Origin of the sequence: Roseofilum sp. SBFL (genome assembly GCF_017746885.1) — a bacterium.
Classification (GTDB): Bacteria; Cyanobacteriota; Cyanobacteriia; order Cyanobacteriales; family Desertifilaceae; genus Roseofilum.
The window spans coordinates 1-55035 of the sequence record NZ_JAGHZH010000104.1 but is presented as its reverse complement, the minus strand read 5'-3'; the positions used below and the strand labels follow the sequence as shown (position 1 = coordinate 55035).

Here is a 55035-nt window from a genome sequence, read left to right as displayed (position 1 = left end):
TTCACTTTCTCCATACAAGCTATCTGATAGAACTCCTTTAATCTCAAAACCTAATTCCACTATTTTCATGAAGTTCCTTGAATGCCTCATAACTTCTAACATCTGAAAATAGATTTCTATAGAAATCGCAATATTTATCAAAGGTAGTGGGGATTAGGAAGATCATCAAAAGCAGCGCTCCCCACCGAGACTTATAACCCACGAGGATCGATATTGCGCCAATCAACTCAAATAGAATGGCAAAAATTAAGAAGAATTCTGGGACAGGAATTCCTTTGGACGCTATCACTGATGCAGTGCCACTAAAGCCAAGAATTTTCTGAATCCCAGATCTGAGAAAAATAGCCACCAGAAATGCTCGTCCTGCAAGTAATGAGAAATTTTCCATTTTTTCCATGGTAGACCTATATCCTTTTACTCAGATGCTTACATCAATTGCTCCTTGAGAAGCAAGGAGCTGAGAACCCCTTGTTAACTGGAAAATTACTTGCCTTTAGACTGTGTTTAACCCAAATAGGGGGCACTGCCCCCTATACCTGATTTTAAGCGATTACCCACTTTGACTCAGAAATCATAGAAAAACTACTTCGTTTCCGAGAACTCAGCATCAATTACATCATCATCAGGACCATTAGAACCGGCATCACCTCCAGGAGGGGGAGCATCAGCACCCGGTGCACCAGCTTCATCACCGCCAGCCTGTTGATAGACACTGCTACCAATAGCATAGAGGGTTTGTTGCAGTTCAGTGGTCAGGGATTGGATGCTCTCATCCTCTTCCTTGCTGATCGCCTCACGCAAGTCTTTAACCAAACCTTCGACCTTGGTTTTATCTTCTGCGGGAACCTTATCACCGAGTTCCTCCATCTGCTTCTCAGCTTGATAGCAGAGTTGATCCCCTTGGTTCTTGCGATCGATTTTCTCGCGCCGCTCCTTATCCGCATCGGCATTCGCTTCTGCTTCTTTCACCATCCGATCGACTTCCCGCTCATCGAGTGTCGAAGCTCCGGTAATACTAATCGACTGAGCCTTACCCGTTCCCTTATCCTTAGCTGTCACATTCAAGATACCATTGGCATCAATATCAAATGTCACCTCAATTTGGGGAACACCACGGGGAGCCGCCGGAATACCATCCAAGCGGAAGGTTCCCAAGCTCTTGTTGTCAGTTGACATTTCCCGCTCCCCTTGCAGAACATGAATTTCTACATTGGTTTGACCATCAACTGCGGTAGAGAAGGTTTCCGATTTCTTGGTAGGAATAGTCGTGTTACGGGGAATAATCTTGGTCATTACACCACCGAGGGTTTCCACTCCAAGGGACAGGGGAGTTACGTCCAGCAGCAGAATATCTTTAACTTCCCCAGCCAATACCCCAGCTTGAATGGCAGCGCCAACAGCCACCACTTCATCGGGGTTTACGGTTTGGTTGGGTTCCTTACCAAGGGTTTTCTTCACCACTTCTCCAACCGCAGGCATCCGAGTGGAACCTCCAACCAGTACCACTTCATCAATGGCAGATTTATCCAGTTTGGCATCCTTGAGGGCTGTTTCTACAGGGATGGCGCAGCGCTTAATCAGGTCTCCACATAAATCTTCAAATTTACCCCGTGTTAGAGTCAAGTCTAAATGTTTGGGGCCCTCTTGGGTAGCGGTAATAAAGGGTAGGTTAATTTCTGCTTGAGTAACGCTGGAGAGTTCAATTTTAGCTTTCTCAGCCGCTTCGGTTAACCGTTGCAGGGCTTGTTTATCCTTACGCAGGTCAATCCCCTCGGTTTTCTGGAATTCTGCAGCCAGATAATCAACAATTTTCTTATCGAAGTCATCCCCACCCAGGTGAGTATCTCCAGAGGTGGATAAGACTTCAAATACACCGTCGCCTACTTCTAGGATCGATACGTCGAAGGTTCCCCCCCCTAAGTCAAAGACGAGAATGGTTTCATTGCTCTTTTTGTCTAATCCATAAGCTAGGGATGCGGCTGTGGGTTCGTTGATAATCCGCAGGACTTCAACTCCAGCAATTTTACCTGCGTCTTTGGTGGCTTGCCGTTGGGAGTCGTTGAAGTAAGCGGGAACGGTAATGACGGCTTGGGTGACGGTTTCGCCGAGGTATTTGCTGGCATCATCGACGAGTTTACGCAGGACTTGGGCGGAGATTTCTTCGGGGGCAAATTTTTTGTCGGCAGCAGGACAGTTGAGTTTGACGTTGTTGCCTTCTTTGATGACTTCGTAGGAAACTTCGGTGGATTCGGTTCCGACTTCGTCGTAGCGCCGGCCGATGAATCGCTTGACGGAATAGAAGGTATTTTGGGCGTTCATTACGGCTTGCCGTTTGGCAATTTGTCCGACGAGGCGATCGCCATTTTTAGCATAAGCAACGACAGAAGGAGTGGTGCGTCCACCTTCTGCGTTAGCAATAACAGTGGGTTTTCCCCCTTCCATTACTGCCACACAAGAGTTTGTTGTTCCTAAGTCAATTCCAACTACTTTAGCCATAAGAGTTTTTGCACTCCAACTTTACTAACTACTAAGGATTCCGGCCTGGGCCTGAGAGCGCTCTATAAATCTTTTGCTTTGAGGATGGGCCGTTCTCAGTATAAAGACCTCTTGCCCTATACTGAGGGGGGTTTGCCCTTGCGATGAAGGGCGGTTTACCGAACCTGGGGAGCAGTTGCACTTAAGCTGCCCAAGGGTCTTCGTCTAAACTGACGGGTGTTTCTAAGGGGGTGGGTTCGGGTTGAGAGAGAGTCGATTTACCCAAGGTGATTTTGACCGGTTGGGGTTTTTGCTTTTTGGGCAGGTTCAGAGTCAGGATGCCGTGCTTTAATTGGCTCTCGATGCGATCGCGCTCAATGGCAAACGGTAGAGCTACAGAGCGCCGAAATTGCCCATACTTCACTTCAGAATAGAGAGCAACCGAGTCAGAACGAAGATGACGAGTCCATTGCACGGTTAGGGTTTTTTCTGTTGCTTCAATATCGAGATCTTTGGCTTGAATTCCCGGTGCTTCAACGTGCAGCATCAGACCTTCGGATGTGATTTGCCAGGCGATCGCCGGTTGATAGAGTGTTTTTTGTTCCATCGGTTGGACATGCATCATCGCGATCATAGTTACCCTCCTGTTGACCTTGGGTAAGTGATTTATACTGCTCTTATCCTAAAGGTTGGAACCCTTTGACACAGGAGGGCAAACCGTATCAAACCTGGTGAATTTTCACCCAATTTAGGTCATAGACTTGTTGTAGAAGACCGGCACAAAGTAATAGGCAATAGGCACGAATGGCAATCATCATCAGAACCTAGAATTACTGCATTACTCTTTATTCCCTACCCACTAGCGTTTTCTCTTGAATTCTTCAAAACCAGTCTCTCCAACTCGATCCAGTTTTTCCCGTCATTACCCATAAAATGGCCCTTGCCCCATCCCGAAAAACTTTTTCCATCGGTTCTGGTGCTCGTCCAGAAGGTACAGATAAAGGTTTATATTCAATCCCCCGACTGCCAAACACAATTTGGCCAATGACTTGAGCGCGGCGCATATGATCGTCTGAAGTAATTAAATAAACACTATCAATTCCCCTAGCCTTAAACTCATCGACTAAAGTCGTGAAATTCGTCACCGTATCCACCGCTTCATAATCTAAATGGAGTCGCCGCAAACTAATCCCCGCTTCCGCAAATAGCCATTGTGCATATTCTGGATTACTTCCCCCAGAAATCCAGATATCCAAATGACTATGCTGGCGAGCAAAATCAGCCGCAAACTGTTCCCGGACTACCGAACCTCCCAAGACTAAAATCGCGTCAGGTTCTTGAAAATAACTCCTAATTCCTTTGTAGGCAAATGAGAGCATTGTTAACAGGAGAGCCAATTTCAAAAACAATTTTTTCCTCTGATGACGAGGTTTAAGCATAGATTGGGAAACTGAAAGAGGGTCATTCATGGGGAAAGTTTTATCAATGCCATTGAATCATGCACTAGAGTGTATCTCTGGGCATCACTGATGCTAGAGATCGCCGACATCAATCGTACCGATTGCGCCACTCAAGTGCAAGTTGCACCTTTCTTTGTTCAAACTTACTCCCCATTGATCGGGATTAGCCTCAAGATCCATACGTCTCATATCGATCGCGCGCCTTTGTGCAGTACACCACGATACAATAAATCCAGAAACTTAAGTCTTGCTTCACTATACGCTTGTCTGATTCAACACCCTTTAATATCTTTTACTGTGAATCCAACCCTTTACCAACTCAATATCCGTCTGCGGCTCCATAATCTCTCCCAAGAATTAAACCATCCAGCCACCCTCAACGATATTCCCGATCGCGAACTCGATCGATGGGCGAAGCTAGGGTTTGATTGGATTTATGCCTTAGGAATCTGGGAAACGGGAACCCTAGGACGAGAAGTCTCGCGCACCAACCCCGACTGGGTAAGGGAATATAAAGAACTCCTGCCCGATCTAACCGAGAGCGATATTTGTGGCTCTTGTTTTGCGATCAAAGCCTATCAACTGCATCCCAGCTTTGGCGATTCATCTGCTCTGAAAGAATTTGGCGATCGCCTCCATCAACGGGGTCTCAAACTGATGCTCGATTTTGTCCCCAACCACACTGCCCCCGATCATCCCTGGGTACAAGAGCATCCGGATTTCTATATCCAAGGAAGCCCAGAAGATCGCCAACGAGAACCCCAAAACTACACGGAAATTCCTCACCAAGGCATCTTCGCCCATGGTCGAGACCCCTACTTTACCGGTTGGCCGGATACCTTACAACTCAACTATGGTCACCCTGCAGTCTTAACAGCTATGACCGATGAATTACTCTCCATTGCCCAAGTCTGTGATGGAGTACGCTGTGACATGGCCATGTTAATCCTGCCAGACATTTTTCATCGTACTTGGGGCATTATTGCCCACTCCTTTTGGCCCTCAGCCATCCAGACCGTAAAACAACAACACCCCACCTTTACCTTCATGGCGGAAGTCTATTGGGGTTTAGAATGGACGCTGCAACAACAAGGCTTTGATTATACCTACGACAAGCGCCTCTACGATCGCCTCCATAGCCAACAAGCCCATCCCGTCCGCGAACATTTTAGTGCCTCCTTAGACTATCAAGAGCGCTCTGTACGCTTCCTGGAAAACCATGATGAACCCCGCGCTGCGGGCACATTTCCCTTGGGCAGTCATCAAGCAGCGGCTCTGTTGACCTATTTGTGTCCTGGACTCCGATTTTTCCACCATGGGCAGTTGCAAGGATGGACACAAAAAGTTTCTATCCATCTGTGTCGCAGTGCTAAACAAGTCTCCAATCCTGCTTTAGAACACTTCTATGAGCAACTGCTACAATCCTTGTCTCATCCTGTACTGCGGGAAGGGAACTGGCAGCTCTTGGACTGCTCTCCTGCATGGGAATATAACGGCACTTGGGCTAATTTTATTGCCTTTGGTTGGCACAACGATCGCCATGAACGGGTGTTGGTTGTAGTGAATTATGCACCCTATCCCGGACAATGCTATGTCCATATTCCCTGGGATTGGCAACCGGTTTCCTATGCTCTTCAAGATTTAATCAGCACCGCCTATTATGAACGACAAGGGGAGGAGTTATCCAGCCAAGGACTCTATTTAGATATTGCCGCTTGGAAAGGCCATGTTTTCGGGATTTCGGCGATCGCCGGTTAATCCTATGGATCGGTATCTGTTTCTCCTTCAGCCAAGCCGAGCAAGCCATTATCTGGGATCGGCTCAGATTTAGCAGATTATCTTCTCACTTACTCCCTTAAACTCTAGTTTTTGTACTTCTCTCTGAATAAGGTAAAATACAAGCCAATCCCCCACCTCACCGAAAAAAACAATTTTCATATCGTGGGATACGGGGTTAACTTTGCTCTGTTAATTCACTTATTGATAATGGCTAAATCTAAAAAAACAACCTCACCTTTAAATCTCAAAGATGCCCAATACTACTTAAATCGAGAACTCAGTTGGCTGGAGTTTAACAAACGAGTTTTACATGAAGCACTGGATCTGCGGACTCCCTTATTAGAGCAATTAAAATTCCTCGCGATTGTCAGCAGTAATCTTGATGAGTTTTTTATGGTAAGAATTGCTGGATTGAAAAAACAAGTAGAAGCAGAGGTTCATAAATTAACTCCCGATGGGCGCACTCCAGAACAACAACTCCTAGAGATTAGTCAACAATTACATCCAACAGTTGAAAAACAACATCAACATTTTCACCAAGTTCTTAAACCCAAATTGATTGAAGAAGGGATTTATTTGGTTGATTATATTGACCTCACTCCAGACCAACGCCTCTATTACCAAAATTATTTTGAAAAGCAGATTTTTCCCGTTTTAACCCCTCTAGCCGTCGATCCTAGCCATCCTTTCCCTTATATTTCTAACCGTAGCCTCAATTTAGCGGTTTTAGTCAATGACCCAAAAACCGATGAAGATCATTTTGCTCGGGTCAAAGTTCCGAGGGCACTGGCTCGTTTTTTAGCCTTACCTCCTGAGTTATATCATTCTTCAGAAGATCCCGCTAAAATTCGTTGGATGGGTGTTCCATTAGAACAAATTATTGCCCATAATCTAGACCCTTTATTTCCGGGGATGAATATCCAAGAATATTATCCTTTCCGGATTACTCGCAATGCGGATCTATCAGTACAAGAAGATGAAGCCGATGATTTACTGCTGGCGATGGAACAGGAATTGCGTAAACGTCGCATTGGTGGATTAATCGTGCGAATGGAAATTATGGTCAATACGCCACCTAAAATTCGCGAGAGGTTAATCCAGGAAATGAGTTTAAAAGAAGAGGATGTTTATGAAGTTGAGGGTTTAGTCGGTCTAGGGGATTTAATGAGTTTCATGGGGCTTCCTTTACCTCATCTTAAAGATCCAGAATGGTCTCCTATCGTCCCCCATTATTTTCAGGGACTCAGATCCCTACAAACCGATCCTTTTTCTGAGGATCAAGAGGAAGGGATTAGTATTTTTGAGTTGATTCGCGAGCGCGATTTGTTTTTCCATCATCCCTATGATTCTTTTGCTTCTACGGTACAACGGTTTATTACAGAAGCGGCCTACGATCCGAAAGTGCTGGCGATCAAAATGACGTTGTATCGAACCTCTGGAGATTCTCCGATTGTGAAGGCTTTGATTGCAGCGGCGGAAAATGGGAAGCAAGTGGTGGCTTTAGTGGAATTAAAGGCTCGATTTGATGAAGAGAATAATATTCAATGGGCCAGAACCCTAGAGAGTGCTGGGGTGCATGTGGTGTATGGGTTGGTGGGATTGAAAACCCATACGAAGGTGGTGATGGTGGTGCGTCGGGATTCGGATCAGATGCGGCGCTATGTGCATGTTGGCACGGGTAATTACAATCCCAAAACAGCAAAACTCTATACGGATTTGGGCATTTTGTCTTGCCATGATGAGCTAGGAGCAGATTTGACGGATTTGTTTAATTTCTTGACCGGATATTCTCGACAACGATCTTATCGTAAGTTGTTGGTGGCTCCGGTGAGTTTGCGATCGCGGATGATGGAGTTGATTGAACGGGAAATTGAACATGCTCGCAATGGTCATCATGCTCGGATTGTGGCGAAAATGAACTCTTTAGTCGATCCTAAAATGATTGCTGCCCTCTATGAAGCATCTCAGGCGGGTGTACAAATCGATCTGATTGTCCGGGGAATGTGTTGTTTACGACCGGGAATTCCAGGGGTGAGCGAGACCATCCGCGTGATTAGTATTGTAGGTCGCTTTTTAGAACATGCTCGAATCTTTTACTTCCACAACCAGGGCGCTGAAGAGTCCTATATTGGTAGTGCGGATTGGATGCCTCGTAATCTCGATCGACGGGTGGAGGCGGTTACCCCCATTGATGATCCAGAGATCCAAAAAGATGTGCAAGAGATTTTAGGGGTTATGCTTGCCGATAACCGTCATGCTTGGGAACTTCAGTCTGATGGAACCTATCTCCAATGCCAACCTCCCGAAAATGCTGAACCTCAAAGTTCGCAAGATATTTTTATGAAAATGTCTGAAGTAGGCCGAAAAGGGGACTTGCATACCCTTTAGGATTTCGATCGCCGTCTGTTCTAGGCTCTTCCACTCCATTAGATCCCTGGTAAATTGAAAAATGGTTTACATGAACAGGAGGTCTAATGGGGATTCAGAGTAACCACTCGCTAGTTTAAGTCACTAATGATGCCACCCCTGCCATCAGAGCTACAATCAAGACAATGAGCGTCTTGTAGAGCTGTAGGGTTTGTAAATCCAGGGAAGAGGATAAAGGAGATGGGGGAATGATCGACTCGGGTAGATTACCTTCTTCAGGAGCCTTTACAGAAGGTAGAGTACGCTGATATTGTATGCCGCGATAACGCAAATTCATCGCTGTTGCCTCTTGAAACTCTAAAATAGGAGTGAAGTTTGAATTGCTCAGGTATTGATTGAGCTTTTCTGTGTTGATTAGAACCCTAGTTTTAGGGAAATAACCGTATTTTTTTAACCGTTCTTTAAGGGAGTTTAGGCAATGGCTAACTGAACTTAAAGAGCGATTAAAACTTATCTTTCCTATTATAGTTTACTTATGTATCTAGGGCAACTTTTTTCTGATATTTTCCGAGAATTTGCATAGTGTAAATGTGAAGTATGCAAGGATAGAGGCAATAGATAGGCAATAGGAGAAACCCGGGGTTACCCTTTTCTGGAACAACTGAACTCTAAGGATGGAATAATGTCAGACGCGGATGTGGTGGTCATTGGTAGTGGAATTGGGGGATTAGTGGCGGGGGCGTTGCTCTCTTACTATGGCAAACGGGTCATTATTTGTGAGAGCCATGGGATTCCTGGAGGAGCCGCCCATGGCCTTGTCCGTCAAGGGTTTCGGTTTGATACGGGGCCGTCTTTTTATTGTGGATTGGGAGATCGCCATTCCCTCAATCCCCTGGGCCAAGTCTTGAAGATTTTGGGGGAACGGGTGGAGGCGATCGCCTATGACCCCTTGGGACATTACCATTTTCCGGATGCTACCTTACCGATTTATTGCCAGAGAGATCGCTACCAAGAAGCCTTAGCCCAAATTACCTCCCAAGGAGCCAAGGAACTGATCGCCTTTCAACGACCGCTGTTGGAACTCTACGAAGCTCTTCGCCAGATTCCCACCATTGCTCTGCGCTCGGACTGGCAACTGCTCCCCATTTTGGCCACGCGCTATTTACCCGCTTTGTGGAAACTACTGCCCCATTTAGGTATCATTAACGGTTCAGTTGGCCAGATCTTAAATTCCACAGTTCAAGACCCTTGGGTGAGACGGTTGATCGATCTCGAATGCTTTTTACTCTCTGGTCTCAAAGCTGACGGAACGGTAGCCCCAGAAGTCGCCTTTATGTTAGGGGAGCGCGATCGCTCCGTTGTAGACTATCCCCTAGGCGGTAGTGAAGCTATTATCGACGCTCTAGTGAGGGGATTAACCCGGTGGGGTGGCCAATTGAAACTCGGGGCCCATGTCGAGAAAATTGCGATCGAGCAAGGACGAGTGGCAGGGGTACAGCTACGACGCAACGAAAGGGTAACGGCTCCCATTGTGATTTCTAATGCTACTCTTTGGGATACTTACACTCACCTCTTAGACCCTGAAGATCTACCCAAGACCTACCGCCAAGAACAGTTATCTACCCCTGCGGTAGAAAGCTTTATGCACCTGCATTTAGGGATTCGTGCCGATGGCTTAGAGGAGTTAACGGGCCATCATGTAGTCGTCCATTCTGACGATGTGGATATTACCAGCCCTGGTAATACTTGTATGATTTCTATTCCCTCCGTATGGGATAAAAGTCTGGCTCCTGAAGGTTATCATTGTCTTCATGCCTATACCTTAGAATCCTTTGCCGGATGGAGTCGAGATGGCGAGTATCAGGATCGCAAATCCCTCAAATCTCAACCTCTTTATCGGGCTGTAGAGCGAGTGATTCCGGATATTCGAGAGCGCATTGTCTTAGAGCTAGTGGGCACTCCTCTCACCCACTCCCATTATCTACGTCGCGATCGGGGAACCTACGGGCCGGCGATCGCCCCGGGTCAAGGAACCTGGCCCAGTTGCCATACCCCAATTCCGGGATTATATCGGGTTGGTGATAGCACTTTACCGGGTATTGGGGTTCCGGCTGTTGCCGCTTCCGGGATTTTATGCGCGAATACCCTGGTTCCTGCCCCAATCGTTCTTGAATTTCTCAAGAAGTACCAATAAATTTACGTTTTTTCTCATAAATAATATTTCTATACTTATCCTATCCGTTTGGGGGGTGATACCCTTATCCCCATTTTTCTTCTCTCGTAAGATAGTGATAGGCACGAGCGTATATAGTCTATGAAATTGTCGCGCTCAATAGTGGATCTTAATATATATGTGAAAATCGGTATAAAAAACGAGGTAATACAGTAATGACCAGAATGTTAATGAGCCAAAACTATACCCAAAAAGCCGAGCGCTGTGTGGAAGAAGGGAACTATGTAGAGGCGATCGCCCATTTTGACCGTGCCCTCATTTTCGATCCACAAAACATCGACCTTTGGATTCAGCGAGGGTGCGCTTGCACCCATCTCCACCACTATCAAAAAGCCCTGTGGAGTTTTGAAGAAGCTCTCAACCTCAATCCTCAGGATTCAACCCTACACCTGTTTCGGGGCGTGTGTCTACACCATTTGCAACAATACAATCAAGCTTATCAAAGTTATAACAAAGCTCTAGGCCAACAAGCCAATAACCCCTTAACTTGGATGCGCCAAAAAATGCATCAATTCTTAGACATTTGGGGCGATCAAATCTCTATTTTTTCATAAATTCTCTCTGAATTGATATCACCCTTGTAAAGAAACGCTTTTAACCAGAATTATTTAATTCTTCATTAATTCAGTCAAACAGGCTAATTTATAGAGGATTCTGGCTCCCACATTACCATCCCACTGGTCCGCTGGTTCACCTGGAGCAACTTCGCAGATATCAAACCCAATGATTGTTTTACCGGCTTGAACGAGCGATCGCATCAAATATAGGCTCTCATTAAACTCTAATCCTCCAGGTACAGGCGTACCGGTATGGGGACAATAGGAGGGTTTCAAGCCGTCAATATCAAAGCTAATATAAACCCGATCGGGTAAATGAGAGATAATTTCCTGACATTGGGTCGCCCAATTTATCCCTTCATAGGTGTTGTGTTTAAGTTGCCAATCATCAAACATAACGATGCGTCGATCGCCCTTTACCCTGTCTATTTCTGCCTCACAAACATCCCGAATTCCCACCTGAACCAAGCGACTTATCTGGGGAATTTTGAGGGCATTATCCATAATTGACGCATGGGAATAAGTAAATCCCTCATAGGCTGTACGCAGATCGGCATGAGCATCAATCTGCAAAATGCCATAATTTTCGTATTGCTGACCCAGGGCTTGCATCAATCCCAGGGGTACACTATGATCGCCTCCGACAATGGCGACGAACTTCCCTTGCTCCAGATAATTCTTACTTTGAGTATAAACCCATGCATTAACATCCGCACAAGCTTGATTGACCTTTGCTAAAGATGAAGCGATCGCCGGATCGTCCACTGCTCCACCTTTTTCCAGATGGGCAATAATTTGCTTGGCGATCGCCCTCATCCGACTATTTTCGGCTAAAATTTCTCCATCAATCCCTAGAGTCGCCAACGGAACTTTCCAAGCATTAGGCACATCAAAATCATACCAATCCAACTGTACTGAAGCCTCTAAAATCGCTTGTGGTCCCTGAGCAGCTCCTTCTCCATAGGAAGTCGTCACATCCCAAGGAACCGGCAAAAACACCAGTTTCGCCTCCTCAACCGAATAGGGTAAACCAAAAAAACAACCATTCGGGACACTAATTCCATTCGGATCGCAATGTTCTTGAGTCACTACTGTAGACAACCTCCTTATACTAAATTCCTATATGATGTTGCGCTAAACAAGGGACTTAGAGCCAATTATCTCTCTATGCTCTATCGTACTAACTTCTGAGAAATCAATCGAAAAACAGACATAATCAACCCTAAACCCGCCCCCACACAAACCGGAATAATTAAAATCACATCTAAGGCATGAGTTCCTCGCACTGGGGGAACAAATAATAAAATCCCCCAAGAAATCACCGCCAGAATCACTAAATCCATCCGTTCAATCCACCGGCGAAATTGAGCATAAACCAAGCCCCCCATCGCCGCCCCCCAAATCCCCATACTGATCCCATTGACTCCCAGTAGATTGGTTAAACCTAATGCTAAAACCACCGATTCAAACCCTGTAAATACCGAAATACTCAACAATTCTGGAGTAGAAAAAACGAGAGTCTTCACCAATGGTTGAGCTGGAGTCGCAGCAGAAGCCAGTTTACCAGAAGCGGCCGGAGACTGGAGGGTAGTCGAGGGACTCATTGATTGAATAGACTGGGAACGCAAGAAAGCTAAGACCTCATTGGCACTACCAAACCGTTGATAAGGAGATAGGGCCAGCATTTTATCTAAAGCGGAGGCTAAAGGTTCTGATAACTCAATTTCCGATCGCCAGTTCCAACGATTATTATAAGAATCATATAAATCCTGAGACTCCTTTTGGGTTAATAAAATTAAGCAAGTCACCGCCAGAGCATACAAATCCGTAGACGGATAAACCTGACCTCCCGCCATTTGTTCCGGAGGCGCAAACCCTTGGGAATAGATTTCTGTAGATCGACCTCCTGACCCTTGACTAATTTGCTTCACTGCACCAAAATCGAGCAATACCAATCGCCCCTTTTTATCCCGCATAATATTAGACGGTTTAATATCTCGGTGAATAGTATGGCGGTCGTGAATAAATTGTAATACGGGCAAAATTTGGCGCAACAGAGTCAGAATATCCTGTTCTGAAAACGGCCCAGTATACTCCAACTCTTCCTCTAAATTTTGACCATCAATCCATTCTTGAACGAGATAAAAAAATTGGCTCTCTTCCCCTTGAGTTGATGACGGAACCAAGAGCGGGAAAAATGCATAAAGCCGAGGAATTTGAGGATGTTCATTACCCAATTCCTCCAGCACTAAAGCCTCCTGCTCAAAATGTTGTTGGGCGATCGCCAATTGTTGCTCGGACAACTGACCTGCTGGTTGAAACTGTTTAACCACGCAAGAGCGCAGAGTCGGCGTATAGCGATCCACCGCCAAATAAGCCGCACCAAACCCCCCTTGACCCAATAACCGTTGGGGTAAATACCGGCCAGCCAAAATTAAAGGCATTCCACAGCAAGTACAAAATTTCTGGGAAGTCGTTTTCAAGTGTTCCGGACTGTCAAGTTCAGGAACCGGGTTGATAGGACGCTGACATTTTGGGCGCGTGCAATGAATATCCATAGGCCAGACGGCAAACCTCGATCACTCCAATCATAGACCCCAGTTAATCCAAGGATACAGACGATTCTCGATCCGACCCTTGAGCAGCAGCATTGAGATCGATCCCGATATCCGTGGGGGGAGTTAACCCTACTTTACCTTGGGTTGTGAAAGCCGGTAGGATTTGAGTCCGAAACGCTTCTGCCGCCTTAGAGCGATAACGATTGGGATTGACAATCACGGACAGAGTACGCTGGATAGAAACCCCTTCAACATAAGCACGATGAAGCAAATTAATTTGCAATTCTTTTTCAATCGCTGAGATGGAAACAAAAGCTGCACCTAAATTAGCTTGTACCGCATTTTTAATCGCTTCAATTGAATTGAGTTCCATTTCCACCTTTAGGCGGTTCGTTTCAATCCCACAGCGCGTTAAAACCTGGTCAATTACCTTACGAATTGTCGATTGGGAATCTAGAGCAATAAACTGGAGTTCATACAGGTCTTCTTTGTGAATCGTCCTTTGGGCTGCCAGGGGATGGGAAGGGGCTAAAATCAGGGCCAATTCGTCTTCAGCATAGGAAGAGATTTCTAAGGTTTCTTGGAGTTCGCTGGGCACTTCACCGCCAATAATAGCCAAATCAATTTGGCCATTAGAAACACTCCAACAGGTTCGGCGGGTCGAATGAACATGCAGTTGCACGGCCACATCTGGGTATTTTTGCCGAAATGCGCCAATCATCCGAGGTAACAGATAGGTTCCTGTGGTTTGAGAGGCTCCAACAATCAGAGTCCCCCCTTGCAGATTTTGCAAATCTTCGATCGCCCGACAGGTTTCTTGACAGAGCGAAAGAATCTTTTCACCATACTGAAGGAGGAGATGACCCGCTTCTGTGAGTTGGGCCCGTCTTCCACCTCGATCGAATAGGGGAACATCTAATTGTTTCTCTAAGTTCTGGACTTGGAGACTCACAGCCGGTTGAGAGACATAGAGACTGTCAGCGGCTCGTTTAAAGCTTCCTTCAATGGCGATCGCCTTGAGAATGCGTAATTGATCCAACGTGAATGGAAGGTCAGACATGAGTGATCAACCTAAAATGGGATATTGGAGAGTTCAGTAGACGGAAAACAAGACAGACCCTTGGGAACATGAGAAAATAAAATTGGGTAAAATTGAGACCGAACTGATAATTGACCCATAGCAAACCTATACCCTTGGTGTCTACAACTTGAACCATCTTGACTCAAAACCTCTCCCCCCTACTGTTGTGACATGAAAGTGCCCCAAAATAAATAGATTGAAGACTAATGACCCCATCATCAGGAGACAACAGATAAGCATCTACTTATGGAACGGGAGGTAGTTGAGGATTTTCTGAATTTACCAGGAATTGCGGGAGTCGCCCTAATCGATCGGCGATCGCGCCCCTATTTTTGTGGCGTGGATAGTACCCTCAACTTCCAGCAAAAAGAAGCCCTAGCCCAAGGTTTGCGACAGGTGGTCGAAACCACCCCAGAAGGGTTTGAGTCCTTTGAATTTCAATTTGCCCAAAATCAGGTGTTTATTTATAAGCTCCCTGAAGGCGTGATTTTGTTAGTGCTGACGACCCTGGATTTGGTCTATAGCAATTATGCTGAAGCGCTCCATGAACTGAAAACTGAATTGATTGCAGATACGGCAACGGCGATCGCCACCTTCCGACTCCTTGCTGGCAGTTTAACCCTCTCCAACCAAGCCTACTGGCAAGATGCTCCGACTCCCAGTCCCTCCCCTATTCGTGTCCCTTTCAAGTCTCAACCTACGGTTCCTAAGACCACTCCTGTTCCAGAAGCCACGTCCCAGGTTACCCTAAAAGAATTGCTTGAAGCCCTCAACCAACTGAGTCTTTATACCACCCAGTATTTAGGTAAAGCAGTGATTACCAATTATTGGAAATCCACCCGTCCAGATGTGGAATGGTTACAGAGCTTTGAAATCAGCCGCACTGCTGAATTGACGTTTACCCGTTCTACAGCCCTTACCCAAACAGTAACCCCAGAACAGTTAGCCTCGATTCAGTCTTGGGTGGCCGCCTTTATTAGTCGGTGCATCAAAGTGATCCGGGATTTTCCTGCCTTAGTGGAAAAATCCCTCAAACCTGAATATAAACAGTTACTCTTACCCTAAGAACCCTGAGAGAAGCAAAAATTATGGTAAAAATTGTCAGACTTGAACCGATCGCCCAAGAGACTGAAGTAGAAACTAACGGCAATCTGTTATCGGTTTTGATCGATAAAGATTTAGATGTCCTCAAAGAATGTGGTGGCCGAGGCATGTGTGCCACCTGTCATGTGTACATTAAAGATGGGATGGACTTCCTCACTCCCATGAATCGCAGGGAACAGCGCACCTTAGAGGTGATCACCTCCTGTAAACCCAATTCTCGCCTGGCCTGTCAGTCACGGGTACTGATGGATGGAGTGGTGGTAGAATTACCTCCAGGGATGTACGTGAGATCGCTACAAGATATTGAAGCTCTCATTGGCAGACGAGCCGATCAAGCTATGCTCCATCCGGTAACTGGGGAAGTGTTAGTCGAAGCGGGGAAACTCGTCACCCGCTCCACCCTCAAACAACTCGAAGATACAAAATTTGAAATAGGAGCCTATTTAACACAAACAAAAGATGCTTAGAAGAGTATCCAAAAGCTTATGCTGACCCAAACTCAACACCTATATCGAGAAAGTGATGGCCGCTATGCCACAGATGAAGAATTGCAATTTTTCCAGGATTATATCCAATCATTTCCCTTGCGCTTAACCACCTATAACAAGATTCGTACATCAGAAGCTCTGATTGTCCAGCAAGTTCAATCGCAAATTCGCGCTCGGGCCCCCCACTTGCTCCAGCGCGGTAATAAAGACTTGAGCGCTAAATGGAAACAAGATACCCTTCGTATCCTACGTCACTCAGCCCTAGCCCTATTGATCGACGATCGAGACAGATTACGCGATCGCCTCCTCTTATGGTTTCAAACCATTATGAGAGCCTTTGATGCTCAAAATAGCTGTAAGGTAACCTACTCGATCATGCAAAAAGTTGTCGAATCTCTCTTAACTCCCGAGGAAGCAGCTCTCCTGCGTCCCATCCTCGAATATAACCGCCAAATCCTCTCTCAAGCCTCTCCCACTGAAGAATTTCCCTTGTAAGGGCAAAATTTGCTTGACTTTCATTACAACTTTGCCGTGGATTCGTCACCAGCCGATACAATGAAAATCGGAGAGATGAACCCATCCAGGTCAACGCTTCTCTAGTCAGAGGGCCAACCCCACTCACCGATCTGAACGCTTATGGCAAACGCAACTAAAACTCAACATTTACTCAATAGCAAACATCCCAAAAAGCACAACCACTACGGCTTCCAGGATTTTTTTCAATTCGATCCAGAGCGCGGAACCGTCGTAGACTGGAATGGTGCCCAAAATGTCCTCACCAGTGAAGATTTTATTATTGGGTTAGTTGAAGGTCTCGAAGAAGAAGTTGGAGATGCTTCTGCTGCCATCATGTATACCATCGGTGTAGAGTGGGGGCAAAAGGATGCTTTTTTCTTTGAAAAATGGTTTGAAAAAGAGTTCGATCGCAGCATCCGACAAGCCAATTTAATGTTTCTGTTAGAAACCTGGTGGTGGCCCTTTACTTCCCAAGGATGGGGGCGCTGGGAAGTGGATATGGGCGATCGCAGACAAGGCTTTATGTTTATTAACTTGTTTGATTCTGCCGTAGCACGAACCCTTGGCGATGTCGGTAAACCCGTCTGTCATATCTATGCCGGTCTATTTGCTGGCTTTTTTACCGAATTAGTCAAAAAACAACTCAGTTGCATTGAAATTCAATGCTATTCCATGGGTGAAACCTATTGTAAATTTCTCCTGGGTGGCAAAGATCGCATTGATGCAGCCTCATTCTGGCTCAATGAAGGAGCAACCGCTCGTGATATTGAAAAACGGTTGCGTTCAGGGGAGCGGTTAACATGAGTCCCCGTACCCGTTCTCAAACCCCATCGAAACCCAAGGCCACAAAGGGCCAAGAGATTCCCAAAACCTGGAGTCGAGTCTCAGTCCGTGACTTTTTTGGCCAGATTAACTGGGAACACGATCCTGAACCGATCCAGCAATTTAAACAAGCGAGTAAGCAAGCCAGTTTAGAAGGAAAAGAGTCGAGCAAACATTTATCCTTAACCTTGACGGTTAGCCAGTTCTTTACTTGTATTGATTGGGAGGGTCAAGGAGCGATCGCTCCGAGTGAGCCTCTTCCTCTAGATGTAGATTCCACATCCACTCAAGACGAAGATGATGTGACGTTAGAAGACTTTTCAAGTTTATTTTAAACCTTTACCCATTCGTATCTAGTGACTATGAACACCGATCTAGAAACCCTTTTTGCAGAAGCAGAAAATCGCTATCTGAAACCTGAAGAACTCAAAGGTTTAACCGAGTATGTTGAGTCCTTACCCCAACGGCTAGAAACCTATAGTCAAATTAGAGAAAAAGAAGTAGAAATTATGCAAGCCGTTGCCGATCAGCTCCCTCAGTATTTTCCCAATACATCCGTTGAAGATATGGAGCGATCGATTAAAAATGCCATGCTCATGTTACGATATTGCGCCATGTCCATGTTGATTAATAATGATAAATTGGTTCAAGATAGATTTGTGGATTGGCTCTCGCAAAGTATGGCCATGTATGAAACTCAAGACTTCGATAAAGCCTTATACAAATTGCTCAATCAACAATTAATGAAAAGCTTAAAACCAGAGCAAATTAAATTAATAAAATCTCCGTTGATTTTAGCCCAAACCCAATTACTCAAGAGTGAGAGCTAAAAGATTAATTAACAAATTAGTTTATCGTTCAGGAGCCTATTGCGAGAATTAACCATGATTTCTGTTTCTGATTTAGTCACTAATAACCGTATCCCTAGTAATTACTTTGCGACAGATGTTTATGTGCGAAGTGATTTAGAATTAGGATTGTTAGAAAATCGCCGGGGCGATCGCCTCTTAGCGATGCCCGAACCCTTAATCAAAGCTATCTATTCTGGTTTAGATAAAGAAACGGGACAAGCTTCAAAATTAGTCTTGTATAACTGCGGTCGCTGGTGGGGAAAAAATTTTTATGCTCGGTTTGCTGAAGAAGTATCGGAATACTACGAAAAACCGTTAGCAGATATGAGTATGTTAGACTTTTTGCAATCGTTTAAAGAATGTTGGAAAACTCACGGATGGGGAAAAATTGATCTCGATCAAAGTTATATTGCTCAAGGTTTTTTAGTTGTCAAAACTTGGAATGCTCCCTTCGCAACCCAGGGGCCCAATCTTGGTGTTCCCGTTTGTTTCCTGGACGCGGGAGTGTTTAGTGCATTCTTTAGTCAATTGAGTGGGAAAGACTTACATTGTGTCCAAACTTCTTGTGAATCTTTGGGTGCAGAATGTAACCACTTTATTGTCGGCTTAGAGGAACGCTTAAGAAAAATTGAAGAACCGATCGAACAGGGAACAGCTCATGTAGATATTATGAATGACTTAATCCAAATGTAAACGAACGATCTGCCTATGACTGTGCCCAAACGTCCCAAAAGTAAATATCTGATTTTAGGATTGATTGGCCAAGGACAGTTTGGGCGTGTGTTTTGTGGGTGTCATCGCAAAACGGGAAAATTAGTTGCCCTAAAAGATTTAGATCAACATCGTTTTCCAACGCATCAGTTTTTGCGAGAATTGAGGTTTTTATTGCAACTTTCCCATCCGAATATTGTCACGTGTCGCGCCCTAGAACATTCTCGAGAAGGGCGCTATTTGATCATGGATTATTGTGAGGGAGGAACGTTACGAAATTGGATGGATCGCCAGGGAAAACTGCCTTTGGGGATGTCGATCCAATTTATGAAAGATGTATTGCAAGGGATGGAACATGCGAATAGTAAAGGGATTATCCACCGGGATTTGAAGCCAGAAAATATTTTATTAACACTCAAATCAAGGGGTTGGATCGCTCGCATATCGGATTTCGGTATTGCTCGGTTAATGCAGGAAAGTAAAGCCGGTTCAGATAATACAGGATCGCCGGCTTATATGGCTCCAGAGCGCTTCTATGGGCAATATTCTCTTCAGTCAGATATTTATGCTCTAGGGGTGATTCTTTATGAGTTAGTGGTGGGGAATCGCCCCTTTTCTGGACAACCCCAACAGTTGATGAACTATCATCTCAATCAACGGGTCGTCGTTCCAGACCAGGTGCCTCTACCTTTGCAAAAAATCATTCTCAAAGCCTTAGAAAAATTACCTGCTCGGCGTTATAAAAGCGCGAGGCAAATGCTCAGTGACCTCGATCGCCTTTCCGAGTTAATTGATTTATCCTTATCCGCTACTCCAATCAGTGTCCTCCCTTATCCACCAAGTCGTTCCCTCACCGATGAACCCATTATTACCCATGCCCTGCCAGGAGCGATCGCTGCTTTAGCCGTTTCTATACATTCACAGACCAACGATAACCATTCCCCTTGTGGTTCTCACACCTGTATTTATTGGGCAATCTCAGACTCGATTCACTATCAACGCTATCAGGAAGAGGCTAATCAGTTTGAGACCTTAGCTAAAGTCGCTCAAGCCTGTTTACCGGAAGATATTCGTGAATTAAAAGTAACCTCTCAAGGTTGTGTTGCATTGACTGACCAATGTATTTATCACTTAAACCCTGATTTATCGAAAGTTCCCGTCCTTTCCGCTGAGTTAATCGCCCATCTTCGCATTCCCTTTAAGGCAGATGTCCATCCTCACAGCCAATGGATCGCGGCAGTAACTGAGGACAATCACTTATGGGTTTGGCATCGCTCGGAACAAAACCTCGATTCAACTGCTCATCATCACTCTTGGTTCTCTCGTCCTCAAGTCCCCGTTAGAGAGGCAGTCCATCAAGTCCAAATTCTTGACGATCATCATGGAATATTTTGGCGAGTGGAACAGGGAAAAACGGCAATCGAAGTCTTTACTCGTCGGGGAAATTTTCTCGGACACTGGAAACTTTCCTTAGAAGTCGATCGGATTATTCCCAGTGCTATTTCTTATCGAGTTTTGGTGATTCCTAAGTGGGATACCCATGGGCCGCTGTTGATGGATTTGAAGCCTTTTCGGATGCGACCGATTCCGATTAAAGTACAGTTACCGGTATGTGTCGCGATCGCCTCTTGGGGCTATGTTATGGCTGACGGTCGCGGTCATTTAATCTTATTAGATGAGTATGGCCAAGTGGTTGGCCGGATTTTAGGACCCCCTTCCCCAGTGGCGATCGCCATGATTTCTAAAACGGTTCTCTTGGTAGCCACTAATGTGCAGGATGAAGGAGAACTTCATTGGGTAGATTTAAGCCAATTTGATATTGACTTCATTTTTTAGGGAATGGGGAATGGGGAATGGGGAATAGGGAATAGGGAATAGGGAATAGAACCTGGACCGAACTAAAATAGACATTATAGGTTCATAGTATTAGCGAAAGCGGAGATCGTCCTCGAGCTGTTTGAGCAAAAATTTTTGATAAACTGAATCAGACCGTTGGGTAACCAGTCAGGAGTATTGAAGATGACTCGACTCGGCCGTAAAGCCTATCTAAGGACAAGAGGCAGAAGCATTTTCGCACAACTGCTGTTGATACTTTTCTTGGGGTGGGTTGGCTTGGGATTATCCTTACCTGGATGGGCCCAAACTCAACCCACAGCACTAATAGCCACTCAAGCTCCAATTGTATTGGATGGTTATGAATTATTTGAGGTAGAAGCTTCTGGGCGCTTTAGCGCTGAGGAGAGAGCCACCCGAGTGAATCAGTTATTACAGGAAAAGCTGGATCGGGCGATCGCCACGGATACCCCACCTGAAGTCAAAATCGCCCAAAATAACGGCCAAGTTAGTCTCCAAGTTAATAAGCGCCACCTCGTCACCCTGACTGCATCGGATATGATGCCAGGGCAACCGTCCCTAGAACAAGCCGAGCGTTGGCAAAATGAGATTGAACAAGCTCTGCAACGCGCTCGCCGAGAACGAACGCCCATTTATAGAGCCTGGGCAATTAAAATGGCACTGATGGCTAGTGCTGTGGCGATCGCCCTACAAAGTCTCTGGTTTTGGCTTCAGCGACGCTTACAGCGGCAAAAGAAACAGGATTCAGAGCTGATTAAAACTTCCTGGAAAATTTTAGTCCTGATCCTGTTGCAAGTATCAACCTGGCTCATCGTTATCTGCTATGTAACCCATCTATTTCCCCTCAGTCGTCGCTGGTTATATCGCACCTATGTTTTCTTACGGGATCTGTTCTCAGCACAAATTTTTACCGTTGGTGAACGAGCATTATCCCTGAATAATTTACTGTTAATTGGGGTAATGGCGATCGCCTTAATCTTAATCACCAACTCTTTTACTGAAGTTCTCAAAACAAAAATTGTCCCCCTCGTCGGAGTAGATCGCCATTCTCAACAGGCGATCGCGTTCTTTATTCGCTATGCTCTCCTTTTCATCGGCTTTCTGCTCATTCTCACCCTGAGCGGTGTAGACTTTAGTTCCCTCGCGATCCTGATCAGTGTCCTGGGTGTGGGGATTGGATTTGGTTTGCAAAATATTGCCAAAGACTTTATTAGCGGTCTAATTATGATCTTTGAACGACCGATCCAAGTCGGGGAACTGGTGCAAGTGGGAGACTTTCAAGGTTTAGTGCAACGAATCGGTCCTAGAGTGACCGAAATGACCACCATTGACCGGATTACCATTATGGTTCCCAACTCCCGCTTCATTGAAGGAGAAGTACAAAATTGGAATCGTACTGGTTTAACTCGTCTCAAAGTTTATGTGGGTGTCGCTTATGGTTCAGACATGCAACTCGTCCATGATGTCCTGCTCGCTGTTGCTCAGATTCCCCATCCTGAAATTCTCCGCCATCCCCCACCAAAAGCGCAATTTCGAGGATTTGGAGATAGTGCCCTCAACTTTCGGATTGTGGTCTTTATTCGAGACCCTCTGAAACAACCGAAAGTGAAAACCCATTTACTCCATTATATGTCCCTATATTTAGAACACTATGGGATTGGAATTCCTTTTCCTCAACGGGATTTACATATTAAACTACCTGGACTCGAACAAGTCACGGATACCTGGTTAACTCAACAAGGTCGAGAAGATTGGCAACCGTCACCTGTGCCTGCACCAGAACGCCCGAAAATTAAGCCAGAATACAATTGGGAAGATATCCTTCAACGAATGCGCGGTCCCGAAGGCATATCGATTCGCGATCGCCGCTATGGTTTAAAAGCTTTTTCTAACTGTTTTGTGGGTTCTGAAGCAGTGGATTGGTTAATGGAGCATGAACAATCGACCCGTCCCGAAGCGATTATGATGGGAGAAATGATGGTTAACCTCGGCATTATTCATCATGTTTTAGATGAACATGGCTTTGAAGATAGCCTCCTCTTCTATCGCTTTTATGCCGATGAAAACCTAGAAAATGAAGACCAATATTTAACTCCTCCACCCACCCTAGAGGGCGATCGCCCTGATGAACGGGGTGTTGAAAAAAGTCCCGATGGTGATACAGCGATGATTGATGATTAGATATCTCTCTTCTGTCATTTTTGGAGATTGCGATCGCTCTATCCCCTATAGAGAGACATTTGCCGATCTGACTAGATTGTTGAATTTCTGTCAGGAAAAACCGTTCTCCTAGTATGTCGTACTATACTTGAACCACGCGCCACAGGATTTCGCTGAGCCGCTGTGTGCCATAGATCTAAGATGACTTCTTCTATGTTTTGGGCATCAGCCTCTAGCATCCGGGAAATCACACTAATTTTGCCAAACGACCAAAATAAACCCGCCTCTAACAAGTAGGGTTCATGGGTTTGAGCATGTACCCGAAAATCATACAGGGAGTAGTCACGACACCCCAAAGCAATATGGGCTTTCTTCGCAGCATCAGCCACCTTCTCAAATAATTCTGGTGTCACATCCGCAGGACAAACCAGTTTAACTGGCGAATTTTTCGATTGTCTATAGGGAGTACCATCAGACCGACGCTCTAACTTATCCTGTACCATTCTAACTGGGTTCTTCTCAGTGACCAAATACTCGATCGTCGGCGCTACCCATAACTCTCCCTTGTGTTCAATAACTCCTACCCGCAACTCCCTACCAGGAATATACTCTTCCACTAACAAGACTTCATCATGCTCAAAGCCCACTTCCAAAGCTTCAGAGATTCGATCTTCTCTGGAAACCAACGTTAATCCTAAAGAGTTATCTTCCGAGTTCGGTTTGACAATTAAGGGCGTTTCTAGGGTTATCCTATCCCCTCGACGTACCTCTTGTCCCTTCGCCACACGAACCCCAGCAGCAGACACCACACTTTTGGTATGAGCTTTGTTCGTTGCTAGGGCGGTACAGTAGCATGGAGAACCCACCATTGGTAAACCTAAAATATCCTCAAAAAACGCCCGGAAGCTCGTCATGCCAGGAAAACAAAACATATGGGGAACTACCAGATCGATCTGGGGGAGTCGAGCCATCATCTCCTGAAGTGATATCTTTTCTGACCTGGAATCCAATGACATTCCCAACTGCCAAAAACCATCTGGATTGACAATTGCATAGTAACTGCTAACTCCTGGAGGCTGTACGACCTCTTTAGCGTAAATCATCGATAAGTCGTAGTAAAAATTTGAGACGCGAGAACCTGCTAGGTGCAAGACTTTTAAGAGACTTTGAGACGATTGAGTTAGAGACATATTACATATTATTTTTCTAAAGTAAAATTCAGATCTTTCAGTGGGATACTCTTGTTTTCAATCACCATCTAATTCAACTAATTTGCCGATATTAAAATCGATTCGTACCCAACCCTTCATTGTTTTCAAATTCTGCAATATCAGCAGAGGAATTTGCCAATGATGTACCATCAAAAAAGGTAGGGGGTCATGAGGCTGAAAAATGCCATCTGTACCTTCAATCATCCTTTTAATCCAAGCCTTGAATTGCCCAAACGATCTAATTTGAGTCAGTCGCCACAATTCATGGTATGTCCAGTACGTGGGTTTACTATCAGGTAGGGGAAAAATTGGGCTTTTGGTTTCATCTTCAACATCTTTCAGATAGGCATCCGCGACTCCGGGATGATCGTGAAAGGTGGTAATAGCGGAATGGGTTCTAGGATTGCATTCTATGGGATACACTTGTCCATCTTCGGTTTTAATAAAATCAAAGGAGATTTGACCCGTGAGATTTAAGGCTCTGACAAAAGTTTTCACCCATTGATAAATTTCCGGTTCTTCTACATGATTGTAGTTGACTTGGAATTCAGAGGATTCACAACAGCAATACAGTCTTATTTTCCCCTTTCTAACTGTGCTATGAGTACAATATTCTTTCCCTTGAACAAATTCTTGCATAATCCAAGGTTTATCTTCAGTTATGGGTAACTCTTTGACAAACTCTTCCATTTCTTGCTCAGACTTCATGGGTAGTTTGGTCATGTCCAAACGGCGTACGGAGTCATAGGGAATGCTTTTGAGGATATATCGACTGCCATCTTGCACAAAATCAAAATCCAGGATTTGCTTCGAGTCAGTCATTAAAAATGACTTGGGAACAGATAAACCAAGACTTTTGGCTTTTTCAATAAATGTAAATTTGTTGTCTAGCAGCTCAGTGATATCTAGATCAAAATGAAAGACCTCACAATAGGGGGATAGAATTGCTTTGAGTCGCGATTCATCGTAACTGCCTGCGGCACTTGATACGGGGATAAATAAATTGATGTTTTCTTTTTGGACAATTTCTAATACTGCTTGCTGATAACCGTCCCAGTTTTTCTCAGAATTAGGAACTGTATAAAAATCTTTAATAGCATTGGAAAAACGATTTCCTGAGAGCCAATATTTATGGGTTTCTAAAAGGAAAACGCGATGTCCAGCCCCATTAAAGCTACGAGCTAGTTGTAGGGATTTGGACATTTTTGCCCCAGTAATCAGGATATTCTTAGGCTTTTCATCTCCTGGCAGTTTGGCTCGGATAGAAGTGAGAATATTCCAGAGTAAGGCTGGTAAGATTTTTAAGAGATTGAAGGGTAAGAGGAGGGTAAGTAACAGGAAAGTGCTTAAGTTCTGAAAGAGAGCATAAGCACGGTTTTGGATAAATAATATGATGAGCATGTTGATTTTATGGTTTCGACTTTCTGCGAATCATCGTCACACCATCGCGCAAGGGAAGCAACACCTGCTCTACTCTGGGGTCTTCAGTGACAAAGCGATTAAACTGGGCGATCGCCTCCCCATTGGCACTACGCTGTTCCGGTTTCAGATAAGGCTGCCCTTGCAACAAGGTGTTATCGACGAAGATCCAGCCATTTTCAGCTAACAGAGATGTCTCTAATAGCATCTGCAAATACTGAATATACTTACCCTTATCGGCATCGATAAACACAAAATCAAAGGATTCTCCTACTTCGGCTAATTCTTTCATAATGTCCAACGCTGGTCCAACCTTAACCGAAATCTTGTCTCCATCAGCAGACTGCTTAAAACACGCTTGGGCAAATTCCGCTACATAGGGGTCAATTTCACAGGCAATGACTTGTCCATCATCAGGTAAGGCTTCAGCCATGGCTAGGGCAGAATAACCGGTAAACATGCCAATCTCTAGGATATGCTTGGCATTCGTCATGGACACAAACATTTTTAGGGTTTGGCCTTCCAGATGTCCAGAAAGCATTTCTTGCTCTAACTGACGTACCGTTTCGCCATCGGAAAATCGCAGTTCCCAGGGTTCTTGACTGGTTTTGTGAGCAAGGGTGGCTAAAGCGGGGGATTCTTGAGTCGTATTGGCTTCAATGTAAGGATTAAGTCCAGCCGCAAGTTGATACGTTCGTTCGATTTGATCGATTAGCTCTGTCGGGATATTGGTGGATTTTGCCTGTTTGGAAATGGCTTCCAACTGTTCTACTAAAATCCCTAGGGGAGTTACAGGTCTAGGGTTCTGAACCTCTGGATGGTTTTCACTCATAACAATTGTTCCCTTACTCTAATCCTAGATCGCTAAGATACATTTCCTGCCCTGCACCACCATCGGGAAACTGACTACAGATGTCTTGATGCTCTGTTATTGCACTTTGTAATAGTTCTGGAGACACTTCTTGAGCATAATCACACGAGCCAATACTGCCTTGGGGTAAGGGGGCCCAAAGCCCGCCTTGGCCTCGCTTACGGCGCATATTTTTCTGGCCTGCGAACATGAGTTCTGTGTCTTCAACAATGGGATGATAGACGGATAAACCAAGGGTGCGACAGAGGTTGATAATGCGATCGCGATCGCCAGCACCGATCCAGTCCATTTTGGCTGATAAAGTTGCGCCAAAAGCCATGCCAATGGTAACTGCATGACCGTGCATTAATTTGGCTGCTGGTTCAAACCGGGGACTCCAAGTATGGCCGTAGGCGTGGGGACGATCTTGATAGGTTTCAAACATATTCGTCCCTTCATGCTTCATATATGCATACAGGGCACGATAAATGACTTCATCAGCAATTTTCTCTAACTCTGGACTCCCATTGACCATGGCAAAATGGGTTTCAATCAGGTCTACCCCGTACTGTTCCAAGAGTTCAAATAATTCTCGATCGTCGGTTACTGCCATCTTGATAATTTCCGCCATACCATTGCGAATATGACCGGTGGGTAAGGTACGGAAAAAGCTACGGTCTACGAAGGTTAAAACTGGAGGATGATATACGCCGATACTATTTTTAAATAACTCCCCATTCACACAAGTGCGAGGAGAAGGGCCAGCATCAATGGCCGCCACAATTGAAGTCCCGATCATCACATAGGGCGTACGCCGATGCTGCAAAGCGCAGGCTAATCCTGCAACATCGCTGAGAACTCCACCGCCAACGACTAAAACGGGTTCGTTGCGCGAAACATCACAGCCTTCTTTACCTAAAAAATGCAGGAGTTTATGAACCATTTCGGGAGTTTTATCCGATTCCCAAGCACGACAAACTTTGAGTTCTAAGGGGATTTCATGAACTTGGAAATAGTGGCGTAGGGCTTCTCCATAAAGTTCATCAATGGTTCGATCAATAATGCTGATGCAGCGACCCCGTTCTCGATAAAGATTGGCCAAAATAGGGGTGGTGGGGTCTAAAATCCCTTGGACTATTTTGACTTCTGCTTGCAGGGTATAGGTGGCTGTCACTTTAAATGAGCGCCGATCTCCTTCTTGCTCGATTTCACCGTAACCGGTATACCATTCTGAGGTTTGATATTTGGAATCGTGCGGTCGCCAAATAAGGAGGTCGGAGTCTTGATGGTCAGATGAGGAAGGGTTTAGGCGATCCCTTATTGTGCGATCAGAATTTGAGAGAGATGGTGAAACCATGTATTTCTGCTGGTATAGATGCTACACAAAAACAATCATTTGTTATCAGCATACTGGATAAGGGGTATTGGGTCAACTTATTGGTTAAGGAACTGACTGATGAAGGTTTGTAAGCGTTTGAGCTGGAAAGTGTTGGCTAATTGCAACATTTTTTGGGTAAAAACACTTAAGGGCGGATCGCTGGCCACCAGATCTTCTGCCACTTCGGTAATGGCTTGAATATCTCCATCTTGTACGAGAACGAGCAATTGCTCTAAGACTTCGCGATCCGGCACAATTACCCGCTCCGATTGGCCTCCATCGGCTCCTTGAGGTGAAGATGAATCTGGAGGAGGGTCTTGATAAACCCACTCTAAATTTAAATGAGCCGAGAGTAACTGAAAGAGTAATTTGGCATCTACGGGTTTAGGCAAAAAGTCATGCCCGCCGGTATCTAGGGCACGTTGGCGATCGAGTTCAGATACAGAAGCGGATGAAACAATGATGAGAGTTTGTTGGAGATCTTTAGATGAAGAAACCTGCTTTAAAAATTCAAATCCATCCATTACAGGCATGACTAGATCGGTAATCACTAGATCGGGTTGGATTGAACGGAGTTGTTCTAATCCTTGTTGACCATTTTCTGCCTCAATGACTTTGAAATCAAGAGATTCTAACAGGTTTCGCACAACAGCAAGGTTTTCCCAACGATCGTCGATCGCCAGAATGGTACGACGATCGCCTTCATATCCAATGATATTATGACTGCGATCGTCTTTGACTTGCTGCACCCAATCTTCAGCAATGGGGAGTTCTGTGGTGAAGAAGAATTCACTGCCGACTCCCAGTTGACTTTTAACTTGAATCTTGCCCCCCATCAGTTGTACAATCCGTTGGCTAATGGCTAGTCCTAGACCGGTTCCTTCCGATTGTTTTTGGCGATCGCCCACCTGTTCAAACGCTTCAAACAACTTAATGCGATCGGCTTCGGCAATACCGAATCCGGTATCCATTGCCTTGAATAGAATGGAGGCAGTGGTTGCAGAGCGATCGAGAACCTCGATTCCCAGGGTTACCGAACCAGAATCAGTAAATTTAATCGCATTACCCAACAAATTAATCAAGACCTGTCGTAGGCGTTTTTCATCCGTTTCTACGCCATCCGGTAAGCTAGAGCTAGGTTGATAGATAAACTCAATCCCCTTTTGTTGAGCTTTAATTTTGCACATTTCCACCACACTTTGCAGCAATGACGGTAAATGTACGGCTTTGGGATTCAGTTCGAGTTTGCGTGCCTCAATTTTAGAGAGGTCTAAAATATCATTGATTAGGGTGAGTAGATGGGAACCACATTGGTAAATGATATGTATTCCATGACGCTCTTTATCTGCAAGGACTTTAGAGCGGACTAAAATTTGAGCATAACCGAGAATACCATTCAAAGGCGTTCGTAGTTCGTGACTCATATTGGCCAAAAAATCACTTTTGGCTTGGTTGGCAACTTCGGCTTGTTCTTTTGAGCGTTTGAGTTCTTCCGCCCGTTCTTCTAGGGCTTCATTATAACATTGCATTTCTGCACGAGATGCTTGCAAGGAGGCCGTCATGTTATTGAACGTTTGAGCTAGAGTTCCAACTTCATCGCCCGATTCTACAACTGCTTGAGGGTCTAAATTGCCTGACATCACCCGGTTGGTTATGTCAGTTAACCGAATAATGGGTTGGGCAATTTGTCGTCGTAGGGCAATCGCTAAAATAATAGCCATCGATAAAGCGATCAAACCGGCTAGTAGTCCTTGCCACTGGGCTTGACTTAAACTTTGACTTCCTGCCTGTAAATCTTGGGATAATTGTTCCTGTTGGTGGGTAACAATCGCTTCTAATAGGGCCACCATTTCGCGGGTTACTGGTGCAGCTTCTGTTTTAAACAGGAAAATATCTTCGCGATAACGTTCTCCTTCCACGAGGGCAAAGAGGGCAGCCGTTTCTGCTAAAAACTGCGATCGCAACCCTTCTACCTTCTCTAGGGCTTGACGCTGTTCTACGGGCAATAGGGACTTCTGCTCTTGGAGCGCTTCCCAAGCCGCATCATTTTTTTTGAGAGCGCTCGCATATTCTAGTCGCAGGGACATATTTTGGGTAGCAATATATCCTTTTAGCTCCCCTAACATGCCGTCAAATGACCCCTGAAACCTCAAGATTTCCTTGAACAACGACAAATCTGCGATCGATGAAGCATTATCTTCCTGCCAATTGGAAATCTGGTCGATCTCTGCTCTGAGTCTCTCAGCAGGAGCTTCTGCCTGGGCAATAAAGTGCTTGAGAGCGGGTTGATTCTCGCGGGGGCTATCTTTGAGTAGAAAGAGTCGATCCGGTAGGGTAGACCATTGCTGGTAGGCAGCTTGCAGTTTCTCTAGGGATTGGCGATCGATGTCATCGGCGATCGGCTCCTGGCCCAATAGTATCTCCAATTGAGCAAGATTGGCCTCGAATGCCAGCCTCGATTGTTCGTACTGAGTCCGAAATCGCGATTCTCCCGTGATGTTATACCCCCGAACATTGAGCAGCATATCTAACAGGTTTTCTTGAGCATTCCCGGAGGCGATCGCCAAAGGAACTCGTATATTCTGAGTTTGTTGAATTTTTTGGGTGACCCAAAGTCCCGCTAGGTAGCTGCGTCCAGCCACTAAAAAGGTAAGGGCTGCCAGAATGCCAAAGCTGATATTGAGCTTTTGACTAATATTGAGATGGTAAATTTTATCGTTCCACGACGCTCTCAAAGACTTGCCGACCTTAGAGATACTCGAAACTGGGGAGAGTTTAGTCATTTGAGGTTACTCCCAATATATAGCAAGGCCCTGCGCACATTCTCCTCCATTATTCCCTATTCCCCATTCCCTATTCCCCATTCCCCATTCCCTAGCGCGAAGCGCTATGATTAGCGATCGCGATTAAACGCAAAGTTGGCATAGCTCAGTTCGCTGACTGCGTGCCACCCCGAAATATTATTGCGAAACGCCCTCCAATGGTCATAAACAGCCTTAAAACCGGGATCTTGAGCAGCCATTTCTTCCTGGAGTTCAATCGCTATTGCATAAGCCGCATTCAATATTTCTTCGCTGAAGGGTAACAACTCCGTACCGCGACTGATTAATCGTTTTAGAGCCGCGCCATTTTCCGTGTCATAGTGAGCCAATGTCGTCACATGAGTTTCTATAGCTGCCGCTTTAAAAATTTCTTGGTATATACTAGGCAGTTGATTCCAAGCCTCTAAATTAACGTAGAGTTGAAATGCGAAACTGGTTTCCCACCAACCGGGATAGTAGTAGTAAGGAGCAACATGATAAATTCCCAGGTTTTCATCATCAAACGGCCCGCTAAACTCTGCCGCATCAAGCTCTCCTGACTCCATAGCGGAAAAGACTTCAGTGGAAGATAAGGTAACCGGCTCGACTCCTAAACGACTCATTACCTGCGCTCCAGCGCCCGGTATTCTCATCTTTAGCCCTTTAAAATCGGCTGGTGTAGAGACTTTTTCTCTGAACCATCCTCCCATCTGAACCCCAGTTTGCCCTGCCGGAAAATTAATCACGCCATAGTCAGCATAGAGATCCTGTAAAAGGTCTAAGCCACCTCCCCGATATAGCCAGGCAGTTAGCTGTTGGGAATTCATACCAAAGGGTAATGTATCGATGCCAAAGATGCGGTTTTTCTCAATATAGTAAGCGCCTCCTGAGTGACCACACTCTACAGTGCCATTACCAACAGCATCTAAGATTTCTAAGGGAGGCACTAATTCTCCTCCACCATAGGGAATAATTACAAATCGTCCTCCTGTCATTTCTTTGACACGGCGCGATAGGGTTTCTGCGCTTCCAAATACAATATTGAGTGCTTTAGACCAACTGGTAGCCATTCGCCATTGCACAACGGGAAAAAGGACATTGGAGTCTGGTTCAATTGGTTCACTTTGCTGGTCTGGCTGGCTACAACTGCCTAGGGCGGCTGCTCCTGTTAAGGCCGTTGCTGATGTATGGATAAAGTGGCGACGTTTCATGATTTCATGGATTTAAATTTATCATTACTTTTTTCTTCTATGACTGGATTTTCGGGCGACTGAATTGGCTTAACCTTGGATCGGAATTTTAATGGTAAATGTAGTTCCTTTCCCTAGATGAGATTCTACACTCAGTTGTCCTTGGTGCTTTTCTACCACAATTTGATGAGCGATCGCCAGTCCCAATCCGGTTCCTTTTCCCACCGGTTTAGTGGTAAATAACGGTTCAAACAAACGGGTTTGGATCGATTCGGGAATACCGAGACCATTATCGGTAATTTGAATCTCAATTTTGTCTGAGGGCAATAATTTGGTTTGGATTTCAAGTTTTGGGTTGTCTAATTTACCTTGTAAGAGGCTTTCATCTAGAGCATCAATCCCATTGGCTAAGATATTCATAAATACCTGATTCAGCGGCCCGGGATAGCACAAGACTGGGGGCAGGGAATTGTAGGCTTTAATGATTTCGATGGGGTCGCGATCTCTACTCCCTTTGATACGATGTTGCAAAATAGTCAGGGTACTATCTAGACATGCGTGTAAGTCTGCTTCAATTTTTGTTTCGCTATCGGCACGAGAAAAGATCCGCAGAGATTCCGATATGTTTTTGATTCGTTTGACACCAAGAGTAAAAGATTCGATGATTTTTTCCATATCCTCCAGCACAAAATCTAAATCTAAATCATCTATAGCTTTCTCTAATTCTGTTGAGGGTTTAGGACAGTCTTGCTCGTAGAGATGAAGAATGTCTTTTACACTTACCACATAGTCTTTTAAGGGTTCAAGATTGCTAGAAAGAAAGGTAATTGGATTATTGAGTTCGTGGGCAATCCCCGCGACCATTTCTCCTAAACTGGAGAGTTTTTCTTGTTGAACTAACTGAACCTGAGCTTGTTGCAAAGCAGCCGTGCGATCGCGCACTTGGTCTTCTAAAGATTCTCTCAAGTGTTTGAGTTGCAGATGCACCCGTACTCTTGCGAGGACTTCTTCGCGATCGAAAGGTTTTGGAATGTAATCGACTGCACCTAGAGCAAAGCCTTTCGTTTTGCTTTCTGTATCAGATAATGCCGTAGCGAAAATAATGGGAATTTTTTCGGTAAGAGGTTTTTCTTTGAGTCGAGAACAGACTTCAAAACCATCTATTCCTGGCATTTGTACATCAAGCAAGATGAGTTCGGGTTGATTCCGTTCGACAAGAGTGAGGGTACTTTCTCCATCCATCGCTACCCGAAAGCGAAATCCTTCACTACTAAGGGCTTCTGAGAGTATGGATAGATTAGTGGGATTATCATCTACAATTAGAATAAACCCAGAATCTTGATTTTTTGGCATCTAATTGGCATCTCAATTTGGCAATCTTGTTTATAGGAAATTATAATCTATTTTTTATGACCGATGAGGTTAAAAGTGCCGCGACCAGTTCTTGGGCCAGCGTTCAATGACAACTTTAGTTTGAGTGAAAAATTCAACGGCATGACGGCCTTGACCGTGTAAATCCCCAAAAAAGCTCTCTTTCCAACCACTAAAGGGGAAGAAGGCCATGGGTGCAGCAACACCAATGTTAATCCCAATATTTCCGGCTTCAACTTCATAGCGGAATTTACGGGCGGCTGCGCCATTACTGGTAAATAAACAGGCCATATTTCCCCAGGGACTTTGGTTGATTAAGGCGATCGCCTCCTCTAAATCGTTCACATGCATTAAGCCCAGAACTGGGCCGAAAATTTCGGTTCCGGCGATCGCGCTCTCTGGCTCAACTCCATCTAAAATAGTCGGTCGCACAAAGTAACCTTTTTCGTAACCGGGAATGTTCGCCTTTCTGCCATCTACAAGAAGTTGAGCGCCTTCTTGGGTTCCGCGATCGATTAATCCTTCAATTCTCTGTTGACTCCCTTCAGTAATGACTGGGCCCATTTGGATACCTTCATCCAGACCAAACCCGACCTTACGCTCCGTTGCGGTGGTGGCGATCGCCTCCCGAAACGAATCTCGCACAGAACCAACCGTGAGAGCGATCGAAGCCGCTAAACAGCGCTGTCCCGCACAGCCAAACGCACTATCAATCACAATACGCGTCGTCATCTCCAGATCCGCATCCGGCAGCACAATAATCGGATTTTTTGCTCCTCCCTGACACTGCACCCGCTTCCCATGCGCCGCCGCTTGACTATATATATATCGAGCCACTGGACTAGAACCGACAAAACTAATCGCCCGAATGAAGGGATGCTCTAAAATTGCGTCTACGGTTTCCTTCGCTCCATGAACTAAACTCACTACTCCGTTGGGTAGTCCTGTTTCCTCTAACAGATGAAACACCTTTTCCATCGTCAGGGGCACTTTCTCCGAAGGCTTCACAATATAAGTATTGCCACAAGCGAGAGCATAGGGCATAAACCAAAACGGAATCATCGCCGGGAAATTAAACGGTGCAATAACTGCTGCAACTCCTACCGGTTGCCGAATCATGATTTCATCAATCCCCTGGGCAATATCTTCTAGATTAACCCCTTGCATCAGAGTCGGAATCCCACAAGCCACTTCCACATTCTCAATCGCTCGCCGTAACTCCCCTTGGGACTCCTTCAACGTTTTACCGCACTCGATCGTAATTGTCTGGGCAAGGCTCTCAAAGTCTCGCTCTAACAACCCTTTTAGCTTAAACAAATACTGAATTCTCTCTTGCGGGGGAACCCTGCGCCAATCCTGCTGGGCGATATTGGCTGCTGTTGCTGCGCGATCGACCTCAGTAGCTGGAGAAACCGGAACTCTTCCTAACTCATCACTCGTCGCTGGGTTCGTTACCGAAATCGATTCCGTTGCTCTAGAGACGCACCATTGCCCATTGATATAGTTTTGTAAACTTCGAGTTTCGGTCATAACTTGTACTTACCCCACTCACGAGTTCCCACTCAACCTACTCTAATGGTATTTTCCCACTCTCCCTACTCCCAAGCAATCTTTTCACAGGTTGTCCACGTTAATGGACTCACGGCCCAAATTTTACGCAATAAACCGAGGCAAAGATAGCTCTCTCGTGACCCAGATCCGGGAAATCCCAGATCAACTTCACAAATCCTTCATGATGAACCTATTTTTTTTAAAGTTTCCGTGAATTTTCGGAAAAATGCTTGTAAGTACTCCGTAGTTCTTGCTAACTTAGAGTCATGAGAGGAAAACACTCAGGAACAATTACTGAACATGTTTACTCAGGGTGTTCACAATGTTGTTTCTACAAGCTCGAAAAGATATTGGTCTAAGCTCAATACTAAACAAACACTCATTCAAGTTATTTGGAGTCCTAATAAGTCATGAAAAACCAACTCGTTGCTTCTATCGCTGTTCTTCCCTTAACCGTTGCTGGTGTTATGGCTACTTCCAGTGCTGCCAATGCTTTCAGCTCTACTCAATTCAGCGGTGGTTTTGGTATCGACGGTCTAACGAGTGTTACCTTAACTAAAGATGCACTAGACTTTAATAATGAACCCTTCACTCCTGTGGCTCTGACAACTCAGGAAGGTGTTTTTGCTCCATTCCAAACTGCACAAATCCAGGAAGTCGTTAGCTTTAGTGGTGATATCTATGAAAATCCTTTCCTAGATTTCGGGACGAAAAATCCTTTTGAGGTGGCCATGGGTGATGTTGGGGAAATTACTGACGGAGCTAACGTCTTCATCTTAGAGAATGCTGAATATGATATTAAGCAAAGTGGTGCTAATATTTCTATTGATGTAGCACTTTTTGGTACCTTTGACATTGGTGGGGAAACAACGAAGGGGGCAGGTAACCTGACTTTCCAACAGAACAATATGACGGTTGATGAGGCTTGGGCTATTCTCAATTCTGGTGGTTCAATTGATGATATGGCTCTAAGTGGTGCTGTATTTACTGCTGTACCTGAACCTGCAACTCTCCTGGGTCTTGGTCTAGTTGGTGCAGCCTTAGTTGGTACTCGTCGTCGCCAAAATGGATAAGGTGTAAAAGAAAAGAAGGGTTATAGTCATTAAGATCTATCTGCAAAAATGGGATCTGTAGGGGCAAATGGTTGTTTGCCCCTACAATCATATCTGAATCTTATTTGAATCAACTGCCCGCCCTACCACGATCGCCAAGAATCTCAGAATAGGACAAAACTGGATGAAGTGCTACTAAACAAGGGACCCTCAGCCCCTTGCTTAAAGTAATTGGATAGGATTAGAAGATTTGCGATCGCATATAAGCCACAGGCAAAGTCACCAATTTCTTCGGTAAAGACACATAAGCGCGTTTGCTAAATACATCATAATCATTGCGTTCGATCGCTCCTAAAATCTGTTGATAGAGCATCAACGCTGACCAAACTGGCCATCGAGCATCCCGAATCAGATAGCGTACCCCCCGTTCTGCTTGTTTGTAGAACTTCCGCGCTCGTTGAATTTGAAAGCGCATAAACTCGCGCCAACGCTTGTCAATCACCCCGTTCAGTAAATCCTCTTCCGTATAGTCAAACAGAGCCAACTCTTCCAAGGGTAAATAAATTCTGCCGCGCTGAATGTCTTCCCCTACATCCCTGAGAATATTTGTTAACTGGTTGGCAATACCTAGGGCTACCGCCTCTTCTATCGGTACATAGGGGCGATTATGCCAAGGAGCAACAGAACCGGACTCATCTACGCCCATTACACACGTAGACATTAACCCCACGGTTCCCGCAACTCGGTAACAGTACAAATACAGATCGTCAAACGTTTGATACCGACTTTGGAATAAATCCATTCGTTGCCCGGCAATCATATCGCGAAAGGGCTGAATGTCTAGGGGAAACTGGTGTAGGGCATCCACTAGGGCAACTTCTTCATCGGTGATGGCACGTCCGTCAAACACTTCTTCTAGGCGTTGTTCCCAATGGTCAAGGGTTTCTGGAGTGGTAATTTCACTTTCCTTACCATCTACCAATTCATCGGTATGCCGACACCAAGCATAAATGGCCCAGATGGCGCGGCGCTTGATTTCTGGCATCAACAGGGTTCCTAAATAGAAGGTTTTAGCGTAGGTTGCCGTAATTTGACGACAGAGTTCATAGGATTGTTCTAGGGAGACAAGCGGTCTCATGCGAGCAGGCTTCGGTAATTGCAGCATGGGTTACAGAGAGATTCGGCGGTGGGAAATTTAGAGGGCAGACTCAGATTTAGCCGGGGACTTTATTGGAGTTTCTCCTAATTCCTGACTTCTGACAATAGCTTGGGCGGTTAATTTGCCGGATAAGACTGCTCCTTCCATGCTGGCGAGGTAGCGCTGCATGGTGTAATCTCCAGTGAGATAGAAGTTGGGAATGGGAGTTTCTTGGGAAGGGCGATGATTTTGCCGTCCGGGGGTGGCTTTGTAGACTGAGCGAGGGGTTTTGACGACGTGGGATTTGAGTAATTTTGTCGGGTTGTCGCCCGTGAAATGTTGGGGAAATAGGGTTTTCAGTTCGGCTAAAGTGGCGGCGATGATTTCTTCATCGGATTTCGAGATCCAGTCTTTAGCGGGGGCTAGAACCAGTTCCAGCATGGAGCGGTCTGGGTTAGCGTACTCTTTGCAGGTGTTACTCATGTCTGCGTAGACACTGAGAAGGGGAGAGCGGGAAAAGAGCAGATGGTCAATGTCGGTGAGTTTGCGGTCAAACCACAGGTGCAGGTTGATGACGGGAACCCCTTCTAGTCCTTGGAGTTGCTGGAAGTAGGGCATGGTTCGCCAAGGTTGGGGCAGGATGGTTTTCAGGGGATCTACGGGCATGGCAGAAACGTAGACATCGGCGGTTAGCTCTTCATCGGGTTGACCGTCGAGTCCGCGCAGTAAAAAGCTGCCAACGCTGTAGTCGTCTTTGAGGAGGAATTGTTTGATGGGGGCGTTGAGTCGAACTTGGCCACCGCGATCGCTAATATAATCGACTAAAGGCTGGCACAGTCTTTCTGTGGGAGAGCCATCGAGGAAGGCCATTTTCGAGCCGTTTTTCTCCTGGAGAAATCGATTCAGAGCTGTGAGGATAATGGTGGCAGAAATTTCATCGGGGTTAATGAAGTTCAACGCTTTGGACATGGCGATGAAGACTTCGGTTTCAATGCGAGGCGGTACGTTTTGTTTTTTGAGCCATTCACTAAAGGAATATCGATCCATTTCCTCTACATAGCTCTGTCCCTTAAGGATAGCTGGAAGCAGTCCGATGCCAAATTGGATTTTTTCGCCCCAGGTGAGCATATCGTTATTGCGGAGAATGGCAATTAGACCATTAATGGGAGCGGGAAGATCGGGAAAGTCAAACCGGGAGTAGGTTCCGGGTTGTTCTGGCTGGTTGAAGATCATCGTGTGCTGTTTCCATTGCAAACGGTCTTCAATGTCGAGTTCTTTGAATAATTGCAGCATATTGGGATAAGCCCCAAAAAAGATGTGCAATCCGGTTTCGTACCAGTCCCCGTCTTCGTCTTTCCAGGCGGCTACTTTTCCTCCTAGGACATCCCGACGCTCTAGGACAATGGGGGTGTGACCCGCATCGGTGAGGTATTTGGCGCAGGAGAGTCCTGCTAATCCAGCTCCAGCGATCGCAACTCGCATTTAGTTTCTTTTTCGCTCTGTAACATTTCTTAGTATTCTACACCAGTCTGCCCAGAGTTCTCAATTTTTGATCGAAGATTGCCAGAAATCTGGATTTCTGATGCCGAAACCACTGGTGAGCAAAGTTGCCAGTTACCCAGGTGTCTCTAGTCTTACCCATCAGGAACGACACGATCTCCCTGTCCTATAGCAGAGAAAAAGTTCGCTACCGTAACCCATTCCCCATTCCCCATTCCCTATTCCCCATTCCCTATTCCCCATTCCCTATTCCCCATTCCCTATTCCCCATTCCCTAGCGCAAAGCGCTTTGTGCGGTTTAGAGACTAGCACAATCGGGATAGATCGAGTTCCAGCATTTCCTTATGGTGTAAAGCATAGGGGAAGTTAACGCGCTGCTTACTTCACGCGATTGTTTTTCCCATCCATGATTTTTCATTCATCACCTCATCTGGAGTAGCGGCTGACTATGTATTTAACTGGCGTTTTCTTAACTCAAAATCCTAAAGTGTTAACGACCCCTTGGTTCTGGAAAGCCTTGATTTCCATGGGTAAAGGTTGGGTCTTATTTTGTCAATATTCTTGGCTGATTTCCCCCCTGAAGTGTCTTTTGGCGAGTTAGTTTTCAATCCTTATAGGGATTTAAGAGCATTTCAAGGGTTAGAATGAGAAAAAGTTGTATCGAAAGAGAAAACTTTTGTGAGCGTCAGAGTTAGAATTGCACCGAGTCCCACTGGAAACCTCCATATTGGTACAGCACGGACGGCTGTATTTAACTGGTTATTCGCCCGCCATCTAGGAGGACAGTTTATTCTCAGAATTGAAGATACGGATCGGGAGCGATCGCGCCCTGAATACACCGATAATATCCTCGAAGGCCTCAATTGGCTAGGCTTAACCTGGGATGAAGGCCCATTTTATCAGTCCCAACGGCTCGATCTCTATAAACAAGCCGTACAAACCTTACTCGATCAAGGATTAGCCTATCGCTGCTATTGCACTCCCGAAGAACTCGACGACATGCGAGCCAAGCAAAAAGCCGTCGGACTTGCTCCCCGCTATGATAACCGCCATCGCAATTTGACGGCAGACGAACAAGCCGCCTTTGAAGCCGAAGGTCGCAAACCTGTAATCCGGTTTAAAATAGACGACGATCGCACCATTGTTTGGAAAGATTTAGTCCGAGGAACCGTCAGTTGGAAAGCCAGCGACTTAGGGGGGGATATGGTGGTTGCTCGTGCTGCCGAAGCCGGAGGAGTCGGCCAACCCCTCTATAATTTAGCTGTAGTCGTTGATGATATGGATATGACCATTACCCATGTCATTCGCGGTGAAGACCATATCGCCAATACCGCCAAACAGATTTTACTCTACGAAGCTTTCGGCGGACAGGTTCCCGAATTTGCCCACACGCCCTTAATCTTAAATCAAGACGGCCGCAAACTCTCCAAGCGCGATGGCGTAACCTCCATTTCCGACTTCCGTCAGATGGGCTATATTGCTCCTGCTCTAGCCAATTATATGACCCTGTTGGGTTGGACGGCTCCCGATGCGACGCAGGAAATCTTTACTCTAGACGAAGCCGCCCAAACCTTTACGTTCGATCGCGTCAATCAAGCCGGTGCTAAATTTGATTGGGATAAGCTCAACTGGATTAATAGCCAATATCTCCATCATCTTCCCATCCCTGAATTAACCGATCTGATCCTTCCGGTTTGGCAAGAAGCTGGTTTTGCCACAGACTCAGAAGAACGCTCCTGGTTAGAACAAATTGTTGCTTTAATTGGCCCCAGTTTAACCCGTTTGCCGGAAGCCGTGGAATTAGCGCAAATGTTCTTTAGTCAAGAAATCAACTTTTCTGAAGAAGCAACGGAACAATTGCAAAAAGAGGGCGTAAAAGAAATTCTAGAGTCCCTTTTAGCCACGGTTGAAGGGCAAAGCGCGACGGAAGACACCCTCAAAGATGCCATTAAAGCCGTCACCAAAGAGAAAAAGGTGAAAAAAGGTTTAGTCATGCGGAGTCTACGCGCAGCCTTAACCGGTGAAGTCCACGGTCCCGATTTGATCCAATCTTGGTTACTCTGGAATCAGAAAGGACAAGATAGCGATCGCATCAAACAATCCCTGAAAACGCTAGCTTCCTCAGTATAGAATAGATGGCTTGGTGGTAGAACCCCGGTTTCTTGAAGAAACCGGGGTTCTATGACTCAGGTATCGATCGTCAACTTTGTACCGAAAGTTGCGAACCATTCGCCGTTTTCGTCACCTCGATACGCACCGGAAACGCTTCCTTAAAGAAATTCAGGTGAGTAATAGTGAGGATGCAGGCAAATTCAGGAGAAATGGCATTGATCGCCGCGATCAGGCGATCGCATCCTTCCTCGTCTTGTGTGCCAAATCCTTCATCGATAATCAGCATTTGTAAGGCAGTTCCCGACTGTTGCGCCAAGAGTTTCGCTAAAGCTAGACGAATGGCAAAGTTTACCCGAAAGGCTTCCCCCCCCGAATAAGTTTCATAGGGACGAGTTCCCTGGGAATCGGCAATTAAAATATCTAGGGTTTCCACCCATTTATCTTTCTTCGTTTTCTGGGATTTTTGCGTGATAAACTGCACATGCAACTGGTGAGAACTCAACCGTGCTAACACCCGATTCGTTTGCGCTTCTAACTCTGGTAAAATGTTCTCAATCATTAGAGATTGAATCCCTTTTTTACCAAAAGCATACATTAACTCAGTGTACACTCGATAGTTTCTCTGAGCAACTTCCAGTTGTTGTTTAATCGTTTGATACTGCCGATTGAGGCTTTTTAAATGTTGCTGCTGCTGTTGCAATCTACCCTTACGAGCCAATAACTCTTCTCGCTGATTTTGCCCGTCCTGAATTTGGCGCTCTAAAGCTCTCACTTGAGGCGTAGCATCCGGATTTTGTAGCAGAACTTTATGCAACTGAGCTAAACTTTCGCCCAATTCCTGCGTCCGATATTGATGATCCTCTAAGCGACGATCTAACTCTAGACAAGTCTGACCAACTTGGGGATACTGTTCTTGGGCTTGTTCCAATTGTTGATGACGAAATTGGGCACTTTGAGCCTTCCTCAACTGATCGATCAATCTTTGATGGCTCTCTGGATCGTAGTCAATTTCCGCTAACTGGGTTTCTAATGTTTGAATTTGGCGCTGGAGGCTAGAGGTTGTCTGTAACTTCTCTAAACGGCGGCTCAGTTGTTGATCTTGATCTTGTAATTCTGGACGCTCTTCTTGGAGTTTTTTCTGCTGTTTGAGAGCCGATTTAATTTCTCCTTTTTTCATATCTGCCCAGCGCCATTTTTCGACTTGACCTCTAGCGAGGACATGATCTTTTTCATCATATTTGAGTTGCTGAATCCGTCGATCGATTGTTTCCAGTTCAATGTAGAGATCCTGGGCATAGCTGCGAGTTTGCAAAGCGTCCTCTAGCTCCAAAATTTCCGTTTGCAACTGTTGGAGGCGTTCGAGTTTTTGCTCCGTGACATCTAAGACAGCTTTGAGTTGTCCTCGCTTTTCCAGAGCGGGACTGAGCCTAGCCAGTTCGCGATCTAAATCCCGGTATTCTTGGCGGAAAACTTTAATTTCCAACTCAGAAGTGGCAAGCTGTTCCCGAATGACCCAGATTTGATTGAGGATTTGTTGTTGTTCGGACGTGTGTTTTTCTTGCACTAAGTGCCAGTGGTGTTCATCCAGGGGGCGATCGCATAATGGACAAGGTGGATAGATTCGATCGTCACTATTTTCTGGACTCGATCGCTGTTTCAGCAATTGTAATTTTTGACTAATGGCATCGAGTTGGCTTTCGTAGCCGCGCTGTTGTGCCTGCAACCGCTCCATCATATTACGCCGTTCTTGCCCTTTTTCTAAGACGCGCTGTTGATAAATGCGTTTTTTCTCCAATTGGGCAATTTCACCGGCTAAATCTTCAGCCGCTTGTTCTAATAAAGGGGTTTGGGCTTGTTCGGTTTGCAGTTGTTTCCAAGAACTTTGTAATTCTTCGAGTTTAGCTCGACATTGGGCAGTGGCTTGGTCAATTTTCCGTTGCAGATTTTGGCGATGGTGAAGCAGGGGAGAGACTTGCAATTGAAGTTGATCGAGGGAATTGAGGCGATCGCGAGCTTGTTGTAGTTTAACTTGAGCTGCTTCAATTTCTGGCTGGCGATCGAGGATGGCTTGTAGTTCTCTTTCTTGAGTTTGCAGATGATCCAGTTGAATTTGAATCAGACGTAGTTGATCTTCTAAGGCTTGTTGTTGCTCTTTTTGCGTCTGACGCAAGTGATTAAGCTGTTCTTGGGTGGTTTGATAGGTGCTAAATTGGGCAGCAAGTTGGGCTTCTTTCGCTTGCAGGTTCTGGAAGGTGTTGTAAGCCGTGGTAATATCACTTTCTTGGGCTAAAAGGCTTTCGAGTTGCTCTTTTTGGGTGTGAGCCGTGTCTCGCTCCTGGTGCAAACGCTGGCGATCGCGCTCCAAGCTTTCTTGTTGACTTTCATGCCACTGGAGTTGTTGCTGTAGCGTTTGTTGCTGATGTTGGAGAGTTTGCCAACTGCTCAGTTGTTGTTTTGCTCTCGTTTGCGTCTGGTGCAGTTGGTGCAGATGTTGCTCTACTTCTTGCAATTGCTGGGCGATCGCCTCTTCTGTCGTCAGTTGGCTTTCAATTGCCTGAAGTTGCGGTTGCAGGACTCCCACAGTCGCTTTATGCTGGACAGAAATTTCTTTGGCGCGATCGCTTAACCGATCGTATTGATCCAAATTCAATAACCGCGCCAAAATCTGTTTCCGCTCCATTGCCCCTTTGAGCATAAACTCATCCGCTCTTCCCTGGCGCAAATAAGCCGAATTCACAAACGTATGGTAATCTAATTTCAGACTCTCAATAATAAGCTGCTGAGTTTGGCGCATATTCCGACTCGTCAGCGAACGGAACCCACTTTCCGTCTGCACCTGAAACTCTAGACTCGTACTTTGTCCCCGTTGACGAGTGCGCATGACGCGAAACGTTTGTTGATGCTGAATAAGACTAAACGTAACCCGAACTTCCGCCGCTCCATAGTGGATCAAGTCATCTTCGCTACCCACGCGACTTTTGCCCCACAGACTCCAGGCGATCGCCTCAAGTAAAGACGACTTCCCCGATCCATTTACACCAGAGATGCAAGCGGTATGGAGTTGACTAAAATCTAGCGTCGCCTCCTGATAACTCAGAAAGTTTTTCAGCGTCAATTGTAGCGGTATCATTCCAAAAGGACACCCTTATACTGTTGTATTCTCAAGCTAGTTCATCCTCAATACTATTCTGTTCGTGCAAGTGATGCAATCTCTGTGAGAAGGTGGGGAGATAGGGGAGGTTAACCCACCTGAGCAGTATTGAATTCTTGACTATTCTTGAAAATTGGGTTAAACATCTGGTTCGACATAGTCAGTAAAAAACTTCTGAGTAAACCCTAACATCTTCTCTAAAGCTTATGATGATTGACTTAAGAAGCGATACAGTAACTCAGCCCACCCCTCAAATGCGACAGGCGATCGCCAATGCCCAGGTGGGTGATGATGTATTGGGTGACGATCCAACAGTTCAAGCTCTAGAATCTTACGTGGCAGAGCTACTCGGTAAAGAGGCGGCTGTCTTTATGCCTTCGGGTACAATGACTAACCAGGTGGCTCTGCGTGCCCATACAGAACCGGGTGATGAAGTCATTTTTGATGCCAACGCCCACCTCTATTATTACGAAGGAGGTGCCCCAGCCGCACTCTCAGGCGTGATGTGCCGTCTGATTGATGGCGATCGCGGTGTATTTACCGCCGACGCTCTCAAGGCAGTACTGCGTCCCGTTGACGATCATTTTCCCAGAACGAAACTGGTTTGCCTAGAAAATACTCACAATCGAGGGGGCGGACATATTTATCCTCTTGAAGATATTAAGGCGATCGCCCATGTATGCCAAGAGCAGGGATTGCAATTACATCTCGATGGGGCACGATTGTGGAATGCCTGCATTGCTACGGGCATTTCTGAAGTGGATTACGCTCGCTCATTTGATTCCGTCAGTGTCTGCTTTTCTAAGGGATTAGGGGCACCTGTGGGTTCAGCTCTGGTAGGTTCTAACGAATTTATTGCGCGATCTCGGCGGTTTCGCAAGATGTTTGGCGGAGCCATGCGTCAGGCTGGTATTCTTGCTGCTGGAGCATTGTATGCCCTCAAGCATCATCGAGAGCGATTACAAGACGATCACGACAATGCTCGTCTCCTTGCCGAGAGCCTACAAACCGTTCCGGGTATTGAAATCGATCCGGCAGCAATTCAAACCAACATCATACAATTCAACACCCTATCGATGCCAGCTTCAATGCTCGTCGAAAAGCTCAGAGAGAAAGGTGTTTTGGTACTGGCTAATGGAACCTATTCCATTAGAGCTGTAACCAATTTGATGGTGAGCCGAGAACAAATTCAACAGGTTCCAGATATCGTTAAAGATGTTATAGTGGCTGGCTAATGGTTGGGTTTCCCATCACCTTCACACCCCTAAAATTTTAATGGAGAACATCCAGGGTCTTAATTTGTGTCCAGCTTAATTGTCTCCACACTGGGGAGACAATCTCTAGGTTAGGGAAAGTTTCGGCAAAGTGGACAAAATGGCGCAGTTGTTTCTCGCTCCAGCCTTTGCCGTAGGTTTCAGTCAGTTTTTGAGCCAGGGTACTGATGATTTGTTTACCGTAGGTAGCTCGATCTTGGTTGAGAATCTGCGTATAAATGCGGGATCCAATCTGCCAGTATAGAAGGGTAAGTTCAGCATTAATGGTAACCGCGACACGCTGTTTTGCTATGTCGATTAAGGCTTTGACCTCGCTGAAGAGTTCCTCGGTTATACTGGGTTCGATTGCACTCACGTAGCAGCCTCCTTTTCTGTACTTTGTAATGCTATACTAATGCACTTAAGTAGATTATCTCCCCACAAAGTTAGAAATATGGAATCTAGTCAGTTATCAAGTATCCTACAACAACTCATTTCCCTACCTCAAGAAATTGAGTGGGTAGAGTTCAAGCAAGATAATGCAAAGCCGGAAACCATAGGCGAATATATATCAGCACTATCCAATTCTGCCACATTACATGGTCAAAATGCAGGCTATATTGTTTGGGGAATTGAAAATAATACCCATAGTATAGTTGGGACCAACTTTAATCCTAAACAAAGCAAAGTTAGTAACGAAGAATTAGAAAACTGGCTACTCAAACTTCTTTCACCCAGAGTGAGTTTTAGGATTTATGAATTTACCTATCAAAGCCAAGAAATCGCTTTATTTGAAATTCCTTGTGCCAGCCATCAGCCCGTTAGGTTTCAAGGAACAGAGTATATTCGAGTGGGGAGTTATAAAAAGAAGCTTAAGGATTATCCAGAAAAAGAACGAGAGCTGTGGAGTTCGTTTTCTCGTCAAGTCTTTGAAAAAAGATTAGCACTGGAAAATCTAACAGCGAATGAAGTTTTAGCCAAAATCAATTACCCAGCTTATTTTGAACTAACAGAACAACATCTTCCAGACGACAAACAAGGTATACTCGAACGCCGAGCCAAAGAGAAATTGATTAATGTAAAACCTAGTCACTACTTTGATATCACTAATCTGGGTGCAATTCTCTTTGCCAAAAATTTTACTGACTTCGATCGTCTGGGGAGAAAGTCTATCCGAGTTATTATCTACAAAGATAAGAATAGAATTGTTACTCAGAGAGAACAAGTATTTGAGAAAGGCTATGCTATAAGTTACGAAGAGATAATTCACTTCATTAATGCTCAAATTCCCCAAAATGAGCAAATTGGTCAAGCACTACGAAAAAACATCAAAATGTATCCAGATATTGCAATTAGAGAATTAGTAGCTAACGCCATTATTCACCAAGACTTTAGTCTGACAGGTGTTGGCTCTACAATTGAGATTTTTTCCGACCGTATAGAAATCAGAAATCCAGGAGAACCATTGGTTGATACAATGCGTTTTATAGATGTCCCACCTCAATCTCGAAATGAAGATTTAGCAGCATTTATGAGAAGAATTAAGGTCTGCGAAGAGCGAGGTAGTGGTATAGATAAAGTGGTTCATTCAGTAGAAGTATTTCAATTACCTGCTCCAGAATTTAATGTCAAGGACAAACATACAGAGGCGATTCTATTCAGTTACAAAGAGCTAAAGGACATGGATAAAAGCGATCGCATTAGAGCATGTTATCAACACGCCTGTTTGCGCTATGTATGTCGCGAGCAAATGACCAATGAATCTTTACGGAAAAGATTTGTGATTGATGACAAAAACTATTCTACAGCTTCACGAATTATTGCGGATACGATTAACGAAGGATTCATTAAACCTTACGACCCTGAAAACAAATCGAAGAAACACGCTAAGTACATCCCTTACTGGGCGTAGTTGTTTATCGTTTCTATTGTCTGCATAAATAATCCTTATGTGATCGTTATGTGACTGGCCAGCAAAATTTTCTAAATTAGGGACGTAATGAAATACCTGAAAGTCCTATCTGATATGAATTACAGCTCTCAAGAGCTTAAGTTGTCCTTATGTGATTTTAAGCGATCGCCGATATAAATAGCGATCGCACAGAACTTACTCATTCACTCTATCGGTATGGTGTGTTAGTGAAGCACAGGACATCAATCTCCTATATATGGAGTCGTTGTGTAAGTCCTATCGCAGTTTCACTCATGTAGCAGCCTCCTTTTCGGTTTCTGGGGTATGGCGATCGCCTCCAGTCTCAAGTCTCTCTTAAAAATTGGGATTCAGGACACTTAATGATCTATATAATCTATAGATCGAGAACTAGCACCTAAGACAATAACCGATTACCCAGGAGAACAAAAATATGGAACACGCTATGGTGATTAACACAGACAACTTTACCCCAGAAGTCTTAGAAGCTTCCTATCAACACCCCGTATTACTCGATTTTTTCGCTACGTGGTGCGGTCCTTGTCAAATGATTAAGCCCATTTTAGAGAAGCTGGCTGTTGAATATGGGATTATTTTAGCCAAGGTTGATATCGATCAAAATCCAGAGTTAGCTAACCGCTACCACGTGGAAGGAGTCCCTGATATTCGCATGGTGCATCAGGGAGACGTGATTCCCGGTTTTGTCGGAGCCTTACCGGAGCCACAAATCCGAGAAATGTTGTCTAAATTTAATCTGCAATCTTCCTTAGAACAAGATTTGGAGAGTATTAGAGGGTTAATCGCCCAAAAACAGTATCCCCAAGTCAAATCCGTTTTAGATCGGCTGTTTGAGACTTATCCTCAAGATCCAAGAGTGGTGTTAGTAGCGGCTGAATTTCTCACCCATTTGGGTCAATTGGAAGAGGCAGAAAAAATGCTGATGACTGTAGGTAAAGAGAATATAGAATTATTTTCCAAAGCCCAGTCGATGAAGGGATTATTATATTTCCAACGCCAAGTGAGTTTGTCAGTAGAAACAGAGTTAGATCGCGAATATGTAGACACTTGTCGTCGAGTGTTAGATCTCGATTATCAAGGAGCGCTCGAAGGCTTACTCTATTTTGTCGAGCAACACCGCTCCTATGAGCAGGATGCTGGCCGCAAGGGGATGTTAGCATTATTTGAGTATTTGGGAAACACTCATCCTTTGACTCAAGAGTATCGGAAAAAATTAGTTTCGTCTTTGTATTAAGAGAGAGAGAAAAGAGATTCAGTAGTGGACTGTCTCAGCTAGAATAGGGCATTAAGTAGAATTCATGGTTTTCCAATTACCCATTACCATGCGAAGCGCTGTAATTCCCGGAACTTGAGGAAAGCGTGTTCAGTCATGGAGGTGATGCTGTTAAGTAAAGGATGATGGGAATATGATCGGTTTTAGAGAGAAATCACTACACTCTCAAGTAGGCTTGGGTCTAAGTTTGGTCAGTTTATTAACGGTGAATTTGTCCGTGGGAGTGCTTCCCGTTATCGCCCAAACCAGTCCTCTGGTGAGCCAATTGTTCCCGGATGCCAATGATGTGGTGATTCCAGAGGGGGTTATTCTGCCGATGGTTTACGATCGCGCAGAAACAGTAGTGATTGCTCCTGATGAAACATTTGAGTTAGTGTTGACGATTCCCGATAATATTACCTCCCGTCAAGGACAGTTGTTGATTCCCAAGGGATCTCAGGTGAGGGGAGCTTTACAACCAATCGCTGGCAATACGGTAGGGACTCGGTTTGTGGCTGAGGAGTTGATTTTGGTGAATGGTTCTCGTTTGCCGTTGGATGCGGTTTCACGACGGTTTACAGAAACCGAGCAAATTGGCAGATCGCGAGCTACTTCAGTTCTCCGAGGTGCGGCTATCGGTGCGGGTGCAGCAACTATTTTAGCCGGGATAACTGGCGATCGCGCGATCGCTACGGAAGAAATCTTAGGGGGTGCAGGTTTAGGAGCGCTAACTGGAGTGTTTTTGGGAGGTGGAAAAAGCGATGTGTTTGTGATCGATCCCAATACGGATCTCGATTTACGCTTGCGATCGGATTTGAGAATTTCTACTAGAACTGGGCGCTGGTAATCGGGAATTGGCGATCGGAGTTTACAGTCATTCTCAGATGCTGTTAATGGATATTGATTGTGAATTCATCTAGCGATCGCCATCTTGGTCTTTTTTCTCTGGCTGCTCTACTGATTTCCGCTCATTATGGTTTGGGTTTTGTCCTGGGAACGGCAGAAAAAGCCCTCACTTTGGGAGCAGCAGGGAGTTTATATCCCTTGTGTATTGCCCTGGGAACCTTCGCACTGTTAGGCTTGGCTCAGTTCTATTGGCAACAAGTCGATCAGATTTGGACTGTTTTAGGCGATCGCTACGGTTCTTTCGTCAAAACCTTGATTGCTCTGATGTCTTGGTTATCCTTAATTGGCATTGATGCCGTCCAAATTATTGCCGGTGCATTTATTCTCAAAGTTTTATCCCTGCCCATCTTGCCCAGTATGGTAGGTTTAGCATTTATTTTTCTCTTAATTTCCTTACTTCCCATCGAGAAAGCCGGGGTCGTTTTTAAAGCCCTATTAGTCTTCAATATTGGCTCGTTAATTTATGCTTTATTGACCTTGCACGGATTACCCGAATATGCCTCAATTCCCAGTCAATTTATTCCCTCTCTAACTCAAGTCGGTTGGGGAGAAGTGGTAGGCGTTTCTCTCTCGACAGTCAGCTTGGTGATGATTGATATGAAATATCAACAGTATATTGTTCAAGCTAAAACAATTCCCACGTTATATGGAGGCAGTTTATTAGCCGCCTTGGGATTTATGGTTTTGGCTTTTTTACCCACAGCTTTAGTTTTAGCCGCCCAAAGAAGTGACCTTTTACCGATGGAGATCGCTGGAAAAGAAGTGATTCCCTATATTTTAGTGACCATAGGCGGTGGTAAAGATCATCTTTTAGGATTTTTATTCCTTCTCTCTTTAGTCGTTCCAGCATTAGGAATCGGAAGTAGTATTCTGCGAATTCAAACCAAAACCATTTTAGATTTAGGTTGGTTTCCAGTTTCTCCCCTGAGTCGGTGGCTAATTGCCTTCTTCAATGCCAGTTTGGCGTTAACCATTGCTCTAAAAGGGGGTGAAATTGTCACATTAATTGCGTCGTTTTATGCGGCATATGTTTCGGCAATTTGGATTCCGTTTATTGCTTACTTATTAACCCATTTTCAAGTTTATTCCTTCTCGAAACTGTCCGTACAATTATGTTTGGGAATTGGCAGCTTATCAGCGATGGTGATATTGATAATTACCCTGTTTTTCCCCCAGATAGCCTTATGGGATAGTGCCGAGTTGACGATTTTAGTCATGGGTGCAGGCTTTGCGATTTTAGGGTTATTCTTCGGGGAAGCGATCGCCCTCTGGATTCCAGCTCCAGAAGTGGAAGAGGAAGTTTAACCTTATCCCTGACCATAGCGTGAATTGCTATATATGCAACTACCTATTGCCTAATTCCCTATTCCCCATCCCCCATTCCCTACTGTCATGATTCCCATCCGCGATACTCAACCCATTACCAGAACTCCAGTCATCTGTTATGGGTTAATCAGCTTGACTATAATGGTATTTTTTGCCGAAATTCATTTAGATTTTACCGGAGAATTATCTGATTGGGTGGGCTATTGGGGCATGATTCCAGGAGAAATTACTCGATTGTGGCAACAGGCAATCAGCAGCGATAATCCGGCAGTATGGGTTGCATTTCTCTGGCGATGCTTTGCCATTTTACCAGCGCTATTTCTGCATTACAGCTATGCCCAAATTTTGGGAAACTTAATTTTTTTATACGTGTTTGGAAAACGGCTTGAAAGCCAACTGGGGCGCTTGCCTTTTCTGGGGTTTTATCTGATTAGCGGTATTGTCGCAGGTGTAATCCGTATTTTCCTCGATCCGGAAGTTGCTTTACCGATCGTTGGTGCCAATGGCGCGATCGCCGCGATCCTAGGCGCGTACGTCATCAGGTTTCCCAACGCTAAAATTGAAACTCTGCTTCCCTTGCTAATTATCTTTATCCCAATTCAACTCCCAGCCACTTTTTACCTGTTTTGGTGGTTTGTGCAGCAATTTTCCTATGCTATCGGCTCCTTGGATATCCAAGTTAATCCGCTTACGCCTGGGTACGTTCTGCAACAAATACTGGTTATGGGCTGGGGAATGGCGATCGCCTCTTTACACCGCAAAGCGCTATAAAGGGTAAACGATCCATTCCCTATTAGCGACTCCCTATTCAAACTAAACCAATATCGACGGGAATAATTGCTGGAATAAGTTCCTCTGGTGTCACACCATTAATAATTCCCAACACTTGATTGGTTTGGGTGATGGTGACAATTGTGGTATTGTTCAAAACCTCTAACGTTACGTCCACAAAAGTTAATCCTCCTGTGAGACCAATAAAGTCTAAACCGACTTGGAAATCGGCCACAATATCAGCCGACGAAATATCATTAGCTGCCGATCCAGTTCGGAGGACAAAAACATCAATTCCATCTCCACCATAGAGGAAATCTTGACCGAGATCTCCACTAAGGGTATCGTCTCCTTGATTTCCATCAAGGGTGTCTTCTTCTTGTCCTCCAAAGAGGATATCATTACCCGCTCCACCAGAGAGAATGTCTCGATTCTGGTTTCCGAGGAGGGAGTCGTTATCTCGGTCACCGAATAAAACATCATTGTTACGATCGCCATTTAAGGTATCGTTCTGTTGTCCTCCATAAAGGACATCATTCTGTTGTCCCCCATGTATCCAGTCCGCTTCTGTCTCCCCGTACAGAGTATCGTTATCTTGGTTGCCGAGGAGATAATCACTACCGCGATCGCCCGATACAATATCATTACCGCGATCGCCACTGACGAAATCGCTATCTTGACCCCCATAGGCCCAATCATCTTGTTGGCCGGCGAAAATGGTATCCTGTCCTGTGCCACCAAACATGAAGTCCCGACCCAGGTTACCGTACAGGGTATCATTACCGCGATCGCCTGATACCACATCCCGACCCCGATCTCCATACATAGAATCCTGATGTTGTCCACCCCAGATCCAATCATCCTGTTGTCCAGCATAGATGGTATCGTTTTCCGTACCGCCAAATATAAAATCGCCACCCAGATTACCATATAGCGTATCGGAACCGCGATCGCCTGATACCACATCCTGACCGCGATCTCCAAACATGGAGTCCTGATGTTGTCCTCCAAACATTAGATCGGTCTGTTGTCCCCCATGCATGGTATCGTTGCCGCGATCGCCAAACATAATGTCATAACAGAGGTTGCCCATGAGGGAATCGTTGCCATCATCGCCTGAGAGGGTATCATCGTGGCGATCTCCAAATACCGTATCTTCTTCCTGGCCACCGAACACCACATCATCTCCTTGGCCTGCATGAATAACATCCCGCTGGCGGTGACCATAGATCCAATCTCGGTGCATTCCTCCCATCAGGGAATCATTACCTAAATTCCCATGCACCGTATCATTGCCTAAGTCTCCAAAGACTGTATCTGGGTGTTGGCCGCCAAATAGGATATCCCAACCCCGACCGCCGTGAATTGTATCACTATTAATACCGCCAAATACAATATCCTGGTTGAAATGGCCCATCAGGGAATCAAATCCCTCTTCACCAAACACCCAATCATTATCGCGATCGCCTATAGCTGTATCATTTCCAAATCCCCCCAACAGCCAATCATTTTGTTGGCCGCCAAACTGAATATCATCACCCGGGCCGCCAAAGACCGTATCATTATCTTGGTCGCCAAGAAGAAGATCGGTCCCTTCCTGACCGAGAAGAATATCATGGTATCTACCACCATAAGCAGTATCATTACCATTTCCGGCAAAAACCGTATCATTACTTTGATAAGCCAGAATCAAGTCATAGCCACCATTGCCATAAATTCGGTTATTGTCATGATCCGCTCGCAATAGTTCCGCCTGCTCGGTTCCAAAAAAGTCCCGTTCTACTACATTTAAATTAACCCGCGCTTCTGAAGGGGCATAAAACTCCGGATTCGGATCGAGACAATCCAGATGGGAACCAATCCCTAAAATTGCACTCCAGTCAAATCCCAAAAACGATAGTGTTGAAGGAGTTTCATTCACTTGAGAGACGGTTGGGGTCTGATCTGACGGTGAGATAGCAGGAACCATAGGTGCACCTGTATTGGGTTGGGGAGTCACGACCGGTGTTTGTCCCACCACTGGTAAGGTGACGACTCCAGGAACCCCGCTCACATTCCCCGTTTCATCGGTTGCAATAAATGTAAATGTTGCATTCCCTGTAAAATTAGGATTCGGAACAAATGTCAATTGACTCGCCTGCCCTGGAGTCAGCAGTTGTCCCGCTACTACAGGTTCTCCATTGAGGAATAACGTTCCCTGTTCTGGAGTCGGTGGATCTTGAATCGTAAAGAATGAAACTATCCCATCCGGATCTGAACCGGTCAGAGTCGGCACAGATGCGGGTTCGCTACTGCCTTGGGTGATGGGTTCGCTAGTCGCTGGATTAGCTACAGGAGGAGCTGTAGGGGTTGCCTGAATAATGGGGATGGTGACAGTAGCCGGTGAACTCTCGTTACCATCATCATCAATCGCAGTGAATGTAAATTCAGCATCTCCAGTGTAGTTAGGATTGGGGTCAAATACCAGTTGTGCCGCTTGTTCTGGGGTAAAGGTATCACCTGGTTGAACCGGTTCTCCTCTGTACAGTAGAGTTCCTTGCTCTGGTGGAATAGTTGTGTTGACTCTGAAGAAGGCCAACTCTCCATCTGGGTCATTGCCGAGGAGACGGGTGACTGGACTTGGAGTATTATTAGGAACAGGATTATTCGGATTAGATGTGGCGATCGGTGGAAGTCCATCGGTTGCTGCTTGAATGGGTAAAGTAACCGTCGCTGGAGTCGGGTCTGTATTTCCCTGAGTATCCGTCACCGTATACTCAAACGTCGCATCTCCCGTAAACCCAGAAGTCGGGTCAAAAATCAACTGTCCAGCTTGCTCTGGGGTAAACGTTTGCCCGGGTTGTACCGGCTCGCCATTATAGAACAACGTCCCTTCTTCTGGACTCGGCAAAGTGGTAACTGTAAAGAAAGATATATCACCATCCGGATCAGTCCCGATCAAGGTCGGAACCGGACTCGGCTCATCATTGGGACGTACTGGGCCACTCCTATCTATTGCTTCTGGTGGGTTAGTCGTTGTTGGTGCGACTAAAGGTAGAGTTACCGTTGCTGGAGTTTGATCGGTATTACCTGCTTCATCTGTAGCTGTATATTCAAATGTAGCATTCCCCGAAAAGCTAGGATTGGGGTCAAACACCAACTGACCCGCCTGTTCTGGAGTAAACTTTTGTCCCGGTTGTACTGGCACCCCATTATACAAGAGTGTTCCTTGAGACGAGGGTGGCAACGTCGTGACCGTGTAGAAGGACACGTCATCATTTGGGTCAGTTGCTGTTAAAGTCGGCACTGGACTCGGTTCATCATTCGGACGGGTTTCTCCAGTTTTATTTTGTGCCTCTGGTGGAGAATTGGTTACTGGGGCTTCTACCGGTAACGTCACCATTGCTGGCGTTGTGTCCGTATTACCCTGGCTATCTGTAGCAGTGTAGTTAAATGTGGCATTCCCAGTGAATGTCGGGTTGGGGTTAAACACCAACCGACTGGCTTGTTCAGGAGTCAGAACTTGATTTTGAGAAACAGGATTTCCATCAAGCAAGAGAGTTCCTTGCTCTGATGGAGGTAGAGTTGTGATTGTAAAAGAGACAATCTCATCTCCATCCGGATCAGTTGCCGTCAGAGTAGGAACTGGAGCAGGCTCATCATTAGGAATTGTTTCAGACAGCTTATCTTGCGTATCTGGTGGGTTATTTGTACTACCTACTGGGGTGGTTACTGTGGCTTGGTCGTCTTCACCGTCTATATTATTACCTGGAGTTGAGTCAGGGTCGGTTTGGTCTGAGGCACTCACTTGGGCGGTGTTACTCAGGGATGTAGCTCCGGCATTGACTGTGGCAATAATT

General features: G+C 45.3%; 43 protein-coding genes. 22 read left to right on the top strand and 21 right to left on the bottom strand.

The window, feature by feature from the left end; translation table 11 throughout:
• Window positions 1-43: 43 nt before the first annotated feature.
• The 4 genes from J7545_RS11700 to J7545_RS11685 all read right to left on the bottom strand — a co-directional run bounded on the left by J7545_RS11700 (window position 44) and on the right by J7545_RS11685 (window position 3914).
• The gene (locus J7545_RS11700) at window positions 44-397 is read right to left on the bottom strand and encodes a DoxX family protein (protein WP_318699231.1); all 354 of its coding nucleotides are present in this window, start codon (window positions 395-397) and stop codon (window positions 44-46) included.
• A 185-nt stretch (window positions 398-582) separates the two neighbouring features.
• The gene (gene dnaK / locus J7545_RS11695; protein ID WP_318699230.1) at window positions 583-2496 is read right to left on the bottom strand and encodes a molecular chaperone DnaK; all 1914 of its coding nucleotides are present in this window, start codon (window positions 2494-2496) and stop codon (window positions 583-585) included.
• A 181-nt stretch (window positions 2497-2677) separates the two neighbouring features.
• Window positions 2678-3109: an Hsp20/alpha crystallin family protein gene (locus tag J7545_RS11690; RefSeq protein WP_318699229.1), complete on the bottom strand. Its 432-nt coding sequence runs from the start codon at window positions 3107-3109 to the stop codon at window positions 2678-2680.
• A 247-nt stretch (window positions 3110-3356) separates the two neighbouring features.
• Entirely contained in the window at window positions 3357-3914 is a 558-nt protein-coding gene (locus J7545_RS11685) for a YdcF family protein (protein ID WP_413038638.1), read from the bottom strand.
• 318 nt (window positions 3915-4232) lie between these two features.
• Between J7545_RS11685 and J7545_RS11680 the strand changes: the two genes are divergently transcribed.
• Together J7545_RS11680 and ppk1 are read left to right on the top strand one after the other, a co-directional pair.
• Complete coding sequence (locus tag J7545_RS11680; protein ID WP_318719586.1) at window positions 4233-5693, top strand: alpha-amylase family glycosyl hydrolase; 1461 nt, start codon at window positions 4233-4235, stop codon at window positions 5691-5693.
• A 228-nt stretch (window positions 5694-5921) separates the two neighbouring features.
• Window positions 5922-8102, top strand: a complete 2181-nt coding sequence (gene ppk1 / locus J7545_RS11675) for a polyphosphate kinase 1 (RefSeq protein WP_318699226.1) — start codon at window positions 5922-5924, stop codon at window positions 8100-8102.
• A 115-nt stretch (window positions 8103-8217) separates the two neighbouring features.
• On the opposite strand, the gene J7545_RS11670 is transcribed toward ppk1, so the two are convergent.
• The gene (locus J7545_RS11670; protein ID WP_318699225.1) at window positions 8218-8418 is read right to left on the bottom strand and encodes a hypothetical protein; all 201 of its coding nucleotides are present in this window, start codon (window positions 8416-8418) and stop codon (window positions 8218-8220) included.
• A gap of 345 nt (window positions 8419-8763) precedes the next feature.
• On the opposite strand from J7545_RS11670, the gene J7545_RS11665 reads away from it, so the two are divergent.
• Together J7545_RS11665 and J7545_RS11660 are read left to right on the top strand one after the other, a co-directional pair.
• A complete protein-coding gene (locus J7545_RS11665) occupies window positions 8764-10275 on the top strand; it encodes an NAD(P)/FAD-dependent oxidoreductase (RefSeq protein WP_318699224.1) in 1512 nt (503 codons plus the stop codon).
• A 194-nt stretch (window positions 10276-10469) separates the two neighbouring features.
• On the top strand, window positions 10470-10868 hold the full coding sequence (locus tag J7545_RS11660; RefSeq protein ID WP_318699223.1) for a tetratricopeptide repeat protein: 399 nt from the start codon (window positions 10470-10472) through the stop codon (window positions 10866-10868).
• Between the two features lie 54 nt (window positions 10869-10922).
• Here the strand turns inward: J7545_RS11660 and J7545_RS11655 are convergent, their stop codons facing one another.
• The 3 genes from J7545_RS11655 to J7545_RS11645 all read right to left on the bottom strand — a co-directional run bounded on the left by J7545_RS11655 (window position 10923) and on the right by J7545_RS11645 (window position 14489).
• Window positions 10923-11960 carry an agmatinase family protein gene (locus tag J7545_RS11655; protein WP_318699222.1) on the bottom strand — a complete coding sequence of 346 codons (1038 nt, stop codon included), beginning with the start codon at window positions 11958-11960 and terminating at the stop codon, window positions 10923-10925.
• An 83-nt stretch (window positions 11961-12043) separates the two neighbouring features.
• Window positions 12044-13429: a serine/threonine-protein kinase gene (locus tag J7545_RS11650; protein ID WP_318699221.1), complete on the bottom strand. Its 1386-nt coding sequence runs from the start codon at window positions 13427-13429 to the stop codon at window positions 12044-12046.
• Between the two features lie 43 nt (window positions 13430-13472).
• Complete coding sequence (locus J7545_RS11645) at window positions 13473-14489, bottom strand: LysR family transcriptional regulator (RefSeq protein WP_318699220.1); 1017 nt, start codon at window positions 14487-14489, stop codon at window positions 13473-13475.
• Window positions 14490-14756: 267 nt separating this feature from the next.
• Here J7545_RS11645 and J7545_RS11640 point away from each other — a divergent pair, with 267 nt between their 5' ends.
• The 9 genes from J7545_RS11640 to J7545_RS11600 all read left to right on the top strand — a co-directional run bounded on the left by J7545_RS11640 (window position 14757) and on the right by J7545_RS11600 (window position 23037).
• Window positions 14757-15575, top strand: a complete 819-nt coding sequence (locus J7545_RS11640) for a hypothetical protein (protein ID WP_318699219.1) — start codon at window positions 14757-14759, stop codon at window positions 15573-15575.
• A gap of 23 nt (window positions 15576-15598) precedes the next feature.
• The gene (locus J7545_RS11635) at window positions 15599-16081 is read left to right on the top strand and encodes a 2Fe-2S iron-sulfur cluster-binding protein (protein ID WP_318699218.1); all 483 of its coding nucleotides are present in this window, start codon (window positions 15599-15601) and stop codon (window positions 16079-16081) included.
• Between the two features lie 18 nt (window positions 16082-16099).
• Window positions 16100-16597: a hypothetical protein gene (locus J7545_RS11630; protein ID WP_318699217.1), complete on the top strand. Its 498-nt coding sequence runs from the start codon at window positions 16100-16102 to the stop codon at window positions 16595-16597.
• Between the two features lie 141 nt (window positions 16598-16738).
• Entirely contained in the window at window positions 16739-17422 is a 684-nt protein-coding gene (locus J7545_RS11625) for a V4R domain-containing protein (RefSeq protein WP_318699216.1), read from the top strand.
• Entirely contained in the window at window positions 17419-17775 is a 357-nt protein-coding gene (locus J7545_RS11620) for a hypothetical protein (protein ID WP_318699215.1), read from the top strand. Before J7545_RS11625 ends, J7545_RS11620 begins: the two co-directional genes overlap by 4 nt.
• A 27-nt stretch (window positions 17776-17802) precedes the next feature.
• Window positions 17803-18270: a hypothetical protein gene (locus J7545_RS11615; RefSeq protein ID WP_318699214.1), complete on the top strand. Its 468-nt coding sequence runs from the start codon at window positions 17803-17805 to the stop codon at window positions 18268-18270.
• 54 nt (window positions 18271-18324) lie between these two features.
• The gene (locus tag J7545_RS11610; protein WP_318699213.1) at window positions 18325-18984 is read left to right on the top strand and encodes a V4R domain-containing protein; all 660 of its coding nucleotides are present in this window, start codon (window positions 18325-18327) and stop codon (window positions 18982-18984) included.
• Window positions 18985-18999: 15 nt separating this feature from the next.
• Window positions 19000-20838 carry a serine/threonine-protein kinase gene (locus J7545_RS11605; RefSeq protein WP_318699212.1) on the top strand — a complete coding sequence of 613 codons (1839 nt, stop codon included), beginning with the start codon at window positions 19000-19002 and terminating at the stop codon, window positions 20836-20838.
• A 183-nt stretch (window positions 20839-21021) separates the two neighbouring features.
• Window positions 21022-23037 (top strand): mechanosensitive ion channel domain-containing protein, encoded by a 2016-nt coding sequence (locus J7545_RS11600; protein WP_318699211.1) that lies wholly within the window; start codon window positions 21022-21024, stop codon window positions 23035-23037.
• 71 nt (window positions 23038-23108) lie between these two features.
• Here J7545_RS11600 and J7545_RS11595 read toward each other — a convergent pair whose 3' ends face one another.
• The 8 genes from J7545_RS11595 to J7545_RS11560 all read right to left on the bottom strand — a co-directional run bounded on the left by J7545_RS11595 (window position 23109) and on the right by J7545_RS11560 (window position 34766).
• Window positions 23109-24206 carry a hypothetical protein gene (locus J7545_RS11595; RefSeq protein ID WP_318699210.1) on the bottom strand — a complete coding sequence of 366 codons (1098 nt, stop codon included), beginning with the start codon at window positions 24204-24206 and terminating at the stop codon, window positions 23109-23111.
• Between the two features lie 57 nt (window positions 24207-24263).
• Window positions 24264-25628 (bottom strand): ATP-grasp domain-containing protein, encoded by a 1365-nt coding sequence (locus J7545_RS11590; RefSeq protein WP_318699209.1) that lies wholly within the window; start codon window positions 25626-25628, stop codon window positions 24264-24266.
• A 7-nt stretch (window positions 25629-25635) separates the two neighbouring features.
• Window positions 25636-26478 (bottom strand): O-methyltransferase, encoded by an 843-nt coding sequence (locus tag J7545_RS11585; RefSeq protein WP_318699208.1) that lies wholly within the window; start codon window positions 26476-26478, stop codon window positions 25636-25638.
• A 13-nt stretch (window positions 26479-26491) separates the two neighbouring features.
• A complete protein-coding gene (locus J7545_RS11580) occupies window positions 26492-27853 on the bottom strand; it encodes a sedoheptulose 7-phosphate cyclase (RefSeq protein ID WP_318699207.1) in 1362 nt (453 codons plus the stop codon).
• Window positions 27854-27930: 77 nt separating this feature from the next.
• Complete coding sequence (locus J7545_RS11575; RefSeq protein WP_318719584.1) at window positions 27931-30657, bottom strand: ATP-binding protein; 2727 nt, start codon at window positions 30655-30657, stop codon at window positions 27931-27933.
• A 110-nt stretch (window positions 30658-30767) separates the two neighbouring features.
• Entirely contained in the window at window positions 30768-31886 is a 1119-nt protein-coding gene (locus J7545_RS11570) for a TRAP transporter substrate-binding protein DctP (RefSeq protein ID WP_318699205.1), read from the bottom strand.
• Window positions 31887-31955: 69 nt separating this feature from the next.
• Window positions 31956-33218, bottom strand: coding sequence for a sensor histidine kinase (locus J7545_RS11565; protein WP_318699204.1), 1263 nt, complete (start codon window positions 33216-33218; stop codon window positions 31956-31958).
• A 69-nt stretch (window positions 33219-33287) separates the two neighbouring features.
• Window positions 33288-34766 (bottom strand): CoA-acylating methylmalonate-semialdehyde dehydrogenase, encoded by a 1479-nt coding sequence (locus J7545_RS11560; protein ID WP_318699203.1) that lies wholly within the window; start codon window positions 34764-34766, stop codon window positions 33288-33290.
• 431 nt (window positions 34767-35197) lie between these two features.
• On the opposite strand from J7545_RS11560, the gene J7545_RS11555 reads away from it, so the two are divergent.
• Window positions 35198-35860, top strand: coding sequence for a PEP-CTERM sorting domain-containing protein (locus tag J7545_RS11555; protein WP_318699202.1), 663 nt, complete (start codon window positions 35198-35200; stop codon window positions 35858-35860).
• Between the two features lie 220 nt (window positions 35861-36080).
• Here the strand turns inward: J7545_RS11555 and crtB are convergent, their stop codons facing one another.
• Together crtB and pds are read right to left on the bottom strand one after the other, a co-directional pair.
• Entirely contained in the window at window positions 36081-37004 is a 924-nt protein-coding gene (gene crtB / locus J7545_RS11550) for a 15-cis-phytoene synthase CrtB (RefSeq protein WP_318719583.1), read from the bottom strand.
• Window positions 37005-37034: 30 nt separating this feature from the next.
• The gene (pds, locus tag J7545_RS11545) at window positions 37035-38459 is read right to left on the bottom strand and encodes a 15-cis-phytoene desaturase (RefSeq protein WP_318699200.1); all 1425 of its coding nucleotides are present in this window, start codon (window positions 38457-38459) and stop codon (window positions 37035-37037) included.
• A gap of 125 nt (window positions 38460-38584) precedes the next feature.
• Here pds and J7545_RS11540 point away from each other — a divergent pair, with 125 nt between their 5' ends.
• Together J7545_RS11540 and gltX are read left to right on the top strand one after the other, a co-directional pair.
• Entirely contained in the window at window positions 38585-38755 is a 171-nt protein-coding gene (locus J7545_RS11540) for a hypothetical protein (protein WP_318719582.1), read from the top strand.
• Window positions 38756-39155: 400 nt separating this feature from the next.
• Window positions 39156-40607 (top strand): glutamate--tRNA ligase, encoded by a 1452-nt coding sequence (gene gltX, locus J7545_RS11535; protein ID WP_318699199.1) that lies wholly within the window; start codon window positions 39156-39158, stop codon window positions 40605-40607.
• Between the two features lie 70 nt (window positions 40608-40677).
• On the opposite strand, the gene J7545_RS11530 is transcribed toward gltX, so the two are convergent.
• Window positions 40678-43719: an SMC family ATPase gene (locus J7545_RS11530; protein WP_318699198.1), complete on the bottom strand. Its 3042-nt coding sequence runs from the start codon at window positions 43717-43719 to the stop codon at window positions 40678-40680.
• A 227-nt stretch (window positions 43720-43946) separates the two neighbouring features.
• Between J7545_RS11530 and ltaE the strand changes: the two genes are divergently transcribed.
• Window positions 43947-44975, top strand: a complete 1029-nt coding sequence (gene ltaE / locus J7545_RS11525; protein ID WP_318699197.1) for a low-specificity L-threonine aldolase — start codon at window positions 43947-43949, stop codon at window positions 44973-44975.
• 37 nt (window positions 44976-45012) lie between these two features.
• Here ltaE and J7545_RS11520 read toward each other — a convergent pair whose 3' ends face one another.
• Window positions 45013-45369, bottom strand: coding sequence for a DUF1016 N-terminal domain-containing protein (locus J7545_RS11520; protein WP_318699196.1), 357 nt, complete (start codon window positions 45367-45369; stop codon window positions 45013-45015).
• A 78-nt stretch (window positions 45370-45447) separates the two neighbouring features.
• Between J7545_RS11520 and J7545_RS11515 the strand changes: the two genes are divergently transcribed.
• The 5 genes from J7545_RS11515 (at window position 45448) to J7545_RS11495 (ending at window position 51196) form a co-directional block, all read left to right on the top strand.
• Complete coding sequence (locus tag J7545_RS11515) at window positions 45448-46905, top strand: RNA-binding domain-containing protein (protein WP_318699195.1); 1458 nt, start codon at window positions 45448-45450, stop codon at window positions 46903-46905.
• Between the two features lie 451 nt (window positions 46906-47356).
• The gene (locus tag J7545_RS11510) at window positions 47357-48175 is read left to right on the top strand and encodes a tetratricopeptide repeat protein (RefSeq protein ID WP_318699194.1); all 819 of its coding nucleotides are present in this window, start codon (window positions 47357-47359) and stop codon (window positions 48173-48175) included.
• 172 nt (window positions 48176-48347) lie between these two features.
• The gene (locus tag J7545_RS11505; RefSeq protein WP_318699193.1) at window positions 48348-49040 is read left to right on the top strand and encodes a hypothetical protein; all 693 of its coding nucleotides are present in this window, start codon (window positions 48348-48350) and stop codon (window positions 49038-49040) included.
• Window positions 49041-49099: 59 nt separating this feature from the next.
• Window positions 49100-50404 carry a hypothetical protein gene (locus tag J7545_RS11500; RefSeq protein ID WP_318699192.1) on the top strand — a complete coding sequence of 435 codons (1305 nt, stop codon included), beginning with the start codon at window positions 49100-49102 and terminating at the stop codon, window positions 50402-50404.
• Between the two features lie 87 nt (window positions 50405-50491).
• Entirely contained in the window at window positions 50492-51196 is a 705-nt protein-coding gene (locus J7545_RS11495; RefSeq protein ID WP_318719581.1) for a rhomboid family intramembrane serine protease, read from the top strand.
• A 37-nt stretch (window positions 51197-51233) separates the two neighbouring features.
• Here the strand turns inward: J7545_RS11495 and J7545_RS11490 are convergent.
• On the bottom strand, window positions 51234-55035 hold a 3802-nt coding region (locus tag J7545_RS11490), incomplete at its 5' end, for an Ig-like domain-containing protein (RefSeq protein ID WP_318719580.1).

Coding starts and splice junctions, on each gene's coding strand:
- J7545_RS11700 (WP_318699231.1), bottom strand. CDS start 397: ATGGAAAAAATGGAAAATTTCTCATTACTTGCAGGACGAGCATTTCTG.
- dnaK (WP_318699230.1), bottom strand. CDS start 2,496: ATGGCTAAAGTAGTTGGAATTGACTTAGGAACAACAAACTCTTGTGTG.
- J7545_RS11690 (WP_318699229.1), bottom strand. CDS start 3,109: ATGATCGCGATGATGCATGTCCAACCGATGGAACAAAAAACACTCTAT.
- J7545_RS11685 (WP_413038638.1), bottom strand. CDS start 3,914: ATGCTTAAACCTCGTCATCAGAGGAAAAAATTGTTTTTGAAATTGGCT.
- ppk1 (WP_318699226.1), top strand. CDS start 5,922: ATGGCTAAATCTAAAAAAACAACCTCACCTTTAAATCTCAAAGATGCC.
- J7545_RS11670 (WP_318699225.1), bottom strand. CDS start 8,418: ATGAATTTGCGTTATCGCGGCATACAATATCAGCGTACTCTACCTTCT.
- J7545_RS11665 (WP_318699224.1), top strand. CDS start 8,764: ATGTCAGACGCGGATGTGGTGGTCATTGGTAGTGGAATTGGGGGATTA.
- J7545_RS11660 (WP_318699223.1), top strand. CDS start 10,470: ATGACCAGAATGTTAATGAGCCAAAACTATACCCAAAAAGCCGAGCGC.
- J7545_RS11650 (WP_318699221.1), bottom strand. CDS start 13,429: ATGGATATTCATTGCACGCGCCCAAAATGTCAGCGTCCTATCAACCCG.
- J7545_RS11645 (WP_318699220.1), bottom strand. CDS start 14,489: ATGTCTGACCTTCCATTCACGTTGGATCAATTACGCATTCTCAAGGCG.
- J7545_RS11640 (WP_318699219.1), top strand. CDS start 14,757: ATGGAACGGGAGGTAGTTGAGGATTTTCTGAATTTACCAGGAATTGCG.
- J7545_RS11635 (WP_318699218.1), top strand. CDS start 15,599: ATGGTAAAAATTGTCAGACTTGAACCGATCGCCCAAGAGACTGAAGTA.
- J7545_RS11630 (WP_318699217.1), top strand. CDS start 16,100: ATGCTGACCCAAACTCAACACCTATATCGAGAAAGTGATGGCCGCTAT.
- J7545_RS11625 (WP_318699216.1), top strand. CDS start 16,739: ATGGCAAACGCAACTAAAACTCAACATTTACTCAATAGCAAACATCCC.
- J7545_RS11620 (WP_318699215.1), top strand. CDS start 17,419: ATGAGTCCCCGTACCCGTTCTCAAACCCCATCGAAACCCAAGGCCACA.
- J7545_RS11615 (WP_318699214.1), top strand. CDS start 17,803: ATGAACACCGATCTAGAAACCCTTTTTGCAGAAGCAGAAAATCGCTAT.
- J7545_RS11610 (WP_318699213.1), top strand. CDS start 18,325: ATGATTTCTGTTTCTGATTTAGTCACTAATAACCGTATCCCTAGTAAT.
- J7545_RS11605 (WP_318699212.1), top strand. CDS start 19,000: ATGACTGTGCCCAAACGTCCCAAAAGTAAATATCTGATTTTAGGATTG.
- J7545_RS11600 (WP_318699211.1), top strand. CDS start 21,022: ATGACTCGACTCGGCCGTAAAGCCTATCTAAGGACAAGAGGCAGAAGC.
- J7545_RS11595 (WP_318699210.1), bottom strand. CDS start 24,206: ATGTCTCTAACTCAATCGTCTCAAAGTCTCTTAAAAGTCTTGCACCTA.
- J7545_RS11590 (WP_318699209.1), bottom strand. CDS start 25,628: ATGCTCATCATATTATTTATCCAAAACCGTGCTTATGCTCTCTTTCAG.
- J7545_RS11585 (WP_318699208.1), bottom strand. CDS start 26,478: ATGAGTGAAAACCATCCAGAGGTTCAGAACCCTAGACCTGTAACTCCC.
- J7545_RS11580 (WP_318699207.1), bottom strand. CDS start 27,853: ATGGTTTCACCATCTCTCTCAAATTCTGATCGCACAATAAGGGATCGC.
- J7545_RS11575 (WP_318719584.1), bottom strand. CDS start 30,657: ATGACTAAACTCTCCCCAGTTTCGAGTATCTCTAAGGTCGGCAAGTCT.
- J7545_RS11570 (WP_318699205.1), bottom strand. CDS start 31,886: ATGAAACGTCGCCACTTTATCCATACATCAGCAACGGCCTTAACAGGA.
- J7545_RS11565 (WP_318699204.1), bottom strand. CDS start 33,218: ATGCCAAAAAATCAAGATTCTGGGTTTATTCTAATTGTAGATGATAAT.
- J7545_RS11560 (WP_318699203.1), bottom strand. CDS start 34,766: ATGACCGAAACTCGAAGTTTACAAAACTATATCAATGGGCAATGGTGC.
- J7545_RS11555 (WP_318699202.1), top strand. CDS start 35,198: ATGAAAAACCAACTCGTTGCTTCTATCGCTGTTCTTCCCTTAACCGTT.
- crtB (WP_318719583.1), bottom strand. CDS start 37,004: ATGCTGCAATTACCGAAGCCTGCTCGCATGAGACCGCTTGTCTCCCTA.
- pds (WP_318699200.1), bottom strand. CDS start 38,459: ATGCGAGTTGCGATCGCTGGAGCTGGATTAGCAGGACTCTCCTGCGCC.
- J7545_RS11530 (WP_318699198.1), bottom strand. CDS start 43,719: ATGATACCGCTACAATTGACGCTGAAAAACTTTCTGAGTTATCAGGAG.
- ltaE (WP_318699197.1), top strand. CDS start 43,947: ATGATGATTGACTTAAGAAGCGATACAGTAACTCAGCCCACCCCTCAA.
- J7545_RS11515 (WP_318699195.1), top strand. CDS start 45,448: ATGGAATCTAGTCAGTTATCAAGTATCCTACAACAACTCATTTCCCTA.
- J7545_RS11510 (WP_318699194.1), top strand. CDS start 47,357: ATGGAACACGCTATGGTGATTAACACAGACAACTTTACCCCAGAAGTC.
- J7545_RS11505 (WP_318699193.1), top strand. CDS start 48,348: ATGATCGGTTTTAGAGAGAAATCACTACACTCTCAAGTAGGCTTGGGT.
- J7545_RS11495 (WP_318719581.1), top strand. CDS start 50,492: ATGATTCCCATCCGCGATACTCAACCCATTACCAGAACTCCAGTCATC.